Raw genomic sequence first — 40707 nt, forward strand, 5'->3', positions numbered from 1 at the left:
GGTTACCCCTTACGCCACTTCTTATACAAATTGATCAACCCATTGGTCGACGAATCGTGCCCCGTCACCGCCGCGTCCCCCGCCAGCTCCGGCAGGATCTTCCCCGCCAGCTGCTTCCCGAGCTCCACGCCCCACTGATCGAAGGTGAAGATGTTCCAGATGACGCCTTGCACAAAGATCTTGTGCTCATAGAGCGCGATCAGCTGCCCAAGGGTATAGGGAGTGATCTCCTTCAACAAAAATGAATTCGTCGGCCGGCTGCCGGAAAACAATTTGAACGGCACGAGCGAGGCTATAGACGCCGGATCTTTCCCGGCGAGCTCGGCAGCGACCGCATCCGCCGACTTCCCGTTCATGAGCGCCTCGGTCTGCGCAAAAAAGTTGCTGAGCAGCTTCGGATGGTGATCCCCCAGCGGGTTGTGGCTGATCGCGGGCGCGATAAAGTCGCACGGGATCAGCAGCGTGCCCTGGTGGATCAGCTGGTAAAAGGCGTGCTGCCCGTTGGTGCCGGGCTCGCCCCAGATCACGGGGCCGGTGGCATATGTGACCTTCTTACCGGAACGGTCCATCGACTTCCCGTTGCTTTCCATATTCCCCTGTTGGAAATACGCGGAAAAACGGTGCATATACTGGTCGTAGGGGAGGATGGCCTCCGTTTGGGCTCCGAAGAAGTTGGTGTACCAGAGCCCGACGAGCGCCATGATCACCGGGATATTCTTCTCGAAGGGCGTATGCGTAAAGTGGTTGTCCACCGAGTGCGCGCCGCGCAGCAGCTTTTCGAAGTTGTCATACCCCACCATCAGCGCGATGGACAACCCGATCGCGCTCCAAAGGGAGTAGCGGCCGCCGACCCAGTCCCAGAACTCAAACATGTTGGCGGTATCGATACCGAACTCGGACACGGCCTTGGCATTGGTCGAAAGGGCCGCGAAGTGTTTGGCGACCATGGCCGGGTCCTTGGCGTGTTCGAGGAACCAGTCCCGCGCGCTGTGGGCGTTGGTCATGGTTTCCTGCGTGGTAAAGGTCTTGGAGGCGATCAGGAAGAGCGTCTCTTCGGGCGTCACCACCTTTAGCGTTTCGGCGATGTGCGTGCCGTCCACGTTGGACACGAAGTGCGCGTCCATGCCGGCAATCCAGTAGGGGCGCAGCGCCTCGGTCACCATCAGCGGGCCCAGGTCGCTCCCGCCGATCCCGATGTTCACGATGTATTTTATCTTTTTACCCGTATACCCCTTCCAGGCGCCGCTGTGGATCTGTTCGCAAAAGTGTTTCATTTGCGCCAGGACGCGTTGCACGTCGGGCATGACGTCCTTGCCGTCGGAGTAAACGGGTTTGCCGGAGAAGTTTCGCAGCGCCGTGTGCAGCACCGAGCGGTTCTCCGTCTGGTTGATCTTCTCCCCGCTGAACATGGCGTCGATCCCGTCCTTGACCTTGCACTCGGCCGCCAGCCCCTGCAACAACCCGAGCGTCTTGTCGGTGATCAGGTTCTTGGAATAGTCGAAATGGATATCCTCGTGCTCGAGGCTATAGCGGTTGAAGCGTTGCGGGTCGCCGGCGAAAAGGTCACGCAGGTGCGCTGCTTTCATCTCGGCCGCGTGGGCGCCCAGGGCCTTCCAGGCTTCGGTGGTCGTGGGATTGATGGTGTGGAGCATATGGTTATGGTTCTAGTATGTTTATGGTATTGACTCTGTCCCGTTCGATCTGTTCCTTGAGCGCGTCGAGGCTGTCAAAGCGCAGCTCCGGCCGCAGGTACGCCTCCAGAAAAACGCGCAGCGTGGCCCCATAGAGGTCCCCCGAAAAATCCAGGATGTTCACTTCGATCCACCGGTCCTTCCCCCCGACGGTCGGGCGGAAGCCGATGCTCATCATCGCGTTGCGCTCGCTGCCGTCGACCACGACACGCACGGCGTATATCCCATCCGCCGGTATCAGTTTCTCCGGGTCCGCCACGTGGATATTCGCCGTCGGGAACCCCAGCGTGCGGCCGATCTGCTGCCCACGAACCACCGTTCCTTCAAAGAAGTACCGGTACCCCAGGCACTCCGCGGCCACCACCGGCTGCCCGGACAAAAGGGCTTCGCGGATACGCGTTGAGCTGACCTTCAGGAGGTCCAGCACACGCTCGGGTATCTCGCGGACACGGAACGAAAACCGCTCCCCGAGCGCCTCCAGCAACCGGAAGTCCCCGCTCCGGTTCCTGCCGAAACGATGGTCGTATCCAATGATGATGGTATGGGGTGCAAAACGCCTGACCAGGAACTCCGATACGTATTCCTCCGCGCTCATCTGCGAAAACTCCACCGTGAACGGGATCACCACCAGGTGATCGACCCCCTGCAGCCGGAGCAGCTCGATCTTTTCATCCAGGGTCGTGAGCAGGGACACGCGCTCTTCGGCGCCACGGACCACCTGCCTCGGATGCGGGTGGAACGTCAGGATGACCGTTTCACCGGATACTTCGGCAGCCGTTTCCTTCAGCGAAGCGATGATCTCCTGGTGCCCCTTGTGCACCCCGTCGAATGTGCCTATGGTGATGACCGCGTTGCGAAAAGCCGGTAAATGCTCAAGCCCTCTGTGTACCTGCATATGTATGACAAAGTCTCGCGCGAAGCTACGGGGAATTTGCGGTATCTTGACACCATGTCGAGAAGAAACGTACCCGTTGGGGAACAGACATTCGTGGGGTATTTCCGTTCGCTGACAAGGCTCCATGGTATACTGACCGCCGGTCAGGTTTTGTATGGCGGGATGGCTCTCCTGGCGCGGCATTCGAGTGGGTTTTCCAATGGGCCGAAAAACGCACGCTGGGCGACGGCGTCCGCGGGCATGGACGATACGGGTTTTTATGCGGGGCTCGTCCTTGCGCTGGTGGTGCTGGTCACCGTCCATTACGTCTTCCGGGGCCGGATAGCCGCGGCCCGCGAAAAGAAAACCATAGCGGAGGCGCTGGCGGCGTACCGCCAGGCGGTCGTCTTCCGGGACACCATCGGCAACGCCATCGGTCTTTTTGCGACAGTAGCGTATCTGCTGACGGGACACGCCCGTTTTGTCTCGATCACCGGTTTGGTCGTAGTGGTTTTCCTGGTGTGGTGGCCGACACGCGAGAAGTGCTTGCTGCTGCTGGGGCTGGAAGAGGACCCGCGCGTCGCGGACCCCAACGCGGTCATAGGTAACGTAGGATGACGGTGCCCAGGCTCCGCGTTAGCCGCCCAGCCCGCGCAGGAATTCGTCATACCCAAGGCTGAACTGCTCCAATATCCGTGCCGCGCGATTCCTTTTATGTCGCAGCAGCGACAAAACGAGGTGCTCCGGCTCCACCAGCTCTACGCCCAGCGACCGGGCCTCGCGCTGGGCACGCTCGAGCACCTTGGTGGCGGTACGCGAAGGGGGGAGGCGGAAATCCGGTTTCCGGCGGCCGTGGCCGCGGAGCAAAGACGCGGACTCGGCTTCCTGCCAGAGCTGGTCGAGGTCGATATGGGCGTGACGGAAAGAGGTGAGTGCGGTATTGTTTCCCTGGCGGATGAGCCCCATCAGGAGGTGCTCGGTATCGAGGGTGTGGTCATCGAGCCTCAGGGCCTCTTCACTGGCAAAGGACAACACTTCCTTCGCCCGTGTGGAGAATGGATCGGGCATATTCATAGCGGTTTGGATCGTACATCAAGTTACCCCAAACCCCGTTAGGTTGATTATAATCGATTGTTAATACGAAAACGACTGATAATGAATTCGATAGATTGGGCCACCTCCGGAGTGGTGGCGGCCGGTGTGGCGGTGATGACGGGAATCCTCCTGCTCAACGCCCGCCGGAAGCGGAAGCGGGGTGAGCCCGCGCCAAAAGACAACAGGGGCCTGCTCGAAGCCCACGTGGGTTTTTTCCGGGCCTTGTCCGCCGAAGAAAAAGATCGCTTTGCCGCCCGCGTGGACGACTTTCTGCGGGAGTTCCGCGTCCATGGCGTCCAGATCGGGCTCGAGGACGTCGACCGCGTCCTGGTCGGCGCCAGCGCGGTCATCCCGGTATTCGGCTATAAGGAATGGTCCTATAATAACCTCACCGACGTGCTCCTGTACGAAGGCGCCTTCGACCAGCAACACTTCGCGGGCCCCGACAACCGCGCCAACGTCCTGGGCATGGTAGGCTCCGGCGCCATGGAGCGCGTCATGATCCTGTCGCGGCCGTCGCTGAGGTCCGGCTACGATTCCGTCCACTCCACCGCCAATACCGGCGTCCACGAGTTCGTGCACCTCATCGATAAGTCGGACGGTGCCGTCGACGGTATCCCTGAAAGTCTCCTGGGTCACTCGGTCGACGCGTGGACCCACCTCCTCCAAACCTACCTCCACGCCCTCCGCTCCGGCCACACCGACATCAACCGCTACGCCGCCACCAACGAAGCCGAATTCCTCGCCGTCGTCAGCGAATACTTCTTCAAACGCCCCGACCTGATGGAGACCCGCCACCCCGACCTTTACGCCATGCTATCCCACATCTTCCAGCAACGCCCCAAGCTCGACCCCCGCGCCGCCGAGCCCGGCCACGCCTCACATCCCGAAGCTGACCCGATTTAACCTTTCTTTTAAAAAGCGCGCCCTATCTTGTAGCATGCGCCTTAAAGCCTTCTTGCCAACCACTAACCCCGCCCGCAGCCTGGCCTTTTTCAGGGACACGCTCGGTTTCACCCTCCTCAGCCAGGACAACTTCGCCCTCGAATTCGACGCCGGCGCCTGCCGCCTTAGGATAACCACCGTACAAAACCTGACCCCTCAGCCCTTCACCGTACTCGGCTGGGACGTAACGAACATCGGGCAGAAGATACAGGACCTCATGCAGAAAGGCGTAGTATTCGAACGCTACGGTTTCGACCAGCAGGACGAGCTCGGCATCTGGGTCGCCCCTGGCGGCACCAGGGTCGCCTGGTTCAAGGACCCCGACGGCAACGTCCTCTCCCTGAGTGAGTAGCGAATAAGCACCGACCGCCACGAAAACCAATATATGTTCCGGAATTATCTGAAGACCGCGCTCAGGACCCTGCGCAAAACGCCCGTCCTATCGCTCGTAAACGTACTGGGCCTGAGCGCCGGTCTCACTTTTTTCTTCCTCATCGGCGCTTATATCTGGGGCGAATGGCGCGTCAACGCCGGCATGCCCGGCGGGGACCGCCTGTATATCGTCCGGAGCGACTGGAAGGACCCGAACATGGGGTTGGACTGGACCACCATCGGGCCGGTCTCGCAAGCCCTCCACGAACAATACCCGCAGCTGGTGACGGGCTACTATCACCACGACGGCATCATGGGTATTGTCTCCCGCGGAGACAAACACTTTAGCGAAGGGTTGCAGGTCGGGGACGCGAGCTTCCTGACCCTCTTCGGGTTCAAGCTCCTCTACGGCGACGCCCCAACGGCGCTCAACAGCCCGGACAAGCTGGTGCTCACCGACGCCATGGCCGTCAAATTCTTTGGCCGTAAGGACGTGCTGGGCCAGACGCTCTCGATCCAGTCCTTCTCCGGCGGGAAAAAAGACTTCACCATCGGGGGCGTCCTGGAAGAGCCCGCTTACAACACGATCACCTACTACGGGTCGGCTCCCGCGGACAACCATTTTTTCCTGCCCGCCACCGCCCTCAAGTTCTTTAACCGGGACGGCGGGTTCACCTCCTGGCAGAACCCCTATATCGTCAGTTATATACAGCTCGCCCCGGGCGTGCGACCCGCGCAGCTCGAAGCGCCCTTAAAGAAACTCATCAGGGACAACGCCCCGAACCTGGCGCCCAACCTGCGCGTGTACCTCACGCCCATCCACGACTACTACCTGCACGCGCACGGCGACACCGCATGGAACATGATCCGCGCGCTGGCGCTGATCGCCGTGTTTATCCTGCTCATGGCGGTCATCAATTTCGTCAACATGAGCCTCGGCAATTCCGTGACGCGGCTGCGGGAGATCGGCGTGCGCAAGGTGCTGGGTAGTCTCAGGCGACAGCTCGTCGGGCAGTTCCTGACGGAGTCCGTCGTCACCGTTCTGGCGGCGGCGCTGATAGCCGCGGGCAGCTTCTGGGCGGCCCGTCCTTTTTTCGGCGACCTGCTGGGCCGGGACATTCCCACGCCGCCCGCGGCCTGGCTCGTACCCATCGGGCTGTCGCTGGCGATCGGTACCCTCGCCGGTCTTTACCCCGCGTTGGCCCTGTCCGGCCAGCAACCGTCGGGCTCCCTCAAGGGGAAGCTCACCGGGGTGGGGGACAAGAAGACCCTCCGGTATGCCCTCCTCACGCTCCAGTTCGTCTCCGCCATCGTGGTCTTGATCGCGGCGCTCACGATCAGGCAACAGATCGCGTTTTTCTTCCACGCCGACCTGGGGTATAAGAAAGACCGGATCGTCAGCGTCACGTTGCCCAGGGACTGGTCCGGCGATGGCGTGCGCCGCATGGAGATAAAACGCGACGAATTGTCGCGGAACCCCGACGTGGAAGCCGCCAGTTTTTCCTTTGAAATACCGGATGGCAACGCGGGCAACATCGGGACCGGCATCTACCGCGCCGGGCAGAACCCCTCCACGGCGCTCATCGCCACGCAGCTGATAACGGATGAAAACTACGCTGCCACGTATAAGATTCCCGTGGTGGCCGGCGCGATGTTCAACACCCCGGTAACCGACAGCCTGCAGGTCGTCGTCAACGAGACCGCCGCAAAGGCGCTGGGTTTCGCCTCCCCCGGACAGGCGCTCCGGCAGCCCGTAAAAACCAGCTTCGCCGGCCCGGCGATATTTACGATCGCGGGTGTCATCAAGGACTTCCACTTCGGGTCGATGCGCGATCCGATCGGGCCCCTGTTCATCATCCATCCCCGCTACTCCTTTACCTACCGGTACATGACCCTGCGGCTCAGGACCGGCGAGCTCCCCGCGCAAATGAGCGCGCTTCAAAAAGAATGGACGCGGCTCTTCCCCGACGCGCCCTTCAACTATTCCTTCCAGGGCGACGCGCTAAAAACCATGTACGATATCGAGCTCCGCATGGACAAGGCCGCTGGCGTCGCCACCGTCATCTCCCTGGTCATCGTCCTGCTGGGCGTCTTCGGCATCGTCTCGCTCAGCCTTACCCGGCGCACCCGGGAAGTCGGTATCCGGAAGGTGCTCGGGGCAAACCTCGCGCAGCTCATAGCGCTCTTCACCCGGGAATTCCTGTTGCTCCTCGGGCTGGCCAACCTGATCGCGTGGCCGCTGGCGTACCTCGGGCTCAGACGCTGGCTGGACCAGTATGCGTACAAGGTTGACCTGACCGTCATACCCTTTGTCGCGGTCGGCACGGGCATGGCGTTGCTCATTACGGCGCTGATCGCCATAAGGGCGCTGAAGACCGCCCGCGCCAACCCCGTTCAGAGCCTGAGAACGGAATAATTGCCGTAATTTCGCGCCCATGTCGCTCTACCAACAACGTGGCGTGTCTGCCCAGAAAGAAGAAGTCCACGCCGCCACGGCGGGCCTGGACAAGGGTCTGTTCCCCCATGCCTTTTGCAAGGTCTACCCCGACTACCTGGGCGGCGACTCGAGCTGGGTCAACGTCATGCACGCCGACGGCGCCGGCACCAAGAGCATCCTGGCCTATCTCTATTGGAAAGAAACGGGGGACCTCGACGTATGGAAGGGCATCGCCCAGGACGCCATCGTCATGAACATCGACGACCTGTTGTGCGTCGGGATACACGACCAGTTCCTGTTTTCATCGACCATAGACCGCAACAAGACAAAGATCCCCGGGGAAGTCCTCCAGGCGATCATCCACGGCACCCAGGCGTTCTTCGACCAGATGAGCGACTATGGCGTGAACATCCGTTTTATGGGCGGTGAAACCGCGGACGTGGGAGACGTGGTCCGCACCATCGCGGTCAACGGCACCATGACGGCGCGCTGGCCCCGCGTCGCCACCGTCACCAACGAGCACATCCAGCCGGGCGATGTCATCGTCGGGCTGGCCAGCTTCGGGCGCTGCGCCTACGAGCACGCCTACAACAGCGGCATCGGCTCCAACGGCCTCACCAGCGCCCGCCACGATGCCCTGGCCAAGTACTACGCCGACGAATATCCCGAAACCTACGACCCCGCGCTGCCGCGCGAAGTGGTCTATATCGGCGGTCACCGCCTGCTCGACCTCGTCAACATCGACGGCCTCCAGGTACACGTCGGCCAGCTCCTCCTGAGCCCGACCCGCACCTACCTCCCGCTGATGCAGGAAGTGCTGAAGACGCACTTCCATTCGATCCACGGCCTGATCCACAATTCCGGCGGCGGTCTCACCAAGGTCCTTAAATACGTCGGCGACAACATCCGCATCGTCAAGGACAACCTGTTCGACCCCCCGCCCATCTTCCCACTGCTGCAGGCCGCCTCGGGCGCGGATAACCGTGAGATGTCGCAGGTGTTCAACATGGGGCAGCGATTGGAAATCTACACGACGGAAAAGGACGCGCACCTCTTCATCGAGGCCGCGCACCGCTATGGCATCGAAGCCAAAGTCATCGGCCGCGTGGAAGAAGCTCCGCAAAAAGAATTGCTGATCACCCGCGACGGCGAAACGATCAGGTTCTAAGCCGGGGGCCCCAGGGGGTGCTACAGCCGCGCCCGCTCCTCCTCCGCCCCGCTCTCGTGCCGCTCGACCTTGATGCCCTTCTTCCCGAACCCATAGGTAAACGTCAGCGACACCGCCCGGTGGTGAAAGTCGTTGTAGAAGTGCTCCGTCGCCCCGTTCATATACGCATACCGCCGGTTGATCCACGTGCCCGGCACGTCGATTCCCTGGATCGTCACCGCCCCCGCGTCGTGCAGGACCTTTTTCCGTACCGTCAGGTTCAGGTGTCCCCCCGGCTGGATCACCGTTTGCCCGACCAGGACCGACGACTGGTATTGCCCCACGGCCTCCGCGCTCCAGCCTTTCAGGAAATTATACCGGAGGTTCCCCGAAAACAGGCAATAAGGCATGGTCTTATCCAGCATCGTGCTGTCCGGCAGGTGCGTCTTGTAGTGCGAAACGGCGAGCTCCCCGTGCGCATTCAGCGACCAATGCGGCCCCAGCGGCGTGGAGGCATCCGCGGCCAGGTGCCCCGATGTCCGGTGGTCCATGTTGATCTGGTAGTAATAGAACGTATTCCCGCTCACGACATAGAACTGGTGGATGAGCCCGCGCTCCGAACTATAGGACGCCGTCAGCGTATAGCGTCCCTTGTACGTATACGCGACTTCCGCATTCTGCGAAAACTCGGGTTGCAGCGCCGTGTTCCCGTTGAAATACGTGGTCCGGTCGAAGTAGAACCGGGAGGGGTTCAGGTCGTTGTAATCCGGCCGCTCGATCCTGCGGCTATACGCGAACGTGAACTGATCGGCGTCGCTGGCCTTGTACAACGCGTGCACCGACGGGAAAAGATCGACATAGCTCAATCGGATCGTCGAATCCACGTTCCCGGAGGAGCGCCCGTGCGCCCAGGTATCCTCCAGCCGGAGGCCCGCCTGTAGCGTAAATCGTTTGGATTCATGACGGAGCGTCGCATACGCCGACCGTATCTGCTCCTCGTAGCGGAAGGTGTTGTCCTGCGCGCTGTCCGGCGCCGTAAGACCCGGCGCCCCGTCGAGATACGCGCCCTGGCTTTGCCGTACCGAATACGTCTCCTGCGCCCCCGCCTCCAAAAAAAACGTCTTCCCGAATTTGTCCGTGTAATCCGCCTTGAAACTGTAGATCCGCGCGATGAACGGCTGGTCGGAGATCAATTCGTAGACGTCCGAGGACGTCGAGACCTCGTCCTGGTGACCCTCCGTCCTGTAGTGCACAAAATCCGCATCCGCCGACAGGCTGCGCCCCTCGTGCGCCCACCGGTGCGAAAAGTGCCCGTTGGCATTGACATCGGCCGCGTAATTGTGGAATCGGCTCCGCGTATCCATCATCGAATCCGGCAGCCCCAGGGCGTTGTAAAACCCATCCCGGTAGTGCCCGATCTCGTGGTAAGGATTCGCGCTCCCGCTGACCAGCGCCCCCCAGGAGGTACGCGCACCCTTGTGATCGACCGCCGCCATATAATCGATCGACTGCGCCCAGTTGTCCTCGTGGTTGATCTGGGTGTCCAGCGCCGTTATCTTGCCGGTGGCGTCCGTATATCGCCGCCAGCGATCGCTTTCGAACCAGTTACGGTTGTAGGAATACGCCGCCATCCCGCTGAACTGCCACGCGCCCTCCTGCCCGTTCACGTCGATGCTCTGGCTGGTGTGTGGGTACCCGTTCCATTGATAGTTGGACGTAACCTGTGCGTGGAAGCCGGAAGACAACGCCTTTTTCGTCCGCAGGATGATGATCCCGTTCCCCGAGGCCGGATAGCGTGCCGGCGGGTTGGGCAGCAGCTCGATGGAAGACAGCGTCGAGGCGGGGAGGGACTTGAGGTAGTTCACCAGCGCCTGCCCGTCGAGATAGGTCGGCCGGTCGTCGATCAGGATGAGGATGCCGTCCTTTCCGTTGAGGGTGATCGTCCCATCGTCGTCCACGGTCACGCCCGGCGTGTTGGCCAGCGCGTCCAGGGCCTGGCCGCCGGTGTTGGCCATCAGCGCGTCCACGTGGACCACGGTACGGTCCAGCCGTTTTTCCGCCAGGGGCCGCTGGCCGAGTATACGGATGGACTTCAGGGTGTCCGTTTTCCCGTGCCGCAGGGTATCCTGGGCACGGGCGGACAAGCAAAGCAGGGTCAGCAGGCACAGGCCCGCATGGGTTAGTACTGTCATGAAAAACTATGGTCAGTGGTTGTTGCTCGTCCGGGCCGGCCCCGCGTTCGCGTAGTCCGTGATCGATTGAAGGATCTCGCGCGCGATCATTTCCTGGTTGCCCTTTTGCGTGATAAAACGCATGTCCTTCCTGTTATCGAGGTAACCCACCTCCAGCAATACCGCCGGACAAATATTCCGGTCCAGGATGCCGATGTGGGTGGCCTCGCGGTGGGAGAGCGTGGGCGCCGTCGTATATACCGCGCCCAGGTGCGTCTGGAGCAGCGACCCCAGCACGACGCTTTCGTCATAGTAGCGGTTGCGGTCCTTGGCCAGGTAGCTTTCGATCCCGGTGCGGCCCCGCCCATCCCGATCGGCGTTGACGTGCAGCGACACGCACAGGTCGGCCTGGTTGTCCTTACAGTAACGGAGCCGGTCGCCGACACTCATCGTGGAGTCGGCGCTGCGCGACAGGAGGATGCGTACGGGGTATGTCCTGGCCTGGCGCTCGACTTCCCGGGCGAGGGTCAGCGAGAGGTCCTTTTCGCGGAGACCAAAGGCCATCGCCCCCTTGTCTTCGCCGCCGTGACCCGCATCGATCACCACGGTCAGGGTCCTGGCCGCCGGGACCGGCGCCGGATAACGCTGTAGCGTAAACGCCGCCAGCCCGAATCCCGCGCCGAACAGGGGCAGAACCATCCAGCGTTTCCATGCCGAGGTCCGCGCCTGCCGGAGCAAAGACTGTTGTATCATAGCTATACGTCTGGCCAAAGGATGCCGTGCAAAAGCGTGGGTCGGGTCGCCCCGGTGCGCGTGGAGCGCGTGCTCGATCAGGTAGCGCGCGTAAGCCTCGGTGTCCCGCGCGGCGATATGATCGGCGAGGTATTCGTGGACCAGCTGCAGCTCCCGTCTGATAAGGTAGAGTGGCGCCACCGGGAACAACAGCGCGCAGAGCGCCTGTAACCATAATTTATCCACGCTGTGCCGCTGGCGCACGTGCGCCAGCTCGTGCCTGAAGATCGCGCGTCCCCGTTCCGAATCCACCGGCAGGGCGCGGTCCCAGAAGATCCAGCGGAAAAAGGAAAACGGCGTGCCGGGCGCGTCGGTTTCGATCAGCGTGACGTCGTCGAGCCGTTGCTGACCGGCGCGTCTTTTCAGGCGGACGATGCGTAGGACCTGGTAGAGCAGGATGCCCAGCAGCGCCAGCGCGACCGCGCCATAGACCGCCAGCGCGGCGCTTTCCCAGGGGAAAACCCCGCCCGTCGCCGTCCCCGTGTCGGTCCCCTCCAGCCCCGATTCCCCCGAACCGGGCATAACCTTCAGCAGGTGCACCAGCACCGGCGTCTCCGCCTCCGTAGCGTGTACCCGCAAGGGTATCCTCAGCAGCGGCGCGCCCACCGCCAGCAGCGTGGCCGCCAGCAGGTAGAAGCGGTTCCAGCCAAAGGACGGCCTCTCCCGCAGGAAAACGTGGTAATAGGCGTACAGGACTCCCGACAGGAGGGTGACTTTAAGCAGGTACGAGGACAGTACGCCGATCATTCAGAGGGCATTTGGAAGGTGATTTTTTGCTTGCGGAAGGCCTTGACCACGTGACCGTTGTTCCGGGCGGGTATCCAGAGCGGGCCCCGCTTGATCGCGTTGACGCAAAGGTTCGCGAGCGCAGTGCCCTGCATCGTCAGGGCCTGGACGTCGCTCACGACCCCCTGCCGGTTGACGATGAACTGGATTTCGCAGGTACCGCTCTTTTTCTCGGCCTGCAATTCGTCCATATGGGCGGTGATGGCTTTGCGGACGTATTCATTCCAGCCGGCGTCGCCCCCCGGGAAACCCGCTTCTACTTCTACTTTGGTGAAGACTTTGTTGTCATCATCCGTTTGCGGGGCTATCGTCTGCGCGGCGCTTTTTGTCGTGATCTCGATCACCCCGTTCCTGGCCAGCAGCCCGTATTTGTTGATCGCGGTCTGATCCTTGAGCACCGTTATCGATTCGATGGTATTCGGATTGAGGCTCTGGAGTATGGAGGGGGGACACATTTTCCCGTCCACGAACATGAGCACGCTATCGAGGTCCGACGGCTGGGATATCCTGGCAAAGGCTACATTCGCATCGGGGAGCGTATCCAGGTAGCTTTTAGCCAACGGCCGGGCGTATCCCGTGACGGTGACTTCCTCCCCCTTCCGGGGAGCGGCGTAGCCCACAACGGTGACCGACTCGAGCTTGCGCGGCTGGCCCGTGACGGTGACCGCTGCCGGCTGGCTTGTGATCCCGAGGTCCTGCAGGGTGACGTTCTCCCGCTTGACGGGCTCCGCGCGACCGATAACGGTGACCTCTTCCAGCTTTTTGGGCGCGGGCGCGGGGTGACCGATGACGATCACTTCCGGCCGCGCGGTATCCGGCGCCGTTACCTTGGTCAGCAGCGCGCCCGACACGGTCGACTCCGCCGCGCGCAGCCGCACCATAATCATCGGGTGCTTGGCTTCCACACGGAAGGCCAGCAGCCCGAACAGCAACAGCGCCACCGGCAGGAACATGACCTTGCGCAGATAGGTATACTTGGGGTTTGAAAAACGGGTCATCATGGCTAATCGTCTTTTTAAAGGGTGTTGAAAAAAACTGTTCGCAAGGACGTTGGGCGACGCGTGGAAGGCCTGGCTGAGCAGCAGCCGCGCATATTCATACGCGTCAGCGTCCTCGGTTGCCTGCTTGTCCGCCAGGTACTCGTGGACCAGCTGGAGCTCCCGCCGCATCCAGTAGAGCGGCAGGACCGGGAAAAGGACCGCGCAGAGCACCTGCATCAGCACCTTGTCCAGGCTATGCCGCTGCCGGACGTGCGTCAGCTCGTGCCTGAGCACGCGCTGTCCTTCCTCCGAATCCAGCGCCAGGGTATTATTCCAGAAGATCCACCGGAAGAACGAGAACGGCGTGCCGCGGTCCGCGGTCGTCACCAGCGTGACGTCGTCCAGGCGCATGTGCGGGGACCCGCGGCGCATCCGGCGCAGCTTCACCAGGTGCGCGCCCAGCACCAGCAGCTGGGCGGCTACCACCGCCCCATATATATAGCCTACGAGCGCCAGCCAGGTCAGGCCCCGGGTGGCCGTCACCGTGACCGTGCTTTCGCTCCCCTTGCCCAGCACCCGCCAGACCTCCAGGAGGAGGCGGTTGTCCTGGGTCTCTTCCGCCCGGACGGGGATGTGGAACAGCGGCAGCGTCACCGACAACAGCGCCGCCGCCAGGAGGTAGAACCGGTTCCATTGGTGGAAGCGCTTGTCCCGCAGCACAGCGTGGTAGTAGGCGTAGAGCACGCCCGACACCAGGACCATCTTCAGCAAGTAGGCGATCGGGGGATTCATTTCTTTTGCTTTTTAATTTGTTGCAACAGCTTCTCCAGTTCTTCCACCGACAGGCTCTTTTCCTTCACGAAGAAGGATACCATATTCGAGAAGGAACCGTCGAAGTAGCTTTTGGCGAAGCTTTTCAACGAGCTCTTGGAATACTCTTCCTTGGACACTACCGGGTAGTACTCGTGGTTGCGGCCAACCAGGTTGGCCCCCACGAAGCCTTTGTCCTGCAATATCTTCAGGATCGTTCCAACGGTATTCTGGTGGGGCTTCGGCTGCGGCAGGGCCTCGAGGATGTCCCGGGAGAATCCCTTACCGACGCTCCAGAGGACCTGCATGATTTGTTCTTCTGCTTTTGTGAGTGTTTTGGGTGGCATATATCTAAGGTATGACGAAATATTTAGTTTAACAACTATTTTTTTAGGTATAATCAATCCCTTGTATTTGCGTATTTTGCGGTTCTACAAAACGGACCCGATGGCAGAAGTAATCGTCACCTTAGAGCATGCCAACATATACCAGGGCGATAACCTGATCCTCCAGGACGTCAACATCACCGTGCACAAGGGCGAATTCGTATACCTCGTGGGCAAGACCGGGTCGGGCAAATCGAGCCTGCTCAAGACCCTCTACGGAGACCTCTTCCTCCGCCAGGGCGACGGCCAGGTCGCCGGTTTCAACCTCCGCAACGTCAGCTGGAAAAAGGTGCCCTTCCTCCGCCGCAACCTCGGTGTCGTTTTCCAGGACTTCCAGCTCCTCACCGACCGCACCGTCTATGATAACCTCAAGTTCGTCCTGCGCGCCACCGGCTGGACCAACCAGCAGCTCATCGACGAGAAGATCCAGGACGTCCTCGACAAGGTCGGTCTCCGTTCCAAGGGCTTCAAGATGCCCTTCGAGATGAGCGGCGGCGAACAGCAACGCGTCGACATCGCCCGCGCCCTCCTCAACTCCCCCAAGCTCATCCTCGCCGACGAGCCAACCGGTAACCTCGACCCCGAGACCTCCGACGAGATCATGCAGCTCCTGTTTTATATCGCCCGCGACTACGGTACCGCCGTCATCATGGCCACCCATGACTACCGCGTCATCCAAAAGTTCCCCGCCCGCACCGTCAAGACGGAGCGGGGGAAGGTCGTGGATAATGCGTCTGTAGTGTAAATCCCGCCCTAGCGCAACGCCGCCATCAGCGCCCGCGCGTTCGTGCCGTTGTCGAACTGCTCCCGCAGCAACCTCGTCCGCAACGCCCGGTCCTCTTCGGTGAACGGGCGCTCCCAGAGCTCATCGAGCGCCGCCCGGAATTCGGCCGCACCCCCCGCCGCGCGACACGTTTCCGAAAGCCCCGTGCCCGCCAGCAGCGCCTCCTGCGCAATACAATGACGCCCCGCAAAGAGCGCGTGCAACAATTTTATTTTAATCCCTTCCGGGTTGAACGACTGTACCACGTGCACCTGCGCCCCGCGGATCAGCGCCTCCATGTCGGGCGCCGACGGGTTGTCGTACAGGCGCACCCCCGCGTGTCCCCGTATCAGGCGGAAAACCCGTTCGTCCGGCTGCCGCCCCGCGACCACCCAAGGCAGCCGGCCCTCGCCGCGGACTTCCTCCAGCAGCCACCGCAGGGCCTCCACGTTATCCGCCACCGAAAGGTCCCCGTGGAAAAGCACGTATTCCCCCCGACCCAACGGGTTGTCCCCCGCCACATACCGCGTAAACGCCGGCAGGTACGTCACCTCCCGCGCCCCAAAAACGTCCTCGTAATACGCCTTCACCCCCGGGTGTATCGCCAGCAGCGGCAACGCCGCCACCCTTTCCTCCCATCGCCGGAGCAACCCGCTCTCTATCCCATAGTACATCGACTTCCACCGGTCGTGCGTCACCTCCGACAGGTTCCGGTAATATTCGGTTTCCACGTTGTGCAGCCGCACCGCCACCTTCCGCCCCGGCCACCATCCCTGCACCAGCGGATACGCCGTATGCACCCCCTCCGCGAGGATCGGGTAGTCGTCCCTGTCCAGGCGCGTCGCCAGCAACGCGTGCCGCCTTGACGCCACGATGTGCGGCAACGTCAGCGAAAGCCCCACCTTCCTCTGGTAGTAATACACCTTCTCGCAATATTCCTCCAACGCCTCCGCCCTCTCCCGGTTATACTGGTAACAATGCAAATGCACCCGCACCCCCTCCGCCTGCAGCGCCCTGATTTTTTCAAACACATCGATCACCCCGCCATAGTCGGGAGGGTAGGGGATCGTGAAAGAGAGGACGTGTATATGCATGTGTTATTTTTTATGTAGCGCCCCGTCATACACCGCGAGCAACCCCTTCTCCTCCACCTGCCAGTTAAACACCTCCCTGGCCAGCCGGCAATTCGCCTGCAGCCGCCCATAGAGCACGGGGTCGTTGCACAACCGGAGGATCGCCTCCACGACCAGCGTCTCCGTCACATCGGGGATGAGCACCGCGACCTCGAAGGTTTCCTGGACGCGGCGGTATTCGGGATAGTCCATGGCGACCTGCGGGAGACAGGCGTGGATATAGTCGAAGAGCTTGTTGGGGAGGGAAAAATACTGGTTCAACCCCTCCCGCTCCACGAGGTTGATCCCCGCGTGGGCGTTGTAGGTATAGCGGACCAGTTCCCGCGGAGGCAGCTGGCCGGTAAAGATGACCTTGCGGCCCAGGCCGTGTTTTTCGGCGAGCGCGCGGCTCTGGTCGATATAGTTGCCGGTGCCGCAGATCACCAGCGGGAGCGGGACCTGTTTCATGGCGGGGATCAGGACGTCGAGCCCGCGCCCGTAGTTGACCGCGCCCTGGTATAAGAGATAAGGACGGTCCAGCGGCCGGGCGCCCGGGACGGGGTTACGGAGCACCGTCAGGTTGCGGACCACCGCATAGCCCACGCCATACCGGCGTAACAGCTCGTCGGCGATGCTCTGGCAGACGGCGTAGCCGACCGGGAAACGCGGCACCATCCGCCGCTCCACCCACAGCCACATCCGCTGGACCCGCGGTCGCGCGACCACTTCCGCCAGCTCCGTAAACAGCTCGCGGGCGTCATACAGGCGGGGGATGCGTTTGAGTGCCGAAATGGCCCAGACCGGGACGATGGTATCGAGGTTCACCGCGCAAACGAGGTCGACGTGGTGGAACACCAGGTAAAGAAATATCCGGAGGTTCATCTCCGCATAAAAGAGCTTGCCCCCGTGGAACAGCGTACGGAAACGCACCCGCCGAAAGGTCGTGTCCCCCCCCGCGGCCGACGCCACCGCTCCGCGCAGTCTGCGCCCCACCAGCGTCACCGCATACCCCGCGCGCGCCAGCGCCTCCGCCACGCGGATCGACGACTGTTTGTACACCGGATCATCCAACAAACAAATACACACGCGCTTACTCATAGAGGCAAGGTAGGCACAAACGCCTTTAAAAAATCGTAGTAAACCTTCCGCCATCCGATCCACCGGGGATCGAGCCCCAGGCTGTTGTTGTGCCAGATGGGCGTGAACCGGCCCCCGACCCGGTCGAGCGCTGCTTTGTACGATAAAAGCTCGGCCAGCGCCGCCTCCGCGGACAGCTTCGACACGTGGTAGCTCGTCGCCTCCATCCAGCAGAACGGGATGACCTGCAACGACGTTTCGGTTTCCCGCAACAGGTCGTACCAGGGGAACGGCCGCGAATACGACGCGCGGAAACCGTTGCGTTCCCCGTACCCCATCGAATAGTCCGCCCTGATCCCCAGCTCCAGCAACAGCCGGTAATCGGACGGCAACCGGAAATGGATATAGTGAAAACGGCTGATCGTCACCGGCAGCCCCGTGATCCGGTTCAACACCTCGATTTCCGAGGCCAGCAAATCTGAAGCGGCGCTGTAAAACGACGGGTGGATCCCCACGGGGTAGCGCGCGCCGTGCGCCCGTATCAGCTCCTGGTAGGCCGGCAGCCCCGGCGACGGGTTCTTGTCGTAAGCGGTCCGCCGCGCGGACAGCGGGAAGAAGTACACGGGCGCCTCCGGCAAAAAGGCATTGACGGAATCCATCCAATGGAAGTTATCGAACGGGTCGCGCGCCCGCCCCGACAGGACCCGCCACTGCTCCATCCAGCGCCCGGAACGCGGGAGCCAGGACTTGTGCTTATAGCACCACGGCTGGTCGACGTCGTACGAAGCAAAAAGCCGGGCCCCGGCAGCCACCGGCAGCCCGAGCGCCCGCCCCAGGGCGACGATCCATTCATCCACCAGCGGCCGTTCCAAAAAGCCGTTCCGCGCCGCCCAGGACCCCTCCGGCTCATACCGGCTCATGTGGTCATAAGGGGCCGTCGGCAAATATTCCTCAAACCGGGAAAGACAAAAGAAAACCGCCCCGAACAGGTCGAACGAGCCCACCGCGGCCGAAGGCCCGGCCCCGCGCATCGCCTCCAATGCCGGTCCCCCGTTCTCCAGCGCCCGCGAAGCCGGTATCCATAGCCCAACCCCTAAATCCTCAGTCGAATACGAGATGCGCAGGCCCTCTTCGGGAAGCTCCGCGGGATTTGTGTACACCCGATATCCCACCCGCAGGTGATCCCGGAAGATCACCCCCAGGACATAATTCAACCGGGGAGAGGTAAGGGGTGTGTAGATATGGACCATAGCGAAACAACAAGTTAACTTTTTTTTGATATTGGAGGGAATTTGCCTACTTTTGCAGCCGCAATATTTCTATCTAAGATGTCGATAACAAACGAAAAGAGATCCAGCATTTTTGCTGAATACGGTGGGTCAGCCAAGAACACGGGTTCGATCGAAGGCCAGATCGCCTTGCTGACTGAGAGAATCAATGATATTTCCAAGCACATGCAGGCTAATAAGAAAGACTTCTCTACCCAAAGGGGTCTGATGCACCTGGTCGGCCAGCGCAAGCGCCTGCTGACCTACCTGAGCAAGCACGACCTGACGGGTTACCGCCAGCTGATCGAGAAATTAGGTATCCGCAAATAAGACAGCGATGTCCAAATAAAACTAATTCCCAACCGAAATAAGCAGTTGGGAATTAGTTTTTTTGTACATATTATTTTTTACGCCGATTATACAGAGTGTATGTTAACACAACCAATCAGTAGCTCATTTGACCTGGGCGACGGTCGGATCGTGACGATCGAGACCGGTAAGCTGGCCCGCCAGGCAGATGGAGCCGTGACCGTGCGCCAGGGGAATTGTATCCTGCTGGCCACCGTGGTCGCCAACAAAGACCCCAAAGAGGGGCAAGAGTTTTTCCCGCTTGTCGTCGATTACCAGGAGAAATTTGCATCAGCCGGGCGTATCCCCGGCTCGTTTTTTAAACGCGAAGGCCGTCTGAGCGATTACGAGGTGCTGACCAGCCGTCTGATCGACCGCGCCCTGCGCCCGTTGTTCCCGGACGACTATCTCTGCGACGTGCAGGTACTGGTAACGCTGGTATCCTCCGACGAGAACGTCCTCCCGGACGCCATGGCCTGCCTGGCCGCTTCCGCTGCCCTGGCCGTGTCCGACATTCCCATCAAGGAAATCATTTCCGAGGTGCGCGTTGCCCGCCACAATGGTAACTTCGTCATCAACCCCTCACGCGCGCAGCTGGCCGAGTCCGACATGGACTTTATGATCGGCGCCACCGCGAAGAACCTGATGATGGTCGAAGGCGAAGCCAAACAATGCGCGGAAGAAGACCTCGTCAAGGCACTCGAGGTAGCCCACACGGCCATCCAGGCCCAGATCAAGGCCCAGGAAGAGCTTCGTGCCAAGGTCGGGGTTACCGGTAAGCGTGATTACAAGAAGCCCGAGACCAACGACGAGCTGCAACAAAAGGTAGCCGCGTACGCTTCTGACAAGCTGTTGGAAATCGCGCGCAGGGGTACCGCCAAGCACGAGCGCACTGACGCCTTCAACGCCCTCAAGGACGAGATGATCGCAAGCCTCGGCGAGGACATCGATGACAAGACCAGGAAGCTCGCCAAAAAGTATTACGCCGACCTCGAATGGGAAATCGTCCGCAGCATGATCCTCGACGACCGCAAACGCCTCGACGGCCGCGCGCTCGACCAGGTCCGCCCGCTGGCGATGGAAGTCGACCCGCTGCCCACGCCCCACGGCTCCGCGCTCTTTACCCGCGGCGAGACCCAGTCCCTGACTACGGTTACGCTGGGTACGCCCCTGGACGAGCTGCTGATCGAATCCGCCGCGAAGTCGGACTATACGAAGTTCATCCTCCACTACAACTTCCCGCCTTTCTCCACCGGTGAGGTGAAGATGATGCGCGCCCCCGGCCGCCGGGAAGTGGGACACGGCAACCTGGCCCTCCGCTCTTTGAAGCAGATGATGCCCGGGAGCGAATATCCCTACACCGTCCGCGTCGTGAGCGACGTCCTGGAATCCAACGGCTCGTCCTCCATGGCGACCGTTTGCGCGGGCTCGCTCGCCCTCATGGACGCGGGTGTTCCCTTCGCCAAGCACGTCAGCGGCGTGGCTATGGGTCTGATCACCCGCGACAGCGATAAGAAGTACGCCATCCTGACCGACATCCTCGGCGACGAGGACCACCTGGGTGACATGGACTTCAAGGTCACGGGTACCCGCGAAGGTATTTGCGGCGTGCAGATGGACATCAAGGTCGACGGCCTGCCGATGGACGTGATGCGCGAAGCGCTGGAACAGGCGCGCAAGGGCCGCCTGCACATCCTCGACGCGATGTACGAGACCATCGCCGAAGCCCGTCCGGAAGTAAAACCGCACGCGCCCCGCATGGTCAAGCTGTTCATCGACAAGGAATTCATCGGCGCCGTCATCGGACCTCAAGGGAAGATCATCCAGGAGATCCAGCGCGAAACCGGCACCACCATCAATATCGAGGAAGTCGGCAACCAGGGCGAAGTCAGCATCTTCTCCCCGGCCAAGGAAGGCCTCGACAAGGCCGTCAACTGGGTCAAGGGCATCGCCGCCCAGCCCGAGATCGGCACGACCTACGAAGGACCCGTCAAGGGCATCAAGGAATTCGGCGCCTTTATCGAGTTCATGCCCGGCAAGCAGGGCCTGCTCCACATCTCCGAGGTCAGCTGGAAGCGCCTCGAGACGCTGGAAGGCGTGCTCAATGACGGCGACATGGTCAAGGTGAAGCTGCTGGGTATCGACGCCAAGACCGGTAAGTACAAGCTGAGCCGCAAGGTACTCATGCCCAAACCCGAAGGCTATGTCGAGCGCCCCGAACGTCCTGAAAGGGGCGAACGCGGCGATCGTGGAGACCGCGGCGATCGTGGCGACCGCGGAGACCGCCGCGACCGTGGCGGCGACCGCCGGGATCGCGGAGACCGTGGCGATCGCGGCCCCCGTAGCGACAGCCGTCCCCCGCGCGAGCCCCGTGAACCCCGGCCCGACACCGAATTCAGGGCCGACGCGGAATCCGGCCCGGCCCCGCGTCACCAGGACGACGGTTCCGAAACACTCTAGCTTTTTTGAAAAAAACATAACCAAAGCGATCCGCCCTCTCCCGGGGACGGGTCGTTTTTCTTTTGACACATGGCCTATCTCGAATTTATCATCCCCGAACCCGACCCCACGCAGCGCGAGCTCCTTATCCCCGAGCTGGAAGCCCTGGGCTTCGAAGGCTTCGAGGAAACCGACGACGCGCTCAAGGCATACATCCCCGAAGAGCGCCTGGACGAAGACGCCTGGGCGGAACGAAGACTACCCGCGACCGTCAACCGCCTCGAGGACCAGAACTGGAACCAGGTCTGGGAATCCAACTTCGACCCCGTCGTCATCGGCGACTTCTGCGCCGTCCGCGCCGACTTCCACAAACCCATCAGGGGCATCGCGCACGAGCTCGTCATCACCCCCAAGATGAGTTTTGGCACCGGTCACCACGCCACCACCCGGCTGATGATCCAGGCCATGCGGACGCTACCCATAGAAGGCCGGAAAGTCGTTGACTTTGGCACCGGCACCGGCGTGCTGGCCATCCTGGCCGAGCACCTGGGCGCGGAGGCGATATGGGCGCTCGACAACGACCCCTGGTCGATCGAAAACGCGCAGGAAAACGCCAAAAGGAACGGCGCCGCCAAAACCACGTGGCACCTCGCCGAAAACCTGGAAGGCGTCCCGGTCGCCGACGTCGTCCTGGCCAACATCAACCGCCACATCCTGCTGCAGTTCATGGGACCGCTCCACGCCCTGCTGGCGCCGGGTGGACTCCTGCTGCTCAGCGGCATCCTGTCCGCGGACCGGCCGATCATCGCCGAAGCCGCCACCGCCACCGGTTTGAGTTTAACCGAAGACGCCCAGGAAGGGGACTGGGTCGCACAATTATGGAAAAAGCCACGATAATTTGGGCTAAATCCCGTATCTTTATAGACCCGGAATAATCCAATGGACTATGGACGAATTACTAGTCATATTGTTAGCCTACTGTATCGGCTCTATTCCAACGGCATTGATCGTGAGCAAAGTTTTCTTTGGCATAGACATCCGTGAGTACGGCAGCGGCAATATGGGCGCCACCAATACGTTCCGGGTGCTGGGCTCCAAATACGGCACCATCGTTATGGTGGTGGATATGCTCAAGGGCATGGCGGCCGTCAAGCTTTTCCTCCTGATACCCTACTATACCGATCCCATCCACAGCACACCCCTGATCAACCTCCAGATCGGCCTCGGTTTATCCGCCGTAGTCGGTCATATCTTCCCCCTCTGGGCGGATTTCAAGGGCGGCAAGGGCGTGGCCACGTTGTTTGGGATGGTGCTGGCGATCCAGCCCTATGTCGCGCTGGCCTGTGTGGGGGTATTTCTCCTGGTTTTGTATACGACCCGCTTCGTATCCCTGAGCTCGATCCTGTCGGGCGTTGCATTCGCGGTCTTTATATTGTATATCTTTGACGAACCCCAGCAACTGTACCGCATTTTCGCCGTATCCGTCGCATTGCTCGTCCTGCTGACCCACCAAAAGAACATCGGCCGTCTGCTCAAAGGGAATGAGAGCCGGGCCGGCATCCTGAAGTACCGGGACCGCCGAAAAGCGCGCAAGCGTGAGGACGAGGGCTCCCTGGACGACGAGGATTAGAAAATCTCGCAAACTCAGCCGGTATGCGGGTTTTGTGTGTGGATTACCTTACCTTTGCATTCCGTTCAAAACTTTCCGTTCAAAACTTTTTTACGCCAAAAAGTATTGTCGCATGTCGCAAACGTTGTTTGAAAAACTGCAACTCAAAGACGAAAAGAATCTTTTGATCCAGGGCCTTCCCTCCTCTATTGAGAAACAATTTATCAAGCTTGCTTTTGCAAAGAACGTCACGCCTCTGCTGAGGATGAAGAAGATCGACTTTGCATTGGTGTTTGCCATCAATCATAACCAGCTCAGGTCCATCCTGACGGAGGTGCTGCCGGCGCTCCAGGCCGATGCCAAGCTCTGGGTCGCCTATCCCAAGGCGGCCTCCAAGATCGCCAGCGACCTCAACCGCGACTGTAGCTGGAACTGCCTGTGCGATCACGGCTTCGAGATCGCCTTCTCCGAACCGCTCGACCACGTCTGGACCGCGCTCCGTTTTAAAAAGGGGAACTGCGCCGAAGCCGCCGCCCGCGCCGAAGCCACTGCTGCGACACGCGAGCCTGTCCCGCACGAGCTCCCGGCTCCCATCGCCACGGTCCCCAAGGCCGGCGCCAAGACGGCTACCGCCCTGGCACAGAAGGCCGCTCACAGTGCAGCCCCCGCCCCCCGCAGCGCGGACATCCAAACCGCCGAACGCCCCGGCAAACGGGCGGTCAACGTCCCCCAGGACCTGGAGCACGTCTTCACCCTCCACCCCAAAGCCAAGGATTTTTTTGACACCCTGCCCTATAGCCACAAGCGCGAATACATCCGCTGGATCACCGACGCCAAACGCGACGACACCCGCAAAAGGCGGCTGGACGCGACCCTGGAAAAGCTCAGGGCGGGCAAGAAAAACCCCACCGAAAAATAACTATGCAACCTCTCAATACAGCATTGAAAGCCCGCCTCGACCAACTGGAACCGATACGGGCTTTTTTGATGGAGCACCATGCAAGACTGGCATCAAAGGACCACCAGGTCGACACCTATTTCCACGTACCCAACGGGAAGCTCAAATGGCGACACGGCACGATCGAGAACGCCCTGATCCTTAAGGAAGCCGGCGCCCGCCCCGACCCCTGCGCGGGCGACGAGGGCTATTTCCCGCTGGAATCCCCCGACGTCGACGCCGGCGCGCTGGGGTGCCTGCTCAGCCGCGCCCTTGGCACCAAGGCCGTCGTGGAGAAAACGCGCGAAATCTATTTCATCGAAAACGTCAAGTTCCACCTCGACGAAGTAAAGGGCCTCGGTTTCTTCCTCGAGATCGAAGCCGTGGACGTGGACGACAGCACGCCGGTCGAGTCGCTCGCCGCCCAGTGCTGCCACTATAAAGAGGCGCTCGGCATCCGCGAAGAAGACCTGCTCGCGCTATCCTACAGCGACATCCAGCAGACGCTCTAGGCGAGCGGCCTGTCTGCCGGCCGTCGCCACCGGCGTGGCTGCGTCCTTTCTCCGATCCATAGCGAAGCGTACGTCATCACCGTCCCGATGATCGCCCCGCCATACACATCCCGGAAAAAGTGCTCCGCCAGGTACATCCGAGAATACCCCACGGACAGCGCCCAGGCAAACAGCACCAGCGTCCACGCCCACACGCGCCGCGGCTGGAAGAGATAGATCAACGTCAGCGCGATGCTGAACGCCGTGATCGTATGCCCCGACGGAAAACTATTGTAGGTCCACAGCTCGACCCCGGCGACGTGATGGAGCACGGATGGCGTGTCTGTAAAATACGTCACCGGTCGCGGCACATGGTTGAAGAACGACTCCTTCAGCACCTGCGATGTCAGCGACGGCAGCGCAAACCCCAGGAACCCCAGCCATCCCCACCGCGCCGGACCACGCCGAGTCCGCCACGCATACACGATCAACAGCACGATGATCGCTATGTGCGTTCCGCCATCCCCGAAGTCCGTCCACCACGGCATCACCGCGTCCAGGAAGGCAGTATAATGCCCATTGACGAACAGGACCAGATCAGCCGCGCTATACGTCGCCAGCAGCCACGCGCCGGAAAACGAGAACAATACAAACAGTAAAAGAAACGGGAGGGTCTTTCGGAACATGAAGCTTATTTGAGTATAACCGTGCCCAGCCGCCGCGTCAATTCCGCTTCCAGCTCGTTCAAATGCCGGTGCGTCTCCATGAGGAGCTTGAACTCGTCGGCGGTATGGGGTTTTTGCAGGTCCTTTTGGTTTTCGACCATCATTTTTTTGATCTTCTTGAGTTGCATATACGTCACCGTGGAGCGGACGTCGTCCTTGTAGCGCTCCTGGTCGGCTTTTTCCTCCTTGACGACGTATTCCGCGCCGAGGTATTTGAGGTATCCCGCCTTCATCGTTTCGTAGTTCAGGTCCGCGTCGCGCTTGCTCCACCGTTCGCTCATCTCGTGCTGGGTTTCGGCGAGGCTGATGACCAGGCTGCTCACGGCGGCGTCCTCGTGGTAGAGGAACGACTTGGTATCGGGCCGGGCGCCGGACACGTACAGGTCGCGGTACAACCGCAATATCCGGTACAATGTCTTGTTCTCGAACAGCTCTGCGTCGTCGAAGTGGCCGAAGATAAACTCCGCCACCACGCCTTCCTCGTCCAGGGTTTTGTTGCCGTGTTCCAGCAGGACGCGGATCAACGCGCGTTCGTTGGCCTCTTCCTTGTTGAGCAAATCGAAGGCATCCGATGCCTCGGCATCCACCGCCGGCGCCGCCTCCAGGGACCCGTCGGCCGCCGCCGCCGTCTGCGCGCGCGCCTCGAGCTTCCCGATCCTGTCGCGGATATGCTTATTGACGAGCGCGTTCAACCCCGCCTCGTCGATCTTCAGGAGCTCCGCGCTCCGCCGTATATAGTCCTGCTGGCGGGTAAAGTCCTCCGCCTTATTGATCCGGGAAAGGGTCTCCGCGATCTGGTTGACGACGGCCGCCTTCTTCTGGGCGTCGTCCCCGACGTCCCTGAGGGCGACCTCCAGCTGGAAGAAAATAAAGTCCTTTTTGTTGGCCGATATGAACCCCCGGAACTCCTCGGACCCCACCTTCCGGACATAGCTGTCCGGGTCTTCCTTGTCGGGGATGAGAACCAGGCTCACCTGGAGCCGCTCCTCCAGGGCCATGTCCAGCCCGCGCAACGCGGCCTTGATCCCGGCGTTGTCGCCGTCATAGACGATGGTGAGGTTGTCGGTGTATTTTTTGATCAGCCGCAGCTGGTCCTGGGTCAGGGAGGTGCCCCCGCTGGCCACGACGTTTTCCACGCCGGCCTGGTGGAGGGATATGACGTCGGTATAGCCTTCCACCAGCAGGCACTCGTCCTGTTTGTCGATGGCGTGACGGGCGTGGAAGAGGCCATAGAGCAGCTTGCTCTTGACGTATATCTCGTTTTCCGGGGTGTTGATGTATTTCGGGGAGCGGTCGTTACTCTTGATCTGCCGGGCCCCGAACCCAAGGATCTTGCCCGAGGGGTTGTGGATCGGGAAGATGATGCGGCCGCGGTAGTTGTCGGCAAGCTGTTCGTTCCTCAGGACCGAGAGCCCGCTCCGCTGGAGCAATTCCGGGTTGAACTGGGCCGTGAGCGCGGTCCGCGAAAACGCGTCCCTGCTTTCGCCGCAATACCCCAATTGGAATTTCTGGATGATGTCCGCCCGGAAACCGCGCTCTTCCAGGTAGGACATCCCCACGGCCTGTCCTTCCTCGGTCTCCGTCAGGGTCTTGCTGAAATATTTCTGGGCGTACTGGTTGAGGATAAAAAGGCTTTCGGCAACCTGTTGCTGAAGCTTGTACTCCGGGGAGGTTTCGGTCTCCTGGACCTCGATCCCGTACCGGCCCGCCAGCCAGCGCAGCGCCTCCACGTAGGAATACTTCTCGTGCTCCATCAGGAACCCGATCGTGTTCCCGCTCCGGCCGCACCCAAAGCATTTGTAGATTTCCCTGGACGGGGAGACGGTAAACGAGGGCGTTTTTTCGTTGTGGAAGGGGCAGAGTCCCAGGTAGCTGGCGCCCCGCTTCTTGAGCTTTACGAATTCACCTACGACATCCAGGATATCGATCCGGTTCTGTATCTGTTGTATCGTCTCCTGTGTTATCACGGATCTAATCCGTGAAATTACGGACTAATCGAAGATATGTAATCGGTTTGTCAAAGTTGTCCCTCTTGTTTAACATTATCGCTAAACGACGTAATTTTGGGCTTTCAACCCCCGCCAGCTACGCCAACTTCTGGCCCAGACGTCTTGGATCCTCCAGCCACCAGTCGACGCATTTTCGTTTACACACACAAACAGATTGGTTATGAAACAGTTTTACCTCATCCTGGGGTTGCTGGCTGGCATTATATTGTCCGAAACGAACGCAAATGCACAACTACACCCCGTTATAAGGATATACGAAGACGACGACTTCTTCAACATCCGTGGCAAAGGCACCGACGAGGGCTACACCAACGGCACCCGCATCGACTATTTCTACAGCAAAAAACACCGCGACCGCTTCGCCGACCGCTGGCTCATGCCCTCGGCGGGCCCGGGTAGCGTCAACACTTACGGCTGGGGCCTCATGCAGGTCATGTACACGCCCACAAACATCTCCGACAAAAAGTACCTGCCCAACAATTATCCGTATGCGGGCGCGCTGTTCCTGACGCACGACAAATTCTCCTACAACCCGCTGCTGAAGCTGAGCTTCCAGTCGGAAACCGTCACCGGTGTCATGGGGTCCATCGCCCTGGCGGGCCCGATCCAGTCGTGGTTCCACGGGCTGATCGGCTACCAGCGGCCCGAGGGCTGGTCCAACCAGCTGCCCAACGACCTGCTGCTCAACGAGCAGCTGACGATGGAGGAGGAAATCGCCCACGTCGGCCGCGGCCTGGAATGGATCGCCGGCGTGACCGGCTACGCCGGTACGATGCTGGACGGCGGCGGGATCTATCAGACGATCAGGGTAGGGTGGATGAACCCCTACTTTAACGGTTGGAGCGCCCAATACCAGGGCGACGGCCTCCGAAGCGGCGCGCGAAAATTCCAGCTCTGGTTTTTTGGCACCCCCCGGGCGGAATGGACCGCTTACAATGCCCTCCTGGAAGGCGGGATATTATCCAAAACCCTGAACCGCAACGACGAGCAAAAGCTGGAAGGCTACGAGAACCGCGTCAAAAGAGGCGTAGCCGAAATCGACTACGGCCTGGTCGTCACCTATAAAAGCCTGACCGCCAGCTATACCCAAAAGACCGCCAGCGCCGTGATGAAGGGGATGGGGATGCACGAAGTGGGGAATATCAGCTTTTTTGTTACCTTGCATTAACAAAGCTGTTAAACAGAACCGATAAAAATGGACCAGACAACAGAGGATATCATCCGCAACTCGGCCCGGAAGGTGTTTACCGCCAAGGGATTTTCCGGGGCGCGGATGCAGGACATAGCGGACGAGGCCGGGATCAACCGGGCGCTGCTCCATTATTACTTCCGGTCAAAGGAACGGCTGTTCGAGGTGATCTTCGACGAGGCCTTCAACCGGTTCCTGGGGACCGTGCAACCCATCATGGTGGCGGACATCCCGCTCTTCGAAAAGATCGAGCAGCTGGTGGAGGCGGAGATCGCGCTTTGCGAAGCGCACCCGTGCAACGCCATGTTCATCATGCACGAGATGATGCAGAACCCGGCGATCATGGAAAGAAGGAACGTGACGAAGCTCTACAAGGTCTTCCTGGAGACTTTCCAAAAGGCGCTCCAGGAAGAACACAAAGCCGGAAAGGTCATCAGGATCGAGGCCGAGCAGCTTTTCCTCCACATCATCTCGCTCATCCTTTTTCCGTTTATCGGTAAGGCCTACGTGCAGAAAGCCTTCGACCTGGATGAAGAAGGGTACTGGAAAATGATACAGCGTCGCAAAAAAGAGGTGGCGCGTTTCGTGATTAATGCAATCAAAGTCTGTTAATTTTCTGTAAATTGTAGTGTGAAATTGACGACAAACGATGGAATTCCGCTGCTGAGCATGGAGCAGGCGATCGCCGACTTCGAGGGCCAATGGACCGGGAAGGACTTTTATGTGGTCACGTCCCTAACGGCAGCGGCTAAGCGACGGCTGATTCCCTGTCCGTTCCGAACGGACTATATGGCGATTTTCCTCGTCATCGACGGGACCGCGCGGGTACGGTTGGACAACGTGGACTATACGCTGCGCAAGAACTCCCTGATGGTCGTTTCCCCGAGGACGATACGGGACTTGAGTCATTTCAGTACCGATGTCACGGTGATGGGCCTGATCTTCACCCGCTCTTTCGTGACCCGTTTGGGCGTAAAGGAGCAGGAGGCCCCGTTGGGGGACGTTTTTTCCATACAACACAACCCCTATTTCCTCCTGGAGCAGGCGGACGCCGATACGCTGGCCGCGCTGCTGCGGCTGCTCAGCGCCAAATGCGCCAAAGCCCATGAGGCCCCGTACGCCGAAGACGTGATCCGCCATCATTTTATGGCGTTCATATACGAACTGGCTTCCCACCTGCAGCCGCCCGTGGTCCGCAAGATCAAACGTACCCGGAAGGAAGAGCTGCACCTGCGTTTCCAGCAAATGCTGGCCGACCACGTGCGCCAGGAGAGGAGCGTCCGGTTCTACGCCGCCAAGCTGTACGTGACCCCCAAGTACCTGACCGAAACCACCAAGGAGGTCACGGGCAAGACGGCGGGGGAGCTGATCGACGAAATGGTCATGCGGGAGGCCAAGCTGCTCCTGAACGACACGGCCCTATCCGTGACCGACATCGCGGGGGAGCTGCACTTCAGCGACCAGTTCTTTTTTCGTAAATTTTTCAAGAGGCACCAAGGGCTGACGCCGACGGAGTTCCGCCGGGCCGTGTGAGGTGACACAAGATTGCCGACATTTGGACATACAATGCGGTAATTTTGACATTGGCCCTGAAGGAATGTTGTACGAATTTTGTTCATCCAACCTTCTCCCATCCCAACGATGCCCAGCGCCTTGATAGCCTGTTAATTATTTATTGGTCTTTTTGTTCATTTTGCTTAAGGAGGAGCTATTCATGCAGAAAAATCTACTAGAACGTGTGTCTCAATGGAAGGACGCAGAAATGACCCGGGCTGCCGGCTTGTATCCCTATTTCCGGATGATCGAATCCGGACAGGACACGGAAGTCATACTCGAGGGTAAGAAAGTATTGATGTTTGGCTCCAATTCCTACCTGGGCCTGACCAACCACCCGAAGATACTCGAAGCGGCCAAGCAGGCCATCGACAAATACGGTTCCGGCTGCGCCGGTTCGCGTTTCCTGAACGGGAGCCTGGACATCCACCACCAGCTGGAAGAGCGGTTAGCCGCCTACGTGGGTAAGGAGTCGGCGTTGCTGTTCTCCACCGGTTTTCAGACCAACCTCGGGGTGCTGTCCGGTTTTACGGGTCGTCAGGACTACTTGATATTGGACGAATCCGACCACGCTTCCATCATCGACGGGAGCCGGCTGTCGTTTTCCCGGACGATAAAGTACGCCCACAACGACATGAACGACCTGGAGCGGCGGCTCAAGACCCTGCCCGAGGACGTGATCAAGCTCATATCGGTGGACGGCATCTTCAGCATGGAGGGCGACATCTGCAACCTCCCCGTGATCGCGGAGCTGGCCGGGAAATACGGATGTAACATCATGGTAGACGACGCGCACAGCCTCGGCGTGCTCGGCGCCCAGGGTGCGGGCACCGCGGACCACTTCGGTCTGACCGACCAGGTGGACCTGATCATGGGTACGTTCTCCAAGTCGCTGGCGTCGCTCGGGGGCTTCGTGGCCGGGGACTTCCTGGCGATCGACTTCCTCAAGCACCGCGCGCGCTCGCTGATCTTCAGCGCCAGCATGCCGCCCGCCAACGTGGCCAGCGTGCTCGCCGCCCTGGACATCGTCGAGGCCGAACCGGAAAGGATCGAACGTCTCTGGGAAAATACCCGCTACGCGCTCTCCCTCATCAAGGACGAAGGGTTCTATACGGGCCACACCCAGAGCCCCATCATCCCGATCTACGTGGGGGACAACCAGAAGACCTTCCAGTTGACGCGGAGGCTGCAGGACGACGGCATCTTCGTCAACCCGGTGGTCGCCCCGGCCGTGGCCAGCGAGGATACCCTGATCCGCTTTTCGCTCATGGCGACGCACACGCCCGCCCAGATTGAACAGGCGGTCGACAAGCTGTCCAAGGCCGCCAGCGACCTGAACATCCAGTTTATCCCCAAAAGTCAAGCCATATGATCCGCATCGAACCCGTTAGCAACCCTAAACAGTTGAAGGCGTTCATCGACTTCCCCCACAGCCTGTATGCGGGGGAGCCGAACTACGTGCCCGAGCTGTTCATCGCCCAACGGGACCTGCTCACGCCCGGGAAGCATCCCTTCCACGAGAACGCCGACGTACAGCCTTTCCTGGCTTACGAAGACGACACGCTCGTCGGGCGCATAGCGGCGATATTCAACCGGAACCACAACCAGTTCAACCAGGCCAGCGACGGCTTTTTTGGCTTCTTCGACGTGATCGACAGCCAGTCGGTGGCGGATGCGCTGTTGCAACAGGCGGCCGGATGGCTCAAGGAAAAGGGCGCGACGACGTTCATCGGCCCCGTCAACCCCTCCACGAACGAGGCGTGCGGTTTGCTGATCGAGGGTTTTGACGATCCCCCCGTGGCCATGATGACCTACAACAAACCCTACTACGCCCGCCTGCTGGAGCACGCGGGGCTGGATAAGAAGGTGGACCTCCTGGCCTGGTGGATCGACCGCGAAAGCCGGAACGACCGCTCCGTGCGGCTGCTGAACTCGCTGGAAGAGCGCCTCAAGCGCCACGGCATCACCATCCGCCCGGTCCGCGTCAAGGACTTCGCCACCGAGGTAGCCGCGCTGCGGAAGGTCTACAACGAAGCCTGGGACAAGAACCTCGGTTTCGTGCCCATGACCGAGAACGAATTCAACTACCTGGCCAAGGATCTGAAGATGCTGCTCGACCCGAAGCTTTGTCTCCTGGCGGAGCACGAAGGGAAGGTGGTGGGTTTCGCCCTGGCCATCCCGGACATCAACGAGATACTGATCAAGGTCCGCCGCGGCCGGCTGTTGCCCTTTGGCATCGTCAAGCTGCTGACGGGTATGAAAAAGATAAAAAGCATCCGGGTACTCGCGCTGGGCGTGGTCGACGGCTACCGTAAATTAGGGATCGAAGCCTGTTTCTACGCCTATATCATCAAACGCGGCCTGGAACGCGGGATGGAGGGCGCCGAAGCCTCCTGGATCCTGGAGCACAACGACCTCATGAACCGCGGGATCGAAAGCGTGAACGGGAAGGTGTACAAGAAGTATAGAATATACGAAAAGGCGATATGACGGGAAAAGTGCTGATCACGGGGGCGAGCGGGTTTGTAGGGTATCACTTGATCGAATCGGCGCTGTCCAGGGGACTCGAAGTCACCGCCGGGATCAGAAAGAGCTCACAGGTAGACCACCTGTCTGGATTTAACATACGGTACGCCCACCTGGACTTTACCCAACCGGCGCAGCTGGCCAGGGTTTTGGAAGAAGGGGGCTACGATTATATCATACACGCGGCGGGCGCCACCAAGGCGCCGACGCAACCGGCCTACGACGAGGCCAACGCCCTGTCCACCGAAAGGCTGGCCGGGGCGGCCCGGATGGCCCTGCCGCGATTGAAGAAGCTGGTGTTCCTATCGAGTTTGGCGGCCATCGGACCGCTGACGCACATAGAGGGCGCCATCACCGAACAGACCCAACCCAACCCAGTCACCGCCTACGGCAGGAGCAAGCTCCTGGCCGAGCGCAAGCTGGCCATTCAACCCATACCTTGGCTGGTCCTCCGGCCCACTGCTGTCTATGGTCCCCGGGACAAGGACATCTTCATCCTCCTGCGCATGATCCGCCGGGGATGGGAGCCCTATATCGGGAAAGCCCCGCAGCGCCTCAGCTTTGTTTACGTGAAAGACCTAGCCGACCTGGGTGTGCACGCCCTTTTCACCGAGCACATCCACCGGACCTACAACGTCACCGACGGGCGGGCCTACGAACGCTTCGAGCTGGCGGAAATCGTCAAAGACTTTTTCCACCGCCGGACCCTCCGGATTTTCGTCCCCGTACCCCTGGTACGCGTCATCGCCTCCACGCTGGAAAGGGCCTACGCCCGCCGGCAAAAATCCCCGGCCCTCAACCGGGAGAAGCTCGAGGAGCTGACGGCGCCGAACTGGGTATGCGAGATATCCACGGTCAAACGTGACCTGGGGTACCTGCCGGACTACGATCTGAAGAACGGGCTCGAAGAGACATTAGAGTGGTATCTCCGCAATGGATGGCTTTAACCTCCTCCGTGCGCCGGTAGTAATTTGGTATAACCTTAAACGAAAAATATGAGTAATCAAAATGGCAGCATCGCCGTGCTCCCTGCCAAGGGCAAGCTCGGCATCCTCATCCCCGGTCTCGGGGCCGTAGCCACGACACTGATCGCCGGCGTTGCCGCCGTACGCAAGAGCGTACCGACGGGCGCCGACCATAAACCCGCGCAACCTTTCGGCTCGCTGACCCAGATGGGCCACATCCGCCTGGGCAAACGGACGGACAACCGGTATCCGAAAATAAAGGACTTCGTACCCCTGGCAGACCTGAACGACATCGTCTTTGGCGGCTGGGACCTTTACGAGGACAACGTGTACGAAGCCGCCAGCAAGGCCCGCGTCCTGGAGCAACCCCTCCTGGATTCGGTTAAGGACGAGCTCCAGGCCATCCAGCCGATGAAGGCCGTCTTCGACCGCAGCTATGTCACCAACCTCGACGGTCCGAACGTAAAGACCGGCGCCTCGAAGTGGGACCTCGCCCAGCAGGTGATCAAGGACATCGAGCAATTCAGGCAGCACCATAAGCTCGACCGCGTCGTCGTCCTGTGGTGCGGTTCCACCGAAAAGTACATCGAGGCGACAGACGTCCATCAAACGATCGAAAGCTTCGAGCAGGGCATGCGCGAGTCCCATTCGCTCATCGCCCCCAGCATGATCTACGCCTACGCGGCCGTCAGCCAGGGCATCCCCTTTGTCAACGGCGCGCCCAACCTGACGTGCGACATCCCCGCCATGGTGGCCCTGGCCAAGAAGACCGAGACCCCCATCGCCGGTAAGGACTTCAAGACCGGTCAGACGCTGATGAAGACCATCCTCGCCCCCGGTCTCCAGGCGCGCGCGCTGGGCGTACGCGGCTGGTTCTCCACCAACATCCTGGGGAACCGCGACGGCTACGTGCTCGACCACCCGGACAACTTCCGCACCAAGGAAGTCTCCAAGATGGGCGTGCTCGAAGACATCCTCCGCCCCGACCTGCACCCGGAGCTGTACGGCGACCTGTACCACAAGATCAGGATCAACTACTATCCGCCCCACGGCGACAATAAAGAGAGCTGGGACAACATCGACATCTTCGGCTGGCTGGGCTACGCCATGCAGATCAAGATCAACTTCCTCTGCCGGGACTCCATCCTCGCCGCGCCGGTGGCGCTCGACCTGGCCCTGTTCTCCGACCTCGCCAAGCGCGCCGGTATGTACGGCATCCAGGAATGGCTGTCGTTCTACCTCAAGTCCCCGCAAACCGCACCGGGCCTTCACCCCGACAACGATATCTTCAGGCAGCTCATCAAGCTGCAAAATACCCTGAGGCATATTATGGGTGAGGATTTGATCACCCACCTGGGCTTGGATTATTACCAGGAGCTGGCCGAGATATTATGAGCAATGCCACGCCTTCGAACGCCGGAGCCCGCCTCCTGGGCCTCCAACGCTTCATAGGCAGCGTCGCCGGCATCGGCTACGTAGGCAAAGGGGGAGGGACGCTGGCCGCGGCCGTCGCGGCCCTCCCCTTATTACTGTTGACCAACAACGACGCCGTCCGCTGGATCTGGCTCCCCATCGTCACCGTCGTCCTTACCATCCTCGGCATCTGGTCCGGGAACGGGGTAGAGGCGGAGTGGGGCAAGGACAGCTCGAAGGTGGTCATGGACGAGGTCGTCGGCATGTACGTCGCCATCCTCTTCCACCCGTTGAACTGGAGCACGATACTGGCAGCCCTGGTGCTATTCCGGATATTCGACATCTGGAAGCCGCTGGGTATCCGCCGCACCGAAGCCCTCCCCGGCGGCTGGGGCGTGATGATCGACGACGTCGTCGCGGGGATATACGCCAGCGTGGTATTGATCGCGCTCGAATGGATTTGTAAGATATGATGACCTATATAAAAGCGAACCTGGCGGCCATCGCCGCATCCCTCCTGGACTACGCGCTGTTCTTCGTGCTCGTCCGGTGGATCGGTGCGACGGCGTCCGCGTCTACCGCGATCGGCATGGTCTGCGGGGGCGTGCTGGCGTTCTTCCTCGGCCGCGGTTGGGCTTTCCAGGCCACGACCGGCGACGCCGGCGGCCAGGTCCTGCGCTACGCCCTGGTGTGGCTCGGCAACATCGCGCTCAGCGCGCTGCTGGTCGGCTGGCTCGCCGGCTGGCTCGGCGTCCGCCCCCTGATCGCCGGCCGTCCGGGCATAAACCCGCTGATCGCCCGCGTGAGCGTAGGCGTGGTCATGGGTCTCACGTATAGCTATTTCATGCAACGATGGTTCGTCTTCCCGAAGACCGCTGCGCAAAACGGCGCCCTTCCCCGCACCCACGCCTCGACCTCCGGTGGCGCGCCTCTGAACGCGCGCCCCCCGGGCGCCCCTGGCCACGATTGAAACGATGCCTGCCGATGAGAGCAAATAGATACATGGAATGAAACATTGGATGATTTTATGTGCGGTATTGTTCGGCCTTTCACAGACGATGGTATCCGCTCAAACCGTTGTCCGGGGCGTTGTCAAAGACGCCGCTTCCGGCCAGCCGATTGAAGACGTCAGCGTCTACTTCAAGGGCGGCAACGGCACCCTGACCAAGGCGGACGGGACCTTCACGCTCACCACCGGCAACGCAAAGCTCAACACGATCAACTTTTCCCACGTTGGTTATACGACACAAAGCAAAGGCGTCACCCCCGGCAAGGACCAGACCGTCGAGATAACGCTGGGCATCGGCGGCCAGCTCCACGACATCGTTATCACCGCCAGGGGCAAGGGCCACTACCGCAACAAGGGCAACCCCGCGGTCGAGCTCATCCGCAAGGTGATCGCGCACAAGGAAGCCAACAAGGTCGGCTCCTATCAATACCTCCAGTACCAGGAATACGAAAAGATGGAGTGCTCGCTCACCAAGGAGCCCGAGAAGCTGATGAACAGCAAGCTCTTCAAGAACTTCAAGTTCATGTTCGAGAACAAGGACACCACACTGCTTCCCGGTAAGGCGCTCCTGCCCATCTACCTGGAGGAAACCGCTACCCAGCGCTACTTCCGGAAAAGTCCCGAAAAGAACAAAAGCTATGTCCTTTCCCACCGGATGGTGAACTACGGCGAATACCTCGACATGCGCGGTATCCGGAACTACCTCAACCGGTTGTACATGCCCGTGGACGTGTATGATAACAACATCGCGCTCCTGTCCACCCAGTTCATGAGCCCCATCGCCGACCTGGCGCCCAACTTCTACCTGTTCTATATCCAGGACACCGTGGAGCTCGAAGGCGTCAAGCTCGTCAAGATGAACTTCTACCCGCGCAACCCGGACGACCTGCTCTTCAAGGGCACGCTCTGGATCACCCTCGACAGCAACTATGCCATCCAGAAGGTGGACTTCGGCGTGAGCAAATACGCCAACCTCAACTGGGCGCGCGACGTGCACGTCCGTCAGAACTTCGAAAGGGGCGCCGACAACCGATACCACCTCAAGTACAGCGAGATCCTCGCCGAGTTCTCCCTCCTGAAGTCCTCTTCCGGGGGCGTCATGGGTGAACGCGCCGTGACCTATTCCGACTACCGGATCAACCAACCCGGTCCGGACAGCGTCTACAGCGGCCCGACCGAAGTCCTCGCCAACACGGCGAACACCGACAGCACGCTCACTGCGCTCCGCGGTCATGGCCTTTCCCCCGTGGAATCAAAAATATACACCAACGTCGACAGCCTCCAGAACATGCGCTCCTTCAAGCGCACCCTCGACTACGCCACCCTCCTGCTGGCGGGCTACAAACGCGCGGGTCCCTGGTTCGAGGTCGGCCCCGTCAGCGCCTTTTACAGCTTCAACCCGGTAGAAGGCTTCAGGCTGAGGTTCGGCGGCCGTTCGCTGCCGGCCATGAGCAAGACGTTCTATACCGAGACCTATATCGCATACGGCTTCAAGGACCAGCAGGTCAAGTACTACCTGAGCGGCACCTACGCCCTGAACCACCGGACGATCTACGACTACCCCTTCCACTATATACAGGCCAGCTTCCAGCACGACACCAAGATCCCCGGCCAGGACCTCCAGTTCGTCCAGGAAGACAACTTCCTGCTCAGCTTCAAACGCGGCGACAACGACAAATGGCTCTACAACGACATCTTCAAGCTCAACTACGTCCGGGAGTTCGGCAGGGGACTCTCCTATAACTTCGGGTTCAAGTACTGGAAACAAGTGCCCGCCGGGGACATCGTCTACACCAAGCAGGTGCTCGCCGATTCCGTCAACATCCCCTCCGTGACCACCGGGGAGCTGTCCGCCGACCTGCGGTGGGCGCCCAACGAGCAGTTCTACCAGGGCAAGGTGTACAGGATTCCTATCTTTAACAAGTACCCCATCTTCGAGGTCAAATACACCCAAGGCATCAAGGGGCTCGCGGGCGGCCAGTACACCTATTCCAACCTCTGGGGGAACGCCTACAAGCGCTTCTACCTCGGACCCCTGGGTTACGCCGACGTCACGCTCGAAGGCGGTTATGTCCTGGGTAAGGTACCCTTCCCGCTGCTCGACATCCACCGCGCCAACCAGACCTATGCCTACCAGCTCAACTCCTACAACCTCATGGACTTCATGGAGTTCGTAAGCGACCACTACGGCGCGCTGAACATCGACCAGAACTTCGGCGGTTTCTTTTTTAACAAAATACCCCTCCTGAAAGGTTTAAAACTACGCGAGGTCGGTAGCCTCAAGGTGCTCTACGGCGGTATCCGGGACGAGAACAATCCCTATAAAACCGCCGGATTGTTTAAATTTCCGCAGTATTCTGACGGCGATCCGTCCACCTATTCGCTGGACGGCCGCCCGTACATCGAAGTGAGCGGGGGGATCGGCAACATCTTCAAGGTCGTGCGCATAGACTATGTCCGTCGCCTGACCTACCTCAGCCATCCCTATGTGGACCAATGGGGGATACGCGTACGCACAAAATTCGAATTCTAACATGACCCGCGACCAGTTACAAAAAGGCATATACGTCGTCATCAACCCCTTCGTCAGGGGCCTGATCAAAATCGGATTTACCCCCAACACCGTCACCCTCGTCGGCTTCCTCCTCAACGTGGGCGTGGCCGTTATATTTATCATCGGCGCCCTCCAGGGCCAGCGTGCGGACCTTTCCTACGTCGGCTGGGCCGGCGCGCTCATCCTGTTCGCCGGTCTGTTCGACATGCTCGACGGCCAGGTCGCCCGGCTCGGCAACATGAGCTCCACCTTTGGCGCCCTGTTCGATTCGGTGCTCGACCGCTACAGCGAGCTCGTGATGTTCCTCGGGATCTGCTACTACCTCGTGGCCTACCACTATTTCTTCTCTTCCCTCTTCGCCTTCCTGGCGATGATCGGCTCGATGATGGTCAGCTACACCCGCGCCCGCAGCGAAGGCCTCGGCATCCAGAACAAAGGCGGTCTGATGCAGCGCCCCGAGCGCGTCATCCTCGTCGCCGTCTCCGCCATCGCCTGCGGCGTCACCGCCCACTTCATCGGCGGCGACTACAAGCTCTTCGTCCCCGGCATCAAATACCACGTGTTCGAAACCATGTCCATATTCACCATACCCCTCACGGTCATGGCCGTCCTCACCAACATCACCGCCATCAGACGCCTGATGGCGGCCAAAACGGCGTTGGAGGCCGCTCACAAATGATACACTTCCTGTTAGCCGCGCTCCTCACGATCCCGGTGGACTCCATGCCCGTCCCCACCGGCAACCCCAAACAATTATTTTATGTTCAGCGGACACCGAATACCAACACTATCGTCATCGAGCTCAACGACAAAGGCGGCGTCCCCGACCCCGACAACCCCGTCCACGTCTTCTGGCTCCGCTACCAGGAACAGGGCCAGCGGGCGGAACTGAATTATATACAACGTACCTTTGCCTATGGGATCAAAAGCCGGCAGGTCGGCCCCGAAAAGTTCGAGCTGCACTTCGTCTCGTACAAGAAGTATTCGATGTACCTGATCAAGGCCGCCGACCGCCAGTACCACGTCTTTGCCACCATCGACGGCAAACCCGTGATCCTGCGGCGCATTTTCGTCTCGATCAACGGCGGTTCCTTCTGGGTACCCCACGTCGAGTACGTCGAGCTAAAAGGCACCGACCCCGCCACCGGCAAGGAAGTCGTTGGCCGCATCCAGGTGTGACACCATCACCACTTCAAACATGATTGTATGAAACGCAACTATATTTCCAACGCGACCGAGTCCACCCGCATGTTCAAAGCCGGCTGGATGGAAATCCTCAGCAAGGTCCCCTTCTACGTCCCGCTGATCATCTACGTCCCGGTCGTAGCGTACTTCCTCTACAGGGCTATAGCCATCGGCGGCGGCATCGGCGCCACGATCGGCTATTTCGCCGGCGGCCTCTTCGCCTGGACGATCGCCGAGTACATCCTCCACCGCTTCGTCTTCCACTACATCCCTAAATCGCGGTGGGGCCTGCGGCTGCACTTCATCTTCCACGGCGTCCACCACGACTACCCCCGCGACGCCCTCCGGCTGGTGATGCCGCCATCGGCCAGCATTCCCCTGGCCTTCGGCTTTTTCTTCCTGTTCAAGGCCATCATAGCCAACCAGGCCCACCTCTTCGCCTTTTTTCCCGGCTTCGTCACCGGTTATCTCATCTATGACATGATGCACTACGCCATGCACCACGCCAACTTCAAAAGCGGCTGGTTCAAGGCCATCAAACAGCACCATATGCTCCACCACTACGACGACATGAGCAAGGGCTACGGCGTCAGCTCCGTCCTTTGGGACAAGATTTTTCACTCTGATTTCCCCTCCAAGAAAGCTTCCTAGTGTTCCCCAAGACTTCCGCCCGCGCCGCGGTCCTGAGTGTCATTATATCCGCGGCCTACCTCGTTACAGCCACGCTCCTCGTGGGTTTCAAACCCGAGCAGGTCGGCCTGACGCTTTTTTGCGCAGCCCTCTACTACGCCAGCGCCGCCACGCGCAAGTTCCTGTTCGCCTTCGCCCCCTTCATCGTCTTCTGGGTGCTGTTCGATTTTATGAAAGCGCTCCCCAACTACGTCGTCTCCCCGGTCCATATCCGCGACCTCTATGAGACCGACAAGCGCCTCTTCCACATCGGCGCCCAATCGATAAACGAATACCTCGCGGCACACGCCGCCACCGCCCCCGACCTCCTGAGCGGCGCCTTCTACATCTGCTGGATGCCCGTCCCCCTGGGCTTTGG

37 protein-coding genes and 1 pseudogene are annotated in these 40707 nt (G+C 60.3%); 26 read left to right on the forward strand and 12 right to left on the reverse strand.

The window, feature by feature from the left end; all coding sequences use genetic code 11:
- Nucleotides 1-2: 2 nt before the first annotated feature.
- Nucleotides 3-1652 (reverse strand): glucose-6-phosphate isomerase, encoded by a 1650-nt coding sequence (gene pgi / locus VL547_RS09455; RefSeq protein WP_325577414.1) that lies wholly within the window; start codon nucleotides 1650-1652, stop codon nucleotides 3-5.
- Between the two features lie 4 nt (nucleotides 1653-1656).
- Nucleotides 1657-2586 (reverse strand): bifunctional riboflavin kinase/FAD synthetase, encoded by a 930-nt coding sequence (locus VL547_RS09460; RefSeq protein ID WP_325577415.1) that lies wholly within the window; start codon nucleotides 2584-2586, stop codon nucleotides 1657-1659.
- Nucleotides 2587-2640: 54 nt separating this feature from the next.
- Here VL547_RS09460 and VL547_RS09465 point away from each other — a divergent pair, with 54 nt between their 5' ends.
- Nucleotides 2641-3183 carry a hypothetical protein gene (locus VL547_RS09465; RefSeq protein WP_325577416.1) on the forward strand — a complete coding sequence of 181 codons (543 nt, stop codon included), beginning with the start codon at nucleotides 2641-2643 and terminating at the stop codon, nucleotides 3181-3183.
- An 18-nt stretch (nucleotides 3184-3201) separates the two neighbouring features.
- Here the strand turns inward: VL547_RS09465 and VL547_RS09470 are convergent, their stop codons facing one another.
- Entirely contained in the window at nucleotides 3202-3633 is a 432-nt protein-coding gene (locus tag VL547_RS09470) for a Clp protease N-terminal domain-containing protein (RefSeq protein WP_325577417.1), read from the reverse strand.
- 87 nt (nucleotides 3634-3720) lie between these two features.
- Between VL547_RS09470 and VL547_RS09475 the strand changes: the two genes are divergently transcribed.
- The 4 genes from VL547_RS09475 to VL547_RS09490 are packed head-to-tail and all read left to right on the forward strand — an operon-like array spanning nucleotide 3721 to nucleotide 8582.
- Nucleotides 3721-4566, forward strand: a complete 846-nt coding sequence (locus VL547_RS09475) for a zinc-dependent peptidase (RefSeq protein ID WP_325577418.1) — start codon at nucleotides 3721-3723, stop codon at nucleotides 4564-4566.
- Nucleotides 4567-4600: 34 nt separating this feature from the next.
- Nucleotides 4601-4957: a VOC family protein gene (locus tag VL547_RS09480; protein WP_325577419.1), complete on the forward strand. Its 357-nt coding sequence runs from the start codon at nucleotides 4601-4603 to the stop codon at nucleotides 4955-4957.
- Nucleotides 4958-4990: 33 nt separating this feature from the next.
- Nucleotides 4991-7393 carry an ABC transporter permease gene (locus VL547_RS09485; protein ID WP_325577420.1) on the forward strand — a complete coding sequence of 801 codons (2403 nt, stop codon included), beginning with the start codon at nucleotides 4991-4993 and terminating at the stop codon, nucleotides 7391-7393.
- Nucleotides 7394-7412: 19 nt separating this feature from the next.
- Nucleotides 7413-8582, forward strand: coding sequence for an AIR synthase related protein (locus VL547_RS09490; RefSeq protein WP_325577421.1), 1170 nt, complete (start codon nucleotides 7413-7415; stop codon nucleotides 8580-8582).
- Between the two features lie 20 nt (nucleotides 8583-8602).
- On the opposite strand, the gene VL547_RS09495 is transcribed toward VL547_RS09490, so the two are convergent.
- From VL547_RS09495 to VL547_RS09510, 4 genes are read right to left on the reverse strand one after another with little or no spacing between them, the layout of a single operon-like run.
- A complete protein-coding gene (locus tag VL547_RS09495) occupies nucleotides 8603-10753 on the reverse strand; it encodes a TonB-dependent receptor domain-containing protein (RefSeq protein ID WP_325577422.1) in 2151 nt (716 codons plus the stop codon).
- 12 nt (nucleotides 10754-10765) lie between these two features.
- A complete protein-coding gene (locus VL547_RS09500; RefSeq protein ID WP_325577423.1) occupies nucleotides 10766-12271 on the reverse strand; it encodes an N-acetylmuramoyl-L-alanine amidase in 1506 nt (501 codons plus the stop codon).
- The gene (locus VL547_RS09505; RefSeq protein WP_325577424.1) at nucleotides 12268-14082 is read right to left on the reverse strand and encodes a hypothetical protein; all 1815 of its coding nucleotides are present in this window, start codon (nucleotides 14080-14082) and stop codon (nucleotides 12268-12270) included. Before VL547_RS09505 ends, VL547_RS09500 begins: the two co-directional genes overlap by 4 nt.
- Nucleotides 14079-14447: a BlaI/MecI/CopY family transcriptional regulator gene (locus VL547_RS09510; protein WP_325577425.1), complete on the reverse strand. Its 369-nt coding sequence runs from the start codon at nucleotides 14445-14447 to the stop codon at nucleotides 14079-14081. The genes VL547_RS09505 and VL547_RS09510 overlap by 4 nt, the downstream gene beginning before the upstream one ends.
- A 100-nt stretch (nucleotides 14448-14547) precedes the next feature.
- Between VL547_RS09510 and VL547_RS09515 the strand changes: the two genes are divergently transcribed.
- On the forward strand, nucleotides 14548-15231 hold the full coding sequence (locus tag VL547_RS09515; protein WP_325577426.1) for a cell division ATP-binding protein FtsE: 684 nt from the start codon (nucleotides 14548-14550) through the stop codon (nucleotides 15229-15231).
- Between the two features lie 8 nt (nucleotides 15232-15239).
- Here the strand turns inward: VL547_RS09515 and VL547_RS09520 are convergent, their stop codons facing one another.
- Genes VL547_RS09520 through VL547_RS09530 form a run of 3 tightly spaced genes read right to left on the reverse strand, consistent with a single transcriptional unit; the run spans nucleotide 15240 to nucleotide 18688 of the window.
- Nucleotides 15240-16343 (reverse strand): glycosyltransferase, encoded by a 1104-nt coding sequence (locus VL547_RS09520; protein WP_325577427.1) that lies wholly within the window; start codon nucleotides 16341-16343, stop codon nucleotides 15240-15242.
- A 3-nt stretch (nucleotides 16344-16346) separates the two neighbouring features.
- Nucleotides 16347-17459, reverse strand: coding sequence for a glycosyltransferase (locus tag VL547_RS09525; RefSeq protein ID WP_325577428.1), 1113 nt, complete (start codon nucleotides 17457-17459; stop codon nucleotides 16347-16349).
- Complete coding sequence (locus VL547_RS09530) at nucleotides 17456-18688, reverse strand: polysaccharide deacetylase family protein (RefSeq protein WP_325577429.1); 1233 nt, start codon at nucleotides 18686-18688, stop codon at nucleotides 17456-17458. The genes VL547_RS09525 and VL547_RS09530 overlap by 4 nt, the downstream gene beginning before the upstream one ends.
- Nucleotides 18689-18766: 78 nt before the next feature.
- Here VL547_RS09530 and rpsO point away from each other — a divergent pair, with 78 nt between their 5' ends.
- From rpsO to VL547_RS09560, 6 genes are all read left to right on the forward strand, one after another.
- A complete protein-coding gene (gene rpsO / locus VL547_RS09535; protein ID WP_325577430.1) occupies nucleotides 18767-19036 on the forward strand; it encodes a 30S ribosomal protein S15 in 270 nt (89 codons plus the stop codon).
- Between the two features lie 99 nt (nucleotides 19037-19135).
- On the forward strand, nucleotides 19136-21514 hold the full coding sequence (gene pnp, locus VL547_RS09540; protein WP_325577431.1) for a polyribonucleotide nucleotidyltransferase: 2379 nt from the start codon (nucleotides 19136-19138) through the stop codon (nucleotides 21512-21514).
- A gap of 69 nt (nucleotides 21515-21583) precedes the next feature.
- Entirely contained in the window at nucleotides 21584-22390 is an 807-nt protein-coding gene (prmA, locus tag VL547_RS09545; protein ID WP_325577432.1) for a 50S ribosomal protein L11 methyltransferase, read from the forward strand.
- A gap of 49 nt (nucleotides 22391-22439) precedes the next feature.
- Nucleotides 22440-23123, forward strand: a complete 684-nt coding sequence (gene plsY / locus VL547_RS09550; RefSeq protein ID WP_325577433.1) for a glycerol-3-phosphate 1-O-acyltransferase PlsY — start codon at nucleotides 22440-22442, stop codon at nucleotides 23121-23123.
- A gap of 112 nt (nucleotides 23124-23235) precedes the next feature.
- On the forward strand, nucleotides 23236-24021 hold the full coding sequence (locus VL547_RS09555; protein WP_325577434.1) for a YdeI/OmpD-associated family protein: 786 nt from the start codon (nucleotides 23236-23238) through the stop codon (nucleotides 24019-24021).
- Nucleotides 24022-24023: 2 nt separating this feature from the next.
- The gene (locus tag VL547_RS09560) at nucleotides 24024-24551 is read left to right on the forward strand and encodes a class IV adenylate cyclase (protein WP_325577435.1); all 528 of its coding nucleotides are present in this window, start codon (nucleotides 24024-24026) and stop codon (nucleotides 24549-24551) included.
- On the opposite strand, the gene VL547_RS09565 is transcribed toward VL547_RS09560, so the two are convergent.
- Both VL547_RS09565 and dnaG read right to left on the reverse strand, forming a co-directional pair.
- Entirely contained in the window at nucleotides 24548-25216 is a 669-nt protein-coding gene (locus VL547_RS09565; protein ID WP_325577436.1) for a phosphatase PAP2 family protein, read from the reverse strand. The genes VL547_RS09560 and VL547_RS09565 overlap by 4 nt on opposite strands.
- Nucleotides 25217-25221: 5 nt before the next feature.
- Nucleotides 25222-27222, reverse strand: coding sequence for a DNA primase (gene dnaG, locus VL547_RS09570; RefSeq protein ID WP_325577437.1), 2001 nt, complete (start codon nucleotides 27220-27222; stop codon nucleotides 25222-25224).
- Between the two features lie 202 nt (nucleotides 27223-27424).
- Between dnaG and VL547_RS09575 the strand changes: the two genes are divergently transcribed.
- The 14 genes and pseudogenes from VL547_RS09575 to VL547_RS09640 form a co-directional block, all read left to right on the forward strand.
- On the forward strand, nucleotides 27425-28432 hold the full coding sequence (locus VL547_RS09575) for a lipid A deacylase LpxR family protein (protein ID WP_325577438.1): 1008 nt from the start codon (nucleotides 27425-27427) through the stop codon (nucleotides 28430-28432).
- A 27-nt stretch (nucleotides 28433-28459) separates the two neighbouring features.
- Nucleotides 28460-29065: a TetR/AcrR family transcriptional regulator gene (locus VL547_RS09580; protein ID WP_325577439.1), complete on the forward strand. Its 606-nt coding sequence runs from the start codon at nucleotides 28460-28462 to the stop codon at nucleotides 29063-29065.
- A gap of 18 nt (nucleotides 29066-29083) precedes the next feature.
- Nucleotides 29084-29986, forward strand: a complete 903-nt coding sequence (locus VL547_RS09585; RefSeq protein ID WP_325577440.1) for an AraC family transcriptional regulator — start codon at nucleotides 29084-29086, stop codon at nucleotides 29984-29986.
- Nucleotides 29987-30191: 205 nt separating this feature from the next.
- The gene (gene spt / locus VL547_RS09590) at nucleotides 30192-31379 is read left to right on the forward strand and encodes a serine palmitoyltransferase (protein ID WP_325577441.1); all 1188 of its coding nucleotides are present in this window, start codon (nucleotides 30192-30194) and stop codon (nucleotides 31377-31379) included.
- Nucleotides 31376-32497, forward strand: a complete 1122-nt coding sequence (locus tag VL547_RS09595; protein WP_325577442.1) for a hypothetical protein — start codon at nucleotides 31376-31378, stop codon at nucleotides 32495-32497. The genes spt and VL547_RS09595 overlap by 4 nt, the downstream gene beginning before the upstream one ends.
- Entirely contained in the window at nucleotides 32494-33480 is a 987-nt protein-coding gene (locus VL547_RS09600; protein WP_325577443.1) for an NAD(P)-dependent oxidoreductase, read from the forward strand. The genes VL547_RS09595 and VL547_RS09600 overlap by 4 nt, the downstream gene beginning before the upstream one ends.
- 48 nt (nucleotides 33481-33528) lie before the next feature.
- Complete coding sequence (locus VL547_RS09605; protein ID WP_325577444.1) at nucleotides 33529-34893, forward strand: inositol-3-phosphate synthase; 1365 nt, start codon at nucleotides 33529-33531, stop codon at nucleotides 34891-34893.
- The gene (locus VL547_RS09610) at nucleotides 34890-35384 is read left to right on the forward strand and encodes a phosphatidylglycerophosphatase A (RefSeq protein WP_325577445.1); all 495 of its coding nucleotides are present in this window, start codon (nucleotides 34890-34892) and stop codon (nucleotides 35382-35384) included. The genes VL547_RS09605 and VL547_RS09610 overlap by 4 nt, the downstream gene beginning before the upstream one ends.
- Nucleotides 35381-35881: a GtrA family protein gene (locus VL547_RS09615; RefSeq protein WP_325577446.1), complete on the forward strand. Its 501-nt coding sequence runs from the start codon at nucleotides 35381-35383 to the stop codon at nucleotides 35879-35881. The genes VL547_RS09610 and VL547_RS09615 overlap by 4 nt, the downstream gene beginning before the upstream one ends.
- A 37-nt stretch (nucleotides 35882-35918) precedes the next feature.
- The gene (locus VL547_RS09620; protein WP_325577447.1) at nucleotides 35919-38453 is read left to right on the forward strand and encodes a DUF5686 and carboxypeptidase-like regulatory domain-containing protein; all 2535 of its coding nucleotides are present in this window, start codon (nucleotides 35919-35921) and stop codon (nucleotides 38451-38453) included.
- A gap of 1 nt (nucleotide 38454) precedes the next feature.
- Entirely contained in the window at nucleotides 38455-39153 is a 699-nt protein-coding gene (locus VL547_RS09625) for a CDP-alcohol phosphatidyltransferase family protein (RefSeq protein WP_325577448.1), read from the forward strand.
- Nucleotides 39150-39653, forward strand: coding sequence for a DUF4833 domain-containing protein (locus VL547_RS09630; RefSeq protein WP_325577449.1), 504 nt, complete (start codon nucleotides 39150-39152; stop codon nucleotides 39651-39653). The genes VL547_RS09625 and VL547_RS09630 overlap by 4 nt, the downstream gene beginning before the upstream one ends.
- 27 nt (nucleotides 39654-39680) lie before the next feature.
- A complete protein-coding gene (locus VL547_RS09635) occupies nucleotides 39681-40310 on the forward strand; it encodes a sterol desaturase family protein (protein ID WP_325577450.1) in 630 nt (209 codons plus the stop codon).
- Nucleotides 40310-40707, forward strand: a pseudogene (locus VL547_RS09640) (inositol phosphorylceramide synthase); the annotation flags it as partial. The gene VL547_RS09635 and the pseudogene VL547_RS09640, both read left to right, overlap by 1 nt.

Source organism: Dinghuibacter sp., assembly GCF_035492835.1.
In the GTDB taxonomy this organism is placed as follows: domain Bacteria; phylum Bacteroidota; class Bacteroidia; order Chitinophagales; family Chitinophagaceae; genus Dinghuibacter.

Coding starts and splice junctions, on each gene's coding strand:
- pgi (WP_325577414.1), bottom strand. CDS start 1,652: ATGCTCCACACCATCAATCCCACGACCACCGAAGCCTGGAAGGCCCTG.
- VL547_RS09460 (WP_325577415.1), bottom strand. CDS start 2,586: ATGCAGGTACACAGAGGGCTTGAGCATTTACCGGCTTTTCGCAACGCG.
- VL547_RS09465 (WP_325577416.1), top strand. CDS start 2,641: ATGTCGAGAAGAAACGTACCCGTTGGGGAACAGACATTCGTGGGGTAT.
- VL547_RS09470 (WP_325577417.1), bottom strand. CDS start 3,633: ATGCCCGATCCATTCTCCACACGGGCGAAGGAAGTGTTGTCCTTTGCC.
- VL547_RS09475 (WP_325577418.1), top strand. CDS start 3,721: ATGAATTCGATAGATTGGGCCACCTCCGGAGTGGTGGCGGCCGGTGTG.
- VL547_RS09480 (WP_325577419.1), top strand. CDS start 4,601: ATGCGCCTTAAAGCCTTCTTGCCAACCACTAACCCCGCCCGCAGCCTG.
- VL547_RS09485 (WP_325577420.1), top strand. CDS start 4,991: ATGTTCCGGAATTATCTGAAGACCGCGCTCAGGACCCTGCGCAAAACG.
- VL547_RS09490 (WP_325577421.1), top strand. CDS start 7,413: ATGTCGCTCTACCAACAACGTGGCGTGTCTGCCCAGAAAGAAGAAGTC.
- VL547_RS09495 (WP_325577422.1), bottom strand. CDS start 10,753: ATGACAGTACTAACCCATGCGGGCCTGTGCCTGCTGACCCTGCTTTGC.
- VL547_RS09500 (WP_325577423.1), bottom strand. CDS start 12,271: ATGATCGGCGTACTGTCCTCGTACCTGCTTAAAGTCACCCTCCTGTCG.
- VL547_RS09505 (WP_325577424.1), bottom strand. CDS start 14,082: ATGAATCCCCCGATCGCCTACTTGCTGAAGATGGTCCTGGTGTCGGGC.
- VL547_RS09510 (WP_325577425.1), bottom strand. CDS start 14,447: ATGCCACCCAAAACACTCACAAAAGCAGAAGAACAAATCATGCAGGTC.
- VL547_RS09515 (WP_325577426.1), top strand. CDS start 14,548: ATGGCAGAAGTAATCGTCACCTTAGAGCATGCCAACATATACCAGGGC.
- VL547_RS09520 (WP_325577427.1), bottom strand. CDS start 16,343: ATGCATATACACGTCCTCTCTTTCACGATCCCCTACCCTCCCGACTAT.
- VL547_RS09525 (WP_325577428.1), bottom strand. CDS start 17,459: ATGAGTAAGCGCGTGTGTATTTGTTTGTTGGATGATCCGGTGTACAAA.
- VL547_RS09530 (WP_325577429.1), bottom strand. CDS start 18,688: ATGGTCCATATCTACACACCCCTTACCTCTCCCCGGTTGAATTATGTC.
- rpsO (WP_325577430.1), top strand. CDS start 18,767: ATGTCGATAACAAACGAAAAGAGATCCAGCATTTTTGCTGAATACGGT.
- pnp (WP_325577431.1), top strand. CDS start 19,136: ATGTTAACACAACCAATCAGTAGCTCATTTGACCTGGGCGACGGTCGG.
- prmA (WP_325577432.1), top strand. CDS start 21,584: ATGGCCTATCTCGAATTTATCATCCCCGAACCCGACCCCACGCAGCGC.
- plsY (WP_325577433.1), top strand. CDS start 22,440: ATGGACGAATTACTAGTCATATTGTTAGCCTACTGTATCGGCTCTATT.
- VL547_RS09555 (WP_325577434.1), top strand. CDS start 23,236: ATGTCGCAAACGTTGTTTGAAAAACTGCAACTCAAAGACGAAAAGAAT.
- VL547_RS09560 (WP_325577435.1), top strand. CDS start 24,024: ATGCAACCTCTCAATACAGCATTGAAAGCCCGCCTCGACCAACTGGAA.
- VL547_RS09565 (WP_325577436.1), bottom strand. CDS start 25,216: ATGTTCCGAAAGACCCTCCCGTTTCTTTTACTGTTTGTATTGTTCTCG.
- VL547_RS09575 (WP_325577438.1), top strand. CDS start 27,425: ATGAAACAGTTTTACCTCATCCTGGGGTTGCTGGCTGGCATTATATTG.
- VL547_RS09580 (WP_325577439.1), top strand. CDS start 28,460: ATGGACCAGACAACAGAGGATATCATCCGCAACTCGGCCCGGAAGGTG.
- VL547_RS09595 (WP_325577442.1), top strand. CDS start 31,376: ATGATCCGCATCGAACCCGTTAGCAACCCTAAACAGTTGAAGGCGTTC.
- VL547_RS09600 (WP_325577443.1), top strand. CDS start 32,494: ATGACGGGAAAAGTGCTGATCACGGGGGCGAGCGGGTTTGTAGGGTAT.
- VL547_RS09605 (WP_325577444.1), top strand. CDS start 33,529: ATGAGTAATCAAAATGGCAGCATCGCCGTGCTCCCTGCCAAGGGCAAG.
- VL547_RS09610 (WP_325577445.1), top strand. CDS start 34,890: ATGAGCAATGCCACGCCTTCGAACGCCGGAGCCCGCCTCCTGGGCCTC.
- VL547_RS09615 (WP_325577446.1), top strand. CDS start 35,381: ATGATGACCTATATAAAAGCGAACCTGGCGGCCATCGCCGCATCCCTC.
- VL547_RS09620 (WP_325577447.1), top strand. CDS start 35,919: ATGAAACATTGGATGATTTTATGTGCGGTATTGTTCGGCCTTTCACAG.
- VL547_RS09625 (WP_325577448.1), top strand. CDS start 38,455: ATGACCCGCGACCAGTTACAAAAAGGCATATACGTCGTCATCAACCCC.
- VL547_RS09630 (WP_325577449.1), top strand. CDS start 39,150: ATGATACACTTCCTGTTAGCCGCGCTCCTCACGATCCCGGTGGACTCC.
- VL547_RS09635 (WP_325577450.1), top strand. CDS start 39,681: ATGAAACGCAACTATATTTCCAACGCGACCGAGTCCACCCGCATGTTC.